The organism is Streptomyces sp. NPDC102278 (assembly GCF_044766345.1).
Taxonomy (GTDB): domain Bacteria; phylum Actinomycetota; class Actinomycetes; order Streptomycetales; family Streptomycetaceae; genus Streptomyces.
In genome coordinates, this window is record NZ_JBIWLV010000002.1 from 801,040 (window position 1) to 854,728 (window position 53,689).

Annotated in this window: 56 protein-coding genes (2 of these 56 running past the window's edge); 27 read left to right on the forward strand and 29 right to left on the reverse strand. The window is 71.9% G+C overall.

Going from position 1 to position 53,689, the window contains the following annotated elements:
- Window positions 1-522, reverse strand: partial view of an oxygenase MpaB family protein gene (locus ACIRO3_RS08395; RefSeq protein ID WP_404133871.1) — the 5' portion only. 393 nt of this gene lie to the left of the window's left edge; only the first 522 of its 915 coding nucleotides appear in the window; the start codon lies at window positions 520-522; the stop codon falls past the left edge of the window.
- 142 nt (window positions 523-664) lie between these two features.
- Here ACIRO3_RS08395 and ACIRO3_RS08400 point away from each other — a divergent pair, with 142 nt between their 5' ends.
- On the forward strand, window positions 665-1,465 hold the full coding sequence (locus ACIRO3_RS08400; protein ID WP_404133873.1) for a hypothetical protein: 801 nt from the start codon (window positions 665-667) through the stop codon (window positions 1,463-1,465).
- 91 nt (window positions 1,466-1,556) lie between these two features.
- Here ACIRO3_RS08400 and ACIRO3_RS08405 read toward each other — a convergent pair whose 3' ends face one another.
- On the reverse strand, window positions 1,557-1,739 hold the full coding sequence (locus tag ACIRO3_RS08405; protein WP_053683347.1) for a hypothetical protein: 183 nt from the start codon (window positions 1,737-1,739) through the stop codon (window positions 1,557-1,559).
- A gap of 226 nt (window positions 1,740-1,965) precedes the next feature.
- On the opposite strand from ACIRO3_RS08405, the gene ACIRO3_RS08410 reads away from it, so the two are divergent.
- Entirely contained in the window at window positions 1,966-3,240 is a 1,275-nt protein-coding gene (locus ACIRO3_RS08410) for a GAF domain-containing protein (protein WP_404133876.1), read from the forward strand.
- Between the two features lie 45 nt (window positions 3,241-3,285).
- On the opposite strand, the gene ACIRO3_RS08415 is transcribed toward ACIRO3_RS08410, so the two are convergent.
- The 3 genes from ACIRO3_RS08415 to ACIRO3_RS08425 all read right to left on the reverse strand — a co-directional run bounded on the left by ACIRO3_RS08415 (window position 3,286) and on the right by ACIRO3_RS08425 (window position 7,908).
- The gene (locus ACIRO3_RS08415) at window positions 3,286-3,894 is read right to left on the reverse strand and encodes a TetR/AcrR family transcriptional regulator (protein ID WP_361778590.1); all 609 of its coding nucleotides are present in this window, start codon (window positions 3,892-3,894) and stop codon (window positions 3,286-3,288) included.
- 107 nt (window positions 3,895-4,001) lie between these two features.
- Complete coding sequence (locus ACIRO3_RS08420) at window positions 4,002-5,990, reverse strand: discoidin domain-containing protein (RefSeq protein ID WP_404134140.1); 1,989 nt, start codon at window positions 5,988-5,990, stop codon at window positions 4,002-4,004.
- A gap of 394 nt (window positions 5,991-6,384) precedes the next feature.
- Window positions 6,385-7,908 carry an aldehyde dehydrogenase family protein gene (locus ACIRO3_RS08425; protein WP_404133879.1) on the reverse strand — a complete coding sequence of 508 codons (1,524 nt, stop codon included), beginning with the start codon at window positions 7,906-7,908 and terminating at the stop codon, window positions 6,385-6,387.
- Window positions 7,909-8,237: 329 nt separating this feature from the next.
- Here ACIRO3_RS08425 and ACIRO3_RS08430 point away from each other — a divergent pair, with 329 nt between their 5' ends.
- Both ACIRO3_RS08430 and ACIRO3_RS08435 read left to right on the forward strand, forming a co-directional pair.
- Window positions 8,238-8,903, forward strand: a complete 666-nt coding sequence (locus tag ACIRO3_RS08430; RefSeq protein ID WP_404134143.1) for a molybdopterin-dependent oxidoreductase — start codon at window positions 8,238-8,240, stop codon at window positions 8,901-8,903.
- Between the two features lies 1 nt (window position 8,904).
- Window positions 8,905-9,537 (forward strand): cytochrome b/b6 domain-containing protein, encoded by a 633-nt coding sequence (locus ACIRO3_RS08435; protein ID WP_404133882.1) that lies wholly within the window; start codon window positions 8,905-8,907, stop codon window positions 9,535-9,537.
- Window positions 9,538-9,605: 68 nt separating this feature from the next.
- Here the strand turns inward: ACIRO3_RS08435 and ACIRO3_RS08440 are convergent, their stop codons facing one another.
- The 7 genes from ACIRO3_RS08440 to ACIRO3_RS08470 all read right to left on the reverse strand — a co-directional run bounded on the left by ACIRO3_RS08440 (window position 9,606) and on the right by ACIRO3_RS08470 (window position 16,974).
- Entirely contained in the window at window positions 9,606-11,174 is a 1,569-nt protein-coding gene (locus tag ACIRO3_RS08440) for a hypothetical protein (RefSeq protein ID WP_404133884.1), read from the reverse strand.
- A gap of 174 nt (window positions 11,175-11,348) precedes the next feature.
- Entirely contained in the window at window positions 11,349-11,543 is a 195-nt protein-coding gene (locus ACIRO3_RS08445; protein ID WP_361778578.1) for a hypothetical protein, read from the reverse strand.
- A gap of 98 nt (window positions 11,544-11,641) precedes the next feature.
- Window positions 11,642-12,301 carry an ABC transporter ATP-binding protein gene (locus tag ACIRO3_RS08450; protein WP_404133887.1) on the reverse strand — a complete coding sequence of 220 codons (660 nt, stop codon included), beginning with the start codon at window positions 12,299-12,301 and terminating at the stop codon, window positions 11,642-11,644.
- The gene (locus ACIRO3_RS08455; RefSeq protein ID WP_404134146.1) at window positions 12,294-13,469 is read right to left on the reverse strand and encodes an ABC transporter ATP-binding protein; all 1,176 of its coding nucleotides are present in this window, start codon (window positions 13,467-13,469) and stop codon (window positions 12,294-12,296) included. Before ACIRO3_RS08455 ends, ACIRO3_RS08450 begins: the two co-directional genes overlap by 8 nt.
- Before the next feature lie 17 nt (window positions 13,470-13,486).
- Window positions 13,487-14,353, reverse strand: a complete 867-nt coding sequence (locus tag ACIRO3_RS08460; RefSeq protein ID WP_404133890.1) for an ABC transporter permease — start codon at window positions 14,351-14,353, stop codon at window positions 13,487-13,489.
- Window positions 14,346-15,302 carry an ABC transporter permease gene (locus ACIRO3_RS08465; protein WP_404134148.1) on the reverse strand — a complete coding sequence of 319 codons (957 nt, stop codon included), beginning with the start codon at window positions 15,300-15,302 and terminating at the stop codon, window positions 14,346-14,348. Before ACIRO3_RS08465 ends, ACIRO3_RS08460 begins: the two co-directional genes overlap by 8 nt.
- A 58-nt stretch (window positions 15,303-15,360) precedes the next feature.
- The gene (locus ACIRO3_RS08470; RefSeq protein WP_404133893.1) at window positions 15,361-16,974 is read right to left on the reverse strand and encodes an ABC transporter substrate-binding protein; all 1,614 of its coding nucleotides are present in this window, start codon (window positions 16,972-16,974) and stop codon (window positions 15,361-15,363) included.
- A 238-nt stretch (window positions 16,975-17,212) separates the two neighbouring features.
- Here ACIRO3_RS08470 and ACIRO3_RS08475 point away from each other — a divergent pair, with 238 nt between their 5' ends.
- Together ACIRO3_RS08475 and ACIRO3_RS08480 are read left to right on the forward strand one after the other, a co-directional pair.
- Window positions 17,213-18,166, forward strand: a complete 954-nt coding sequence (locus ACIRO3_RS08475; protein ID WP_404133896.1) for a fibronectin type III domain-containing protein — start codon at window positions 17,213-17,215, stop codon at window positions 18,164-18,166.
- Window positions 18,167-18,332: 166 nt separating this feature from the next.
- A complete protein-coding gene (locus tag ACIRO3_RS08480; RefSeq protein WP_404133898.1) occupies window positions 18,333-20,357 on the forward strand; it encodes an ATP-binding protein in 2,025 nt (674 codons plus the stop codon).
- A 141-nt stretch (window positions 20,358-20,498) separates the two neighbouring features.
- On the opposite strand, the gene ACIRO3_RS08485 is transcribed toward ACIRO3_RS08480, so the two are convergent.
- Window positions 20,499-20,684: a DUF5999 family protein gene (locus ACIRO3_RS08485; protein WP_361778560.1), complete on the reverse strand. Its 186-nt coding sequence runs from the start codon at window positions 20,682-20,684 to the stop codon at window positions 20,499-20,501.
- Window positions 20,685-20,840: 156 nt separating this feature from the next.
- Here ACIRO3_RS08485 and ACIRO3_RS08490 point away from each other — a divergent pair, with 156 nt between their 5' ends.
- Both ACIRO3_RS08490 and ACIRO3_RS08495 read left to right on the forward strand, forming a co-directional pair.
- Window positions 20,841-21,278, forward strand: a complete 438-nt coding sequence (locus ACIRO3_RS08490; RefSeq protein WP_404133901.1) for an SRPBCC family protein — start codon at window positions 20,841-20,843, stop codon at window positions 21,276-21,278.
- 67 nt (window positions 21,279-21,345) lie between these two features.
- Window positions 21,346-21,999 (forward strand): hypothetical protein, encoded by a 654-nt coding sequence (locus ACIRO3_RS08495; RefSeq protein ID WP_404133904.1) that lies wholly within the window; start codon window positions 21,346-21,348, stop codon window positions 21,997-21,999.
- A 97-nt stretch (window positions 22,000-22,096) separates the two neighbouring features.
- On the opposite strand, the gene ACIRO3_RS08500 is transcribed toward ACIRO3_RS08495, so the two are convergent.
- Window positions 22,097-23,326: an acyl-CoA dehydrogenase family protein gene (locus ACIRO3_RS08500; protein WP_361778551.1), complete on the reverse strand. Its 1,230-nt coding sequence runs from the start codon at window positions 23,324-23,326 to the stop codon at window positions 22,097-22,099.
- Between the two features lie 217 nt (window positions 23,327-23,543).
- Here ACIRO3_RS08500 and ACIRO3_RS08505 point away from each other — a divergent pair, with 217 nt between their 5' ends.
- Window positions 23,544-24,188: a TetR family transcriptional regulator gene (locus tag ACIRO3_RS08505; protein WP_365998940.1), complete on the forward strand. Its 645-nt coding sequence runs from the start codon at window positions 23,544-23,546 to the stop codon at window positions 24,186-24,188.
- Window positions 24,189-24,285: 97 nt separating this feature from the next.
- Here ACIRO3_RS08505 and def read toward each other — a convergent pair whose 3' ends face one another.
- On the reverse strand, window positions 24,286-24,879 hold the full coding sequence (gene def / locus ACIRO3_RS08510; protein WP_361778545.1) for a peptide deformylase: 594 nt from the start codon (window positions 24,877-24,879) through the stop codon (window positions 24,286-24,288).
- Window positions 24,880-25,002: 123 nt separating this feature from the next.
- Between def and ACIRO3_RS08515 the strand changes: the two genes are divergently transcribed.
- The 6 genes from ACIRO3_RS08515 to ACIRO3_RS08540 all read left to right on the forward strand — a co-directional run bounded on the left by ACIRO3_RS08515 (window position 25,003) and on the right by ACIRO3_RS08540 (window position 30,334).
- Window positions 25,003-26,241: a MurT ligase domain-containing protein gene (locus tag ACIRO3_RS08515; RefSeq protein WP_361778542.1), complete on the forward strand. Its 1,239-nt coding sequence runs from the start codon at window positions 25,003-25,005 to the stop codon at window positions 26,239-26,241.
- Between the two features lie 20 nt (window positions 26,242-26,261).
- Window positions 26,262-26,990 (forward strand): type 1 glutamine amidotransferase, encoded by a 729-nt coding sequence (locus ACIRO3_RS08520; RefSeq protein ID WP_053683312.1) that lies wholly within the window; start codon window positions 26,262-26,264, stop codon window positions 26,988-26,990.
- Window positions 26,991-27,179: 189 nt separating this feature from the next.
- Window positions 27,180-28,208: a 6-phosphofructokinase gene (locus ACIRO3_RS08525; RefSeq protein ID WP_404133908.1), complete on the forward strand. Its 1,029-nt coding sequence runs from the start codon at window positions 27,180-27,182 to the stop codon at window positions 28,206-28,208.
- Window positions 28,209-28,305: 97 nt separating this feature from the next.
- Window positions 28,306-29,262, forward strand: a complete 957-nt coding sequence (locus tag ACIRO3_RS08530; protein ID WP_404133910.1) for a cytochrome c oxidase assembly protein — start codon at window positions 28,306-28,308, stop codon at window positions 29,260-29,262.
- 32 nt (window positions 29,263-29,294) lie between these two features.
- A complete protein-coding gene (locus tag ACIRO3_RS08535) occupies window positions 29,295-29,453 on the forward strand; it encodes a hypothetical protein (RefSeq protein ID WP_404133912.1) in 159 nt (52 codons plus the stop codon).
- 155 nt (window positions 29,454-29,608) lie between these two features.
- On the forward strand, window positions 29,609-30,334 hold the full coding sequence (locus ACIRO3_RS08540; protein WP_404133915.1) for a lysophospholipid acyltransferase family protein: 726 nt from the start codon (window positions 29,609-29,611) through the stop codon (window positions 30,332-30,334).
- Between the two features lie 27 nt (window positions 30,335-30,361).
- On the opposite strand, the gene ACIRO3_RS08545 is transcribed toward ACIRO3_RS08540, so the two are convergent.
- From ACIRO3_RS08545 to ACIRO3_RS08575, 7 genes are all read right to left on the reverse strand, one after another.
- The gene (locus ACIRO3_RS08545) at window positions 30,362-32,035 is read right to left on the reverse strand and encodes an alpha/beta hydrolase (RefSeq protein ID WP_404133918.1); all 1,674 of its coding nucleotides are present in this window, start codon (window positions 32,033-32,035) and stop codon (window positions 30,362-30,364) included.
- Between the two features lie 208 nt (window positions 32,036-32,243).
- Window positions 32,244-32,996 carry an urease accessory protein UreD gene (locus tag ACIRO3_RS08550; RefSeq protein ID WP_404134150.1) on the reverse strand — a complete coding sequence of 251 codons (753 nt, stop codon included), beginning with the start codon at window positions 32,994-32,996 and terminating at the stop codon, window positions 32,244-32,246.
- A 23-nt stretch (window positions 32,997-33,019) separates the two neighbouring features.
- Window positions 33,020-33,709, reverse strand: a complete 690-nt coding sequence (gene ureG / locus ACIRO3_RS08555; RefSeq protein WP_404133920.1) for an urease accessory protein UreG — start codon at window positions 33,707-33,709, stop codon at window positions 33,020-33,022.
- Between the two features lie 31 nt (window positions 33,710-33,740).
- Window positions 33,741-34,415, reverse strand: a complete 675-nt coding sequence (locus ACIRO3_RS08560; protein ID WP_404133923.1) for an urease accessory protein UreF — start codon at window positions 34,413-34,415, stop codon at window positions 33,741-33,743.
- Window positions 34,416-34,446: 31 nt separating this feature from the next.
- Window positions 34,447-36,168, reverse strand: coding sequence for an urease subunit alpha (locus tag ACIRO3_RS08565; RefSeq protein ID WP_361778516.1), 1,722 nt, complete (start codon window positions 36,166-36,168; stop codon window positions 34,447-34,449).
- Entirely contained in the window at window positions 36,161-36,472 is a 312-nt protein-coding gene (locus ACIRO3_RS08570; protein WP_267798692.1) for an urease subunit beta, read from the reverse strand. Before ACIRO3_RS08570 ends, ACIRO3_RS08565 begins: the two co-directional genes overlap by 8 nt.
- A gap of 13 nt (window positions 36,473-36,485) precedes the next feature.
- Window positions 36,486-36,788: an urease subunit gamma gene (locus tag ACIRO3_RS08575; RefSeq protein WP_053683293.1), complete on the reverse strand. Its 303-nt coding sequence runs from the start codon at window positions 36,786-36,788 to the stop codon at window positions 36,486-36,488.
- 304 nt (window positions 36,789-37,092) lie between these two features.
- Between ACIRO3_RS08575 and ACIRO3_RS08580 the strand changes: the two genes are divergently transcribed.
- Window positions 37,093-37,485: a VOC family protein gene (locus ACIRO3_RS08580; RefSeq protein ID WP_404133926.1), complete on the forward strand. Its 393-nt coding sequence runs from the start codon at window positions 37,093-37,095 to the stop codon at window positions 37,483-37,485.
- Between the two features lie 72 nt (window positions 37,486-37,557).
- On the opposite strand, the gene ACIRO3_RS08585 is transcribed toward ACIRO3_RS08580, so the two are convergent.
- Complete coding sequence (locus ACIRO3_RS08585) at window positions 37,558-38,007, reverse strand: ATP-binding protein (protein ID WP_404133929.1); 450 nt, start codon at window positions 38,005-38,007, stop codon at window positions 37,558-37,560.
- 197 nt (window positions 38,008-38,204) lie between these two features.
- Here ACIRO3_RS08585 and ACIRO3_RS08590 point away from each other — a divergent pair, with 197 nt between their 5' ends.
- A complete protein-coding gene (locus ACIRO3_RS08590) occupies window positions 38,205-39,092 on the forward strand; it encodes a helix-turn-helix transcriptional regulator (RefSeq protein WP_361778507.1) in 888 nt (295 codons plus the stop codon).
- A 12-nt stretch (window positions 39,093-39,104) separates the two neighbouring features.
- Window positions 39,105-39,326 carry a DUF397 domain-containing protein gene (locus tag ACIRO3_RS08595; RefSeq protein WP_361778504.1) on the forward strand — a complete coding sequence of 74 codons (222 nt, stop codon included), beginning with the start codon at window positions 39,105-39,107 and terminating at the stop codon, window positions 39,324-39,326.
- A 23-nt stretch (window positions 39,327-39,349) separates the two neighbouring features.
- Here the strand turns inward: ACIRO3_RS08595 and ACIRO3_RS08600 are convergent, their stop codons facing one another.
- Window positions 39,350-40,522, reverse strand: coding sequence for an 8-amino-7-oxononanoate synthase (locus ACIRO3_RS08600; RefSeq protein WP_404133932.1), 1,173 nt, complete (start codon window positions 40,520-40,522; stop codon window positions 39,350-39,352).
- Between the two features lie 155 nt (window positions 40,523-40,677).
- Between ACIRO3_RS08600 and bioB the strand changes: the two genes are divergently transcribed.
- The 3 genes from bioB (at window position 40,678) to bioD (ending at window position 44,025) form a co-directional block, all read left to right on the forward strand.
- Window positions 40,678-41,928 (forward strand): biotin synthase BioB, encoded by a 1,251-nt coding sequence (gene bioB, locus ACIRO3_RS08605; protein ID WP_404133934.1) that lies wholly within the window; start codon window positions 40,678-40,680, stop codon window positions 41,926-41,928.
- Window positions 41,929-42,067: 139 nt separating this feature from the next.
- Entirely contained in the window at window positions 42,068-43,300 is a 1,233-nt protein-coding gene (locus ACIRO3_RS08610; protein ID WP_404134153.1) for an adenosylmethionine--8-amino-7-oxononanoate transaminase, read from the forward strand.
- A gap of 5 nt (window positions 43,301-43,305) precedes the next feature.
- Complete coding sequence (gene bioD, locus ACIRO3_RS08615) at window positions 43,306-44,025, forward strand: dethiobiotin synthase (RefSeq protein WP_365998930.1); 720 nt, start codon at window positions 43,306-43,308, stop codon at window positions 44,023-44,025.
- An 88-nt stretch (window positions 44,026-44,113) separates the two neighbouring features.
- Here the strand turns inward: bioD and ACIRO3_RS08620 are convergent, their stop codons facing one another.
- The gene (locus tag ACIRO3_RS08620) at window positions 44,114-44,800 is read right to left on the reverse strand and encodes a hypothetical protein (protein WP_404133937.1); all 687 of its coding nucleotides are present in this window, start codon (window positions 44,798-44,800) and stop codon (window positions 44,114-44,116) included.
- Window positions 44,801-45,035: 235 nt separating this feature from the next.
- Here ACIRO3_RS08620 and ACIRO3_RS08625 point away from each other — a divergent pair, with 235 nt between their 5' ends.
- Window positions 45,036-45,695 carry a class I SAM-dependent methyltransferase gene (locus tag ACIRO3_RS08625; RefSeq protein WP_404133939.1) on the forward strand — a complete coding sequence of 220 codons (660 nt, stop codon included), beginning with the start codon at window positions 45,036-45,038 and terminating at the stop codon, window positions 45,693-45,695.
- 90 nt (window positions 45,696-45,785) lie between these two features.
- Here the strand turns inward: ACIRO3_RS08625 and ACIRO3_RS08630 are convergent, their stop codons facing one another.
- Complete coding sequence (locus ACIRO3_RS08630) at window positions 45,786-46,211, reverse strand: GNAT family N-acetyltransferase (RefSeq protein ID WP_361778483.1); 426 nt, start codon at window positions 46,209-46,211, stop codon at window positions 45,786-45,788.
- 201 nt (window positions 46,212-46,412) lie between these two features.
- On the opposite strand from ACIRO3_RS08630, the gene ACIRO3_RS08635 reads away from it, so the two are divergent.
- The 5 genes from ACIRO3_RS08635 (at window position 46,413) to mug (ending at window position 51,697) form a co-directional block, all read left to right on the forward strand.
- The gene (locus ACIRO3_RS08635; protein ID WP_404133942.1) at window positions 46,413-47,753 is read left to right on the forward strand and encodes a hemolysin family protein; all 1,341 of its coding nucleotides are present in this window, start codon (window positions 46,413-46,415) and stop codon (window positions 47,751-47,753) included.
- Window positions 47,750-48,769 (forward strand): hemolysin family protein, encoded by a 1,020-nt coding sequence (locus tag ACIRO3_RS08640; RefSeq protein ID WP_404133944.1) that lies wholly within the window; start codon window positions 47,750-47,752, stop codon window positions 48,767-48,769. Before ACIRO3_RS08635 ends, ACIRO3_RS08640 begins: the two co-directional genes overlap by 4 nt.
- Window positions 48,770-48,864: 95 nt before the next feature.
- The gene (locus ACIRO3_RS08645; protein WP_404133946.1) at window positions 48,865-49,656 is read left to right on the forward strand and encodes an SGNH/GDSL hydrolase family protein; all 792 of its coding nucleotides are present in this window, start codon (window positions 48,865-48,867) and stop codon (window positions 49,654-49,656) included.
- A gap of 71 nt (window positions 49,657-49,727) precedes the next feature.
- Window positions 49,728-51,161 (forward strand): adenylosuccinate lyase, encoded by a 1,434-nt coding sequence (gene purB, locus ACIRO3_RS08650; RefSeq protein WP_365998922.1) that lies wholly within the window; start codon window positions 49,728-49,730, stop codon window positions 51,159-51,161.
- A complete protein-coding gene (gene mug / locus ACIRO3_RS08655) occupies window positions 51,158-51,697 on the forward strand; it encodes a G/U mismatch-specific DNA glycosylase (protein WP_404134156.1) in 540 nt (179 codons plus the stop codon). Before purB ends, mug begins: the two co-directional genes overlap by 4 nt.
- Before the next feature lie 205 nt (window positions 51,698-51,902).
- Here mug and ACIRO3_RS08660 read toward each other — a convergent pair whose 3' ends face one another.
- The 3 genes in view from ACIRO3_RS08660 to ACIRO3_RS08670 are tightly spaced (at most 56 nt apart) and all read right to left on the reverse strand, a layout consistent with a single transcriptional unit that may run on beyond the window.
- Window positions 51,903-52,340, reverse strand: a complete 438-nt coding sequence (locus ACIRO3_RS08660) for a hypothetical protein (RefSeq protein ID WP_404133950.1) — start codon at window positions 52,338-52,340, stop codon at window positions 51,903-51,905.
- Window positions 52,341-52,380: 40 nt separating this feature from the next.
- Window positions 52,381-53,133 carry an ABC transporter permease gene (locus tag ACIRO3_RS08665; RefSeq protein ID WP_404133953.1) on the reverse strand — a complete coding sequence of 251 codons (753 nt, stop codon included), beginning with the start codon at window positions 53,131-53,133 and terminating at the stop codon, window positions 52,381-52,383.
- Between the two features lie 56 nt (window positions 53,134-53,189).
- A protein-coding gene (locus tag ACIRO3_RS08670; protein ID WP_404133956.1) for an ATP-binding cassette domain-containing protein crosses the window boundary here: on the reverse strand, window positions 53,190-53,689 show its 3' portion. Its footprint extends 442 nt past the window's final position; only the last 500 of its 942 coding nucleotides appear in the window; its start codon lies off the right edge, out of view — the gene reads right to left on this strand; it ends in the stop codon at window positions 53,190-53,192.

A 53,689-nucleotide genomic window follows, 5' to 3' on the forward strand; every position in this document is an offset into this window, starting at 1 on the left:
CTCCTCGTAGTCGTTCAGGTGGGCTTCGAACTCCTCGTAGGAACCCGGGATGTCCGTGATGCCCATGTGGCGGCCGAGCGTGGCGTAGTAGTGCGCGAAGGCGCGGCGTTCGTGGTGGGTCAGGGGCCGCCAGCCGTAGGAGTCGATCCAGCGCGCCGGAATCACCACGAAGGTGCACAGGACGTACCGCATGTCCTCGTCGGAGATGTCGTAGCTGCGGTGCATCTGGTTGACGCGGCGGATCGCGGTGCGCGCGGTGTCGCTGTCGAATCCGTGCTCCACGACCGCGTCGAGCAGCAGCGCCGTGTCGTCGTAGCGCTTCTGTGCGCGGTCGGTGAACTCGGCGGTCTCGGCGAGCAGCCGTCCGATGCTCGGGACCGCGTAGGTCCTGAAGAGGGCCAGCTCAAGGGCTCGGGTGACGTCCCAGGGAAATTCGTAGGTGGCGGTGAGCCGGTAGATGGCGAGGAAATCCTCGTCGGGATCGAGCCGGAGGATCTCCCTCAGCCGGTCGTAACGCTGCACCGGAGTCCCTTTCTGTGGCGGGTGCCCAACTCTACGTGCAGGTAGCGGGCTTGAAAATCGACGTCCGCAGGCTCTCGACGGGTGAGTTACCCGCTGGTTAAGGTGCGCCGACGAGAGAGCGACCACGACGGGAGGAGTCCACGTGTCCGAAGAGGATGAAGGGGGCTCGCTGTACGTGCTCACGGCCGTGCTGCTGACCCCCACCCGGTTCCCGGGCATCATGGGCGACGATTTCCCCGAGGCCTGCGCCCTGCTGGGCGTGCCGCCGGTCGCGGACGGGTACGGGCTGGTGCTGGGCCAGGACGAGGAGGGCGCCCGCTGGACGGTCGTGGTGGACGACGTCTCGCTCGTCGCCGCGGCCATCGCCTCCTGGGACTGCGGCATGGAGTACGACCTGTCCCCCGACGAGCGGACGATCGTGGTGTCGCTGGCCGGCTGGCCGCTGGAGCTGACGGTGGCCGCGTCGGGCATCCCGGAACCCCACGATCCCGAGCAGGGCGCCGACGGCACCGGCCGGGTGCCCCTGGCGCCTCCGTCCGCCGACACCTGGGGGCCGGTGCAGCGGCGGATGGGAGCGGACCAGATCGCCCGGGAGTGGGTCGACTGGTCCGAGCGCGTCGCCGCGGACGGCGGGGCCGCGGCCGCCGCGCACCCGGGACTGGCACGGGCGCTCACGGAGGCGGCCGGCTACGCGAACGAGCCGCCGCCGCCCGGGCGGGTGCGGTCCAGCTTCGCGAGCGAGGGCGTGCGCACGCTCCGGGCGGACGGGCCCGGCTGGTCACTGGTCGGTCGCACCGACGGCGGCGCGGCCTTCGTCCTGCTGGACGCGGAGCCGGGCGAGGTGCTCACGGTCCCGCAGGACGCGGACCCGCAGCGACCCGAACTACCCGCCCTGCCGGACCTGCTGGCGGCGCTGGACCGCGTCGCCACCCGACCGGCCTGACGGCGCGAGACCGGGGACGGGGAACCGCACGGCGGACGGGACCCGGGCGCGCGGCCTCACGCCCCGTGGCCGTCCGGGTCGGGCAGCCCCGTCAGCGGCCGATCTGCTTTCTGGACACGCCCCGCAGCCGGCGCCGCTGGGAGGGGTCCAACAGGAAGTACGCGAGTGTGGGCACCCCGATCAACACCAGGAGACCCGGCCAGAACCCGACCGTCGCGAACAGCACGATGGCTGCCACCACTCCGGCCACGGCCACCTTTCCGCCTGTGGACATCTGCGGACACCTCCTCCTGCGTCGGCCACTACCCCGCTCAACGCCCCGCTCCCGTCCAGCGTTCCCGCTCCCGTCCAGCGTCTCCCGCCCGGCGTTCCCGGTCGCGCCGGCGAGCGCGCCCGCGGGTCGGGTTCGGTCACGGGACGGCCGGCGCACCGCTTGTCGTGGTGCGCAACCGGTACGACGATGGGGGCGCTCCGGGTTCCGCGCACCACGGGAGGGTGACATGGGCGATCCGTCGGTGGCGCTGCCGGGCGGGGCCGATCCCGTCGAGCGCACGCGGGTGCTGCGAAGGGCCCACGACGTGTTCACCGGGGACGGGCGGATGGAGGCGCCGGTCCGGGCGGTGATCGCCGGGTCGTGGCGCCGGTGCGCGCGGGCGCGGGTGAACCCGGAGGGCTCGGCCCGGGTGGAGCTGGCGGAGGCGGAGCTGCGGTCCTACCGCGAGCAGCATCCGCTGGCCCGGGTGCTGCCGGTGTTCCGGGACCTGGTCGGGGCGTTCGCCGCGCACGGGGCGCACCTGTCGGCGGTGTGCGACGCGCGGGGCAGTCTGCTCTGGGTGGAGGGCGCGCCGGACACCCTGCGGCGGGCGGAACGGCTCGGTTTCGTGCCGGGCGCGCGGTGGGCGGAGTCGGTGATGGGAACCAATGCCCCCGGCACCGCCGTGGCCCTCGGCGAGCCCGTGCAGGTCTTCGGCGCCGAGCACTTCAGCCGCCGGGTGCATCCGTGGACCTGTGCGGCGGCCCCGGTCCGCGATCCGCGCAGCGGGCGGTTGCTCGGCGCGATCGACATCACCGGCGGCGACGCGCTGGCCCACCCCCGTTCGCCGGCGTTCGTGCGGGCGGTGGCCCGGGCCGCCGAAGCCCAACTGACCCTGCTGGAACCGGAGCCTTCGCCCGCCTACGTCCCGGACCGCCTCGTCGCCCTCGGCCGGGACGAGGCGCTGTGGGTGAGCGGCGGCCGGGAGGTCACGCTCGGGCGCCGGCACAGCGAGATCATGGCGCTGCTGGCCCACCACGCGGCGGGGCTTTCGGGCGAGGAGTTGGCCCTCGACCTGTACGAGGACGAGTCGGTGTCGGCGGTGACGTTGCGGGCGGAGATCTCCCGGCTGCGCGGTCTGCTGGGCCCGGGCAACCTGCTCTCGCGGCCCTACCGCACGGCCGCCCCGCTGGAGGCGGACTTCGGCGTCGTGGCGCGGCACCTGGCGGCGGGTGCCGTCTCGGCCGCCCTCGCCGGATACCCGGGCCCGCTGCTGCCCGCCTCGGCGGCGCCCGGGATCGTACGGCTGCGCCGCCGGATCGAGGACCAGGCGCGGGCCGCGGTGATCGCGCGGGCCGACGCGGGGCTGCTGGGCGACTGGGTGTGCCGGCCGTGGGGTGCGGACGATCCGGGGGTGTGGCGGGCGCTGGCCGGGGCGCTGCCCGCGGAGGGGCGCCACGCCGCGCTGGCCCGCGTGCGCTCCCTCGACCGCGAACTGTCGGCCGACCGGCCCGGCCGCTGACGCGATCGCCGCCGGACCTGCGGGCGGCCCATCCCGTCGTCCCCCTCAGACGGCGGGGGCTTCCTCCCGGATCAGCCCGGCCACGTGATCGCTGATCATGTCGAGGATCTCGGCCGCGACCCGGTCGTTCCCGAGGACCAGGTGGTTCAGGGTCACTCCGTCGGTCATGGCCGCGAGGTAGCGGGCCAGGACGGTGTCGGGGACGCTGAGTTCGAAGGTCATCACGCCGCGGAGCTGTTCGATGAGCGCGCAGTAGGTCTCGGAGTACAGCTCGTACTGGCGCCGCGCCAGGTGCTCGAACCCGGGTTGGCGCAGTGCGTACTGCGTCAGTTCGTAGGTGAGCATGTGCTCCTCGGGATGCGCCGCGACGTGGTCCCAGTAGGCCTGGAAACCGGCGCGGATGGTCTCGCGGAGCGTGGGCCTCGGCCGGATCGCGTCCTTCACCACGCTGACGTAGTGGTCGGTGATCGTCTCGATGACGGATTCGAGCAGCGCCTGCTTGGAGTCGAAGCAGTAGTGGAAGACGCTCAGCGACACGCCCGCCTCGGCGACGATCGACCGCGTGGTCGTCCTGGGGACGCCGTCGCGGGCCATCGCGCGGATCGCCGCCTCCGTCAGCTGTCGGCGGCGGTCGGCCAAGGGCATCCGGGCCATGTGCGTGTTCCCTTCGTTCCCCCGCGCCCCGGCGGAGCGCGGAAGGCCGGGGCGGCCGGCTCGGGAGACCCGATCCGACCGCCCCGGCCGACTCGCAGGCGGGGCCGTCAGCTGCTGAAGACGCCCACTTCGTGGAGGGAGTAGCCCCACTGGGTGCCGCGTCCTTGCCCGTGGACGCGGATGTGGCGTGCCGACACCCCGGCGAACTGTGCGGTGTCCAAACCGCCGTCACCGGCGGTGGTGGACCAGACCGTCCGCCAGTTCACCCCATCCGTGGAGACCTCGATGGCGTACGACCTGGCGTACGCGCGTTCCCAGTCCAGGGTGACGCGCTTGACCAGGCCGGTGGTTCCCAGGTCGATGCGGAGCCACTGGTCGTCGCTCCAGTCGCTCGCCCAGCGGGTGCCGCGGTTGCCGTCCACGGCCCGGTCGGGGGCGTAGCTGACGAACGGGTTCCATTCGGAGGTGCTCGCCGAGCCGGCGGCGCCCGACGCGAGGTTGACGCCCGCCTTGTGCCGCTCGGATCCGCCCCAGGTGCGCAGGTACGACTCCGCTCCGCGGAACATGTCGTCCACGACGCCTTGGCCGCCGACGTTGCGGATGTCCTCGATCCAGTCCGGTACCAGGCCGTAGTGGGAGGCGCCGTCGGTGTTGAGGTCCCAGGTGCGCTGCCCGGTGGTCTGCTTGTCGATGACGGAGCCGCCGTCGGTGCTGCGGAACGGGTAGCGCACCGGATTGGGGGTGTCGGCGCCGCGCGGGCCGGGCCAGCCGCCGACCCCGTTCATGTCGGTGCCGTAGCCGTAACCGACGTCGTACTTGTCGCGCAGCGCGTCGGTGCGCTTGGCCTCGGCGCTGAAGCCCTCGGCCCCGTTCATGTACTGGGCGGCGAACCCGCCGAGCTTGTAGAGGCGTTCGGTCCAGTCGAGGTCCATCCAGCTGTGCGAGGAGATCACGCCGGGGTAGGACTCGGACTCCAGGATGTCGAAGGCCCGGCCGGCGGCCTTGACGCTCATGTGGTCGACTTCGAGCATCATCTTGCGTTTCATCATGCCGCGCACCGCGTACTCGCCGAGGTCGGTGAGGCCGCGGGTGTTGCACTGCGCGCCGGCGGCGTAGGAGGGAACGCTCACGCCCGCCGGGAGCTTCTTCTCGGCTTCGGCCGCCGGTGCGAGGCCGATGGGGTTGTCGTGTTGCGGGCCCGCGCACTCCTCGGTCTTCCAGAAGGTTCCGGTGGACAGGAACTGGCCCACGTTGATCGCGGTGCCGAGGGCTCCCTGGTCGAAGCGGACCCCGCAGAGGGCGTTGTCGAACTTGTGGCACAGGAACATGCTGCGCACGCCGAGTTGGTGCAGTTCGTCGAGCCCGCGGTCGATGTCCGCCTTGCTGCACTGGGAGATGTCCAGGATCTGCTTGCAGCCGAACGGCTCGGAGGTCTCCACTCCCAGGACGACGGCCAGTTTGCCCTGCTGGATGACGTCGCGGGCCTGGGTGGAGTCGGTGACGATGCGGAACCAGCCCTTGCCCGGTCCGCCGTACATCTTGTCGATGTAGGCCTGCATGTCGTAGGTCTTGCGGGCTTCCAGTCGGATCGCGGTCATCTCGTCGCAACCGCGGTCCTTGAAGAAGTAGACCGAGCAGATCACCCCGTTGGTGACGAGGTCGTTGACGAGGACCCGCTGCCCGCCGCGCCAGGCGCGTTCGACCCAGGCGTAGTAGTTCTGCTGGTGGGTGAGCGAGTCGTGCGCGGGCCAGTCCTTGAAGGTCGGCCAGCCGTCGGGGTCGTGCTTGCCGTCGCCGCCCTTGGTGATGAAGTCGAAGATCGCGAGCGTGCCGTCCGGGTAGTGCTCCGGACAGTCCTTGAGCGCGTCCGCGACCCCCGCCTCCGAGAAGGGCTTGCCACAGATGAGTCGACCGCCGAAGCCCTCGTTGGACATCAGGTGGTCGTGGGCGTCGACGAAGCCCCGTACATTGCCCTGGGCGTCGGTCCCCTTGAAGGGTTCGCCGGTGACGTTGATCTCGGAGTCCGGCCCGGGCCGCGCGGTGGGGTTCCACCACCCGGAGTCGGCCGCGGCCCCCGAGGTGGGGCCGAGCGCCATGGCCAGCATGGCGAGCAGCAGTGACAGCACCGCGATCGGTTTGCGTCTGCTGTGCGGGGATCGGTTCAAGGCCACCACTCACGTCCACGGTCGGCGGAGGGCGCGGTCCAGGCGCACGGCCGGCCGGGACGTGAAACGCACGATCCCGAAACAACCGCTTGTCATGTCCCGCGCAAACAGTGTGTCGAGAATCCCGACTCCGACAACCGGAGTCAAGGGTCCGGGACACTTGACCTGATGGACCGTCGGTTCGACCGTACCCACGGTAACCTCGGCGGAAACGGCGTCGGCACGACCACCCGCCCCAGCCCTCCGCAGGAGGCCGCCCCGCCGCCGCGACCGGCGACCAAACGGCGGCCGGCGCTGCGGCCGGAAAGGGTTGCCGGCCACCGCACTAGAAGAAGCCCAGCCGCTTCGGGGAGTAGCTGACCAGCATGTTCTTCGTCTGCTGGTAGTGCTCCAGCATCATCTTGTGGGTCTCGCGGCCGATGCCGGACTGCTTGTAGCCGCCGAAGGCCGCGTGGGCGGGATAGGCGTGGTAGCAGTTCGTCCAGACGCGGCCCGCCTGGATGGCGCGGCCGGCGCGGTAGGCCGTGTTGATGTCGCGGGTCCAGACGCCGGCGCCGAGGCCGTACGCCGTGTCGTTGGCGATGCGGACGGCGTCGTCGAAGTCGTCGAAGGAGGTCACCGACACCACCGGGCCGAAGATCTCCTCCTGGAAGATCCGCATCCGGTTGTCCCCCTCGAAGATCGTCGGCTGTACGTAGAAGCCGCCCGCGAGGTCGCCGCCGTGCTCGATGCGCTGCCCGCCCGTGAGGATCCTGGCACCCTCCTTCAACCCGATCTCCACGTACGACAGGACCTTCTTCAGCTGTTCCTCCGAGGCCTGGGCACCGATCATCGTGTCCGTGTCCAGCGGGTGCCCCGGCACGATCAGTTCGGTGCGGGCGACGGCCGCGTCCAGGAAGTCCCCGTACCTGCCGCGCTCGATCAGGGCGCGCGAGGGGCTGGTGCACACCTCGCCCTGGTTGAGGGCGAACATGGTGAACCCCTCCAGCGCCTTGTCCCGCAGCTCGTCGTCGGTCGACCAGATGTCGTCGAAGAAGAGGTTGGGGCTCTTGCCGCCGAGTTCGAGGGTGACGGGCTTGAGGTGCTCCGCCGCGTACTGCATGATCAGCCGCCCGGTGGAGGTCTCCCCGGTGAAGGCGATCTTCGCCACGCGCGGGCTGGACGCCAACGGCTTGCCGGCCTCCTCCCCGAAGCCGTTCACGATGTTGACCACGCCCGGCGGGAGCAGGTCCTCGACCAGAGCGAGCCAGTAGTGCACCGAGGCCGGCGTCTGCTCGGCCGGCTTGAGCACCACCGTGTTCCCGGCGGCCAGCGCCGGCGCCAACTTCCACACCGCCATCAGGATCGGGAAGTTCCACGGGATGATCTGGCCGACCACGCCCAGCGGCTCGTGGAAGTGGTAGGCCACCGTGTCGTCGTCGATCTGGCTGAGCGCCCCTTCCTGGGCCCGCAGCGCGCCCGCGAAGTAGCGGAACTGGTCGATCGCCAGCGGCAGGTCGGCCGCGAGGGTCTCCCGTACCGGCTTGCCGTTCTCCCAGGTCTCCGCGACCGCCAGGGCCTGGAGGTTCTCCTCCATCCGGTCCGCGATGCGCAGCAGGATCCCGGCCCGCTCGGCCACCGAGGTACGTCCCCAGGCGGGCGCGGCGGCGTGCGCGGCGTCCAGCGCCCGCTCGACGTCCTCGGCGGTGCCGCGGGCGATCTCGGTGAAGGGTTCGCCGGTCACGGGGGAGGGGTTGTCGAAGTACCGGCCCCGGACGGGAGCCGTGTACGCGCCGCCGATGTAGTGGTCGTAGCGGGACGCGTACGACATGAGCGCGCCCTCGGTTCCGGGCGCAGCGAAACGGGCCATGGGGTCCTCCCCTTGCCGGGCGCCGGCCGCCGTCGGCCGGCACTCGGAAGGAGGCTAGGAGCGGGCAGGTTGCGGACACGTTGCACGAGGCGGCCGCCGCCAGGTGTGACGGAAGTCTGACGGACGACCCGCTCCCCTTGGCGTCGGGCGGCCGGCGGTGGTCGAATCGACGGGTGAGCACAGAGCGAGGGGACCGGCCGGAGCCGGCGGAGCGGCGTGAACCGCCGGAGCCGCGTGACCCGTCGGAACGGCGTGACCGGTCGGAGCCACGTGACCCGTCGGATCCCGACCTGTCCGGCGCGCCGGTCGGCCGGCGGCTGGTGCTGGGCATGCTCGGGCTCGGCGCCGCCGGGCTGGTGGCCGCGCCCCACCTGCAACGGGGCCTCGAAGCCGCGCTCGGCGCCGCCGCCGACAAGGATCCCACCGGGCTGACCGGGCTGTTGCCCAACGGCGGCGGGTTCCGGTACTACTCGGTCGCCTCCTCCGTACCCGAGCGTTCCCCCGCGGACTACCGGCTGCGGGTGGACGGGCTCGTCGAGCGGCCGGGAACGTACGACCTCGACGCGCTCCGGCGGCTGCCGCAGACCCGGGTCGTCCGCGATGTCCAGTGCGTCACCGGCTGGCGCGTGCCCGCCACCCCCTTCGAGGGCGTGCCGGTCTTCCGGTTGCTCGACGCCGCCGGGGTGCGGCCCGAGGGGCGGGCCATCCGGTTCAGCTGCTTCGACGGCACGTACACCGAGAGCCTGACCCTCTCCCAGGCCCGCCGGGCCGACGTGATGGTGGCCCTGCGGATGCGGGACGAACCGCTGAGTCACGCCCATGGCGGGCCCGCGCGCCTGTACGTGGCCCCGATGTACTTCTACAAGTCGGCGAAGTGGCTCTCCGGCATCACCGTCACCCGTGACGTGGAGCCCGGTTACTGGGAGCGACTCGGCTACGACGTCGACGCCTGGGTCGGCACGTCGAACGGACGCGATGATGCCCCCACCGTCTGAGATGCGACCCGCGCGATCGCGCCCGGAGCCCCGGCAGGGCGAGCGCGTGCGGCGTTTCGGTCGCTCCCAACGCCTGGTGCACCGGGCCACGGCCGCCCTGATGGGGGTCTGCGTGGTGTCGGCGGGCTGCCTCTACCTGCCCGCCCTCGCCGAGCTCGTGGGGCGACGCCATCTCGTCGTGACCGTGCACGTGTGGTCCGGCCTGCTGCTCGTCGTCCCGTTCCTGCTCGGCCTGGCCTCCCGCGCCTTCCGTGCCGATCTGCGCCGCCTCAACCGGTTCGGGCCGCACGACAGGGTGTGGTTGCGCACCGTGCTGCGCCGGGACCGCCACGGCCCCCGCCCGGCCGGGAAGTTCAATGCCGGCCAGAAGGTGTACGCGGGCTGGTTGGGCGGGGCGGTGACCGTGATGCTCGGCACCGGGCTGCTGATGTGGGCCACCGGCCTGGCCCCGCTCGTCTGGCGGACGGGGGCGACCTTCGTGCACGACTGGCTCGCCCTGGCCCTCGGCATCGTCCTCGCCGGGCACATCGGCAAGGCGCTGGGTGATCCCGAGGCCCGGCGCGGTCTGCGCACGGGCTCCGTGGATCGGGCCTGGGCCGCGCGCGAGCACCCGCTGTGGCGGCGGGAGGACTGACGGGCGGCGCGATCGGCGCCACCCGGCGGCCCCCACCCATCGGCCCCCCACCCGTCGGCCGGCGGACGTCAGCCGCCGTCGCGGACCGCCACGATGCCGTTGAACACGCCCACGTACGCGGTGCCGTCGGGTCCGAGGGTGATCGGCGCCCAGTTGTTGTCGTACAGCGGGCCGGTGCCGGTCAGCTGTCGCCAACGACGCTCACCGGTACGGAAGTCCACCGCGGTGAGGTACCAGGCGTCGATGCCCCAGGCGTTCGGCTCCTTCTCGTAGAAGTAGAGCAACCCGTTCGCGGTGGAGAGCTTGGGGACGACGGAGGGCGAGCGGATCGCGCTCTGCCACACCGTGTCGCAGCCGCTGCCGTCGGCGCGGACGTCGATACGGCTGACCCCGCCGACGACGGACTTGCCGAGCAGCAGGGTGGTGGGGTTCTCGTAGCCGTAGTTGTTCTCGACGACGATGCTGTTGCCCCAGGTGATCAGGGAGTTGTCGGTGGTCGAGGCGCCCGATCCGAACACCGGGACCTTGCAGACGAGCCGCTGGTCGGCGGGTACGTCCACGCCCCGCCTGTAGACGAGCACGTTCATCCGGTCGTCGGAGTTGTCGGTGATGGCGACGTAGTCGTTGCCGAAGAGGTCCGGGGTGGTGCCCGAACCCTGGTTCACGGAGCCCGGCTTGGTGCCCGTGCCCCGGTCGTAGGTCTGACGCCACTGCACGCGCGGGGTGCCGTCGGCGGTCGTGGCGAAGCTGTACAGGGCGTGGTCGGTGACGATGGAGACCCCGTCCTCGGCGACGGAGAAGGAGTTCTGGATCTCCTCGCCGTCGAGCCGGACGGAGCGGATCACCGAGGTCGCCGGGTCCACCGTGCCCACACGGCCCTGGCGGGTGACCCACCAGATGCGGCCGCTCCAGTCGGGCATGACGGAGGTGACCGGGTCGCAGGTGCCGCTGGGCCACAGGTTGGTCCAGCTCACGCAGTCGTGCGGGACCTGGCCGGTGAGGTCCCAGTCGTTGTCGACCGTGAACTTCCAGGTGCCGTCCGGGTTCTGCGAGTGGGCGAGGCGCAGGATGTGCTGGCGGGAGTCGGCCAGCACTGCCCGGTCCTGGTTGTCCAGGTAGAAGTAGGCGCCGCCCGAGGTGTCCTTGAAGATCTTCGCGAAGTCGAGCGAGGTGATCGCCTCGACCGTCGAGGAACGCTGCGGGAGTTGGTGTTCCGCGAGCGTGGCGAGCGTACGGGGGTCGAGGAGTTTGACCTTGAACCCGGAGAAGGTGCCGCAGACGGTGACGATCCGGCCGGCCGAATCGAAGGTGGCGGTGGCGCATTCGCCGCCGAGGGCGGCGATCTTCTCGCTGGTGACCTGCGGGTTCCTGCCCAGCGGCCCGGACCAGGGCGAGGTGGCGCTGCCCGCCGCGTCGGAGTGCATGCCGCTGCGGCCGTTGGGCGCGAGGTACGGGTGCTGCGGCGAGGCCTCGCCCGGCAGCGGGACGGCGGCGGCGGGGGCGCCGTCGTAGTGGCTGATCAGGCGGTGGCCGGGGGCCTTGGGTATCCCCTCGGCCTGGGCCGGTGAGATGCCGTACATCGCCACGAACGCGGCGAGAGCCGGTACCACCGCGCAGTTCAGCGCTCTTCGGAACATCCGGACTTCCTCCATGGTCTTCCGTTTTGTTGACATTGCGTCTCACATCGCGCCGCCGCCAGACGCTAGATCGCACCGCGCGAGGAGTCCATGGAAGAGCCGGATGATTCACGAAGGCGCAACAGTCGATCAAGCTCGCCCCGCCCGGGCCGGGCGGGACTTCGACGACAGGGCTCAGGGGTTGAAGCCGGAGACGACGTCCGCGGTGGCCGCGAGTCCGTCGTGGATGGTCATGGCGATGCTGCTGCTCGCGAGTTGGAAGCCGAGCAGGGCGCAGACGAGCGCGTGGGAGAACTTGAGTCCGCCGCCGCGCAGGAAGATCCACGCGAGGACGAGGAGCAGGACGATCACGGAGAGGGAAATCACCATCGGAACCTCCTTGGGCGCCGCCATGGTGGCGCAGCGAGGGGGCCCTTCGGGCGAAAGACGTGTACGCCGTACGGGTGTTGACCGTCCGTGACGGCTGATCAGCTCTTGACGATCTCGCTCCAGAGGGCCGTACGGTCGCACCAGCGACCGAGCAGGACCGGGTCGTGGCCCACCGAGAGCAGTGCCGCGCCGGTCCGCGCCCGGTACTCCTCGACCACGCCCACCAGCGCGGCCGTCGTGGAGGCGTCGAGCATCGCGGTCATCTCGTCGCAGACCAGCAGACTCGGTCGCAGCACCAGGGCGCGTGCCAGACACGCGCGTTGCAGTTGCCCGTCACTCACCTCGTGGGGACGCCGCGTGAGCAGATCGGCGCCGAGTCCGACACGTTCCGTCAACTCCGGTACGACCGAGGCCGCTTCCGCGCGTCGCCCCGTGGCCCGGAGGGGTTCCGCGACGAGGTCGCGCAGCGTGAGTCGGGGGTCGGCCGACAGGCGGGGCTGTTGGAAGACGACGCCGACCCGGACGCGCAGGGCGCGCGGGGCCCGGTGCCGGAAGCCGGTCACGGTGCGGCCGCCGAGCACCACGGTGCCGCGCTCGGGTCGGTGCAGCAGGGCCGCCACCCTGGCCAGGGTGGATTTGCCGCAGCCGCTCGGACCGAGCAGCCCGAGTGCCTCCCCTGGCTCCAGGGTGAGGTGGGCGTCCCGCACGACGGGGGCGCCCCGGTCGTACCCGGCGGTGATGCCGTGGAGCTCAAGCATGGTGGCAGGCCACCCCTTCGGTGAGCGGGGGTCGCCGCGTCCGGCAGGTCGCGTCGGCCCGTGCGCAGCGGGCGGCGAAGGCGCAGCCGGGCGGCAGCGCGCCGAGTTCGGGCGGGGCGCCGGGGATGGGGGCGAAGGCCCGCTCGGGGAGGGCGTCGAGGAGCCCGCGGGCGTAGGGGTGCCGGGGGCCGCTCCGTCCGAAGAAGGCGTCCGCGGGAGCGGTCTCGACGATGCGCCCGGCGTACATCACGGCGATGGTGTCGGCGATCCGTTCGGCGGCGGCGAGGTCGTGGGTGATCAGCAGCAGGGCCCGGCCGGCCGCACGGGTGTGCGCCCGCAGCTCGTCCACGGTGCGGTGGACGAGGTCCCGGTCGAGGCCGGTGGTCGGCTCGTCGGCGAGCAGCAGCGGGGCGTCCCCGACGAGGGCCAGGGCGGTGGCGGCGCGCTGGGCGAGGCCGCCGGAGAGTTCGTGCGGGTGGCGGTCGAGGTGGGAGGTGGGGAAGGCCGCGCGGGCGGCCGCCGCTTCCGCGGCGGCGCGCAGTCGCGCCCGCCGCCCCGTGCCCGGAAGCCGCGCGCCGGGAAACCCGAACGGCCCGGACGCCTTGGACAGCCCGGAGAGCCCGGACGCCTTGGACAGCCCGGAGAGCCCGGACGCCTTGGACAGCCCGGAGAGCCCGGACGCCTCGGACGGCCCGGACGGCCCGGACGGCCCGGACGGCCCGGACGGCTCTGACAACGCTGCCGGCTCGGTGAGTTCCCGGACGGTCTCCTCCAGGTGGGAGCGGACGGTGCGGACCGGGGTGAGATGGGCGGCGGGGCTCTGCGGGACGAGGGCGACGCGACGGCCGCGGATGGTGCGGGCCAGGGTGGCCTCGTCGGCGGCGAGGAGGTCGAGCCCGTCCGCGAGGCGGGCCGACCCGGCGGTCTCGGCGTTGCCGGGGAGCAGGCCGAGGAGGGCGGAGGCGAGGACGGACTTGCCGCACCCGCTCTCGCCGACGAGGGCGAGGCACTCGCCGGCGGCCAGGGTGAAGGTGGCGTCGGTGACGGCCTCGACGTGGCGCTCCGAGCGCATGCGGAAGCGCACGGACAGCCGGTCCACGCTGAGGACCGGTTCCGCGGGGTCGCGTCGTCGCCCCGCGGCGGGGCCGCCGGCGGGACCCGGGGACATGGCGGACGGCTCTGCGGTCACAGGGTCGACTCCGAGCGGCGGCGGGGGTTGAGGCGCTCTCGCCAGGCGGCCGCGAGACCGGCGATGGCCAGGGTCGGGATGATCAGCAGCAGGCCCGGGAAGAGGGTGGGCCACCAGTGCCCCACGAGGAGCGAGCCCCGTGCGGTCTGTACGAGGGTGCCCAGACTGGCCTGGTGGGAGGGGAGCCCGAGGCCGAGGAAGGACAGTGCCGACTCGTGCCACATCGCGTGCGGGATCATCAGTACGGCGGCGAGCCCGGCCTGGGGCAGGACCGCGGGAACCAGGTGGCGGGTCGCGACCCGCCACCGCGAGGCGCCACCCGAGACGGCGGCGTCCACGAAGGGCCGGGACCGCAGGGACAGGACCTCGGCCCGGACGATGCGGGCCGTGGACAGCCAGTGGGTCAGGGCCACCGAGACCACCACCGGCCACACCCCGGGGCGGAACATCGCCACGATGAAGATGCCGAGCAGCAGGTGCGGGATCGACGACAGGGTGTCCACGACCCGCATCACGAGCCGGTCGGTCCAGCCGCCCCACGCGCCGGCCGCCGCGCCGACGGCGGTGCCGATCACGGTGGCGACGAGCGCCGCCACCAGGCCGACCAGCAGGGACACCCGCAGTCCGTAGACGCAGCGCAGCAGCAGGTCGCGGCCCACGTCGTCGGTTCCGAAGGGGTGTTCCCAGGAGGGCGGCAGCAGCTTCGCCGACAGGTCCACGGCCTGCTGGTCGAGCTGTGCCAGCGGCGGGACCAGCAAGGCCGCCAGGGCGATCACGGCGACGGTCACGGCGTGGACGCGCACCCGCGGCCGGCGCGTGGAGCGGTCGGCGCGGCCGTGGGCGCGCCAGGTGGTCTCAGCCATCGAAGCCCACCCTCGGGTCGGCGAGTCCGTACAGCAGGTCGGACAGCAGGTTCCCGGTGAGCACGGCCGCCGTGGCCGACACGGTGAGGGCGGCGAGCAGCGGGAAGTCCACCGAGGTGGCGGCCTGTACGGTGGCCGCCGCGATGCCGGGCCAGCTGAACACGGTCTCCACCAGCAGCGCCCCGGTGATCAGTTCGGGCACCCGTGACCCGATCAGGGTCAGCATCGGGAGCATCCCGGAGCGCAGCGCGTGCCCGACCAGGATCCGCCGTTCGGCCACGCCCCGGGCCCGGGCCCCGCGCACGGGGTCCTCGTCCAGGGCGTCGGCCACACCTTGACGTACGTACAGGAAGAACCAGGGCAGTTGTGAGATCCCCAGCACCAGTGCCGGGAGCACCAGGTGGGAGGCGACCTGCCCGGGGGTGACCACGTCGTGGGAGGCGTCCGTGAGTCCGCCGGAGGGCAGGACTCCGAGCCGTACGGAGAAGAACCAGATGGCCAGCAGGCCCAGCCAGAAGGCCGGGGCCGCCTCCAGGGTGTAGGCGAGCGCGGAGACGGCCCGGTCGAGCGGGCCGCCCTGCCGCCGGGCGGCGAGCACGCCGAGGGCCGTGCCCACCAGCACGGCGAGCACGAAGGCGCACAGGGCGAGGAGCGCCGACCAGCCCACCCGTTCGGCGATGACGTCGCCGACGGGCTGGCGCATGACGGTGGAGGTTCCGAGGTCCCCGGTGAGGGCCGAGGTGAGCCACTCCCACCAGCGTGCGACCAGCGGCTGATCGACGCCGAGGTTGGTGCGCAGTTGGTCGAGTTCGGCCTGCGAGGCGGTGAGGCCGGCCGCGCCGGCGTACGCCTTGACGGGGTCGAAGGGGGACATCGCGGCGACGGCGAACACCCCGAAGGTGACGGTGAGCAGGACGGGGACGGCGAACAGGGTGCGCCGGCCGGCCATGCGCGCCATCGGCCCCCAGGGGACGCGGGAGGAGGAGCGGGAGGTCACGTCGTCCGGTTCACTTCCGCTTCGGCTTCCAGTTCTCGACGTTCCACCAGGGGCCGGAGCCGAGGCCGTGGTCGTGCGGCTCGACCTGGGTGGTGAGCCCGTCCCACTTGTCGTTCACCACGTACAGGTGGTCGATGTGGGTGAGGAAGACGTAGCCCGGGTTCGCGACCAGTTCCCGCTGCACGGTGTCGTACGCGGCCTTGCGCGCGGCCGGGTCACCGCTCTTGCGGCCGTCGAGGAGCGCCCGGTCGACGGTCTTGTTGTCGTACCGGGCCATGTTGTTGAAGCCGTCGCCCGCCAGCGCGGAGTGCAGCAGCAGGTACTGGTCGAAGTCGGGGTCGGCCGGGGAGCCGCCGCCGGCGAGGACCGCGTCGGTCTTCATCCGGGGTTCGATGACCTCCCAGGTGCCGGCCTCGGTCGTGACCTCGATGCCTGCCTTCTTGGCGTCGGAGGCGAAGGCGAGTGCGTGGTCCTGGCGGATCTTGTCGCCGGAGGTGTACCAGAGCGGGAAGGAGGCGCGGGTCCCGTCCTTGGCGCGGATGCCGTCGCCTCCGGTCTTCCAACCGGCCTCGTCAAGGATCTTCTTCGCCCTGTCGAGGTCGTACGCCCGCTCCGTGCCGACCGTGAACCAAGGGCTGTCGGTGGGGACCGGCCCGTAGGCCGGCTTGCCCGCGCCCTCCAGGAGTTGATCGACCATGCTCCGGCGGTCGACCGCGAGGTCCAGCGCCCGGCGGACGGCCGGGTCACCGGTGACGTGGTGGGCGGTGGGGAGGGTGACGTTGCGGTAGTCGAAGGTCTTGGCCGTGTGGAGGGTGCGCGCCGAGTCCTTGTCGCCGCCCTTCCCGCCGAGGGCGTTGGCCAAGGCGGGCGGGAGGATCGCGCCGTCGAGTTCGCCGGAGCGCAGCCGGGTGGCGCGCACGTCGTCGTCCTTGATGACGACCATGGTGAACTTCTTCACGGCGGGCTCGCCGCCCCAGTGGGTCGGGTTGGCCTTGAAGCCGATCTTCTCGCCCTTGGACCAGCCGGTGAGGACGTACGGGCCGGTGCCGACGGGCCGGGTCGTGAAGTCTCCGCTGTTGACGTCCTGCCGGCCCGCGATGTGCCGGGGCGCGATCGGCAGCACGGTCCGCTCGGCGAACGGCGCGTAGGGGTACTTCAGCGTGAAGACGACGGTGTCGTCGCCCCGGGCCTCGACGCGGTCGATCGCGTCGAGTTCGGTCTTGGAGGCGTTGTTGGTCTTCGGGTCCAGGATCGTGCGGTAGGTGAAGACGACGTCCTCGGCGCCGAAGGGCTGCCCGTCGCTGAACTTCACGCCCTTCCGGAGCCGGTAGGTGTAGGTGCGTCCGTCGGGGGAGATCTCCGGCAGGGCCTCGGCGAGGGCCGGCCGCAGCTTCATGTCCGCGTCGTGCGTCAGCAGCCCGTCGAAGATCTTGGAGTTGCCGTCCTTGCCGTATCCGAGGAGCGGGCTGAGGGTCTCCGGTTCGGTCGCGATGCCGACGACGGCGGTGTCCGCCGCGCGGCCCGCTTCGCCGCCTGCCGAGGGGGCCGAGCAGGCTGCCGCGCCCGCGATGAGCGTGGCGGCGAGTGTGGTGGCGGCCACTCCTCGTGCTGTCCGGGCCGTCATGCGATCCACATCCGCGTATACCTGCTTTTCGTACTGTTTAAGATCATCTCTTATTGCAAAGAGATCGCAATAATGCCAGATGGGGTGGGGAGAGGCGAAACCGGCCGACCGACCGGCTCCCGTCCCGCACCGAACCCCCGAGGGGAGCACCGGGGTCTTGCCCGCCCACCGCCGGGCGTGCCATATATGTCTAGACCTTTACGAGGAAGCGGCGGAAGGCACCTCCTTGCGACACTCCGTGCGAAGCGCCGTCCCCGCGCTCTGCCTCTGTCTGGCACTCGCCACGGCGTGCGCCCCGGACGGCGACACCGACCCCCCGCGCGCCCCGGCCGAGCTCACCGCGCAGGCCGGCAGCGCCACTTCGGTGCACGTCATGTGGCGAGCGGCCCCGGACGGCGAGGGGGTGACCGGCTATCAGGTCTTCCAGGGCGACCACCTGGTCCGCGAACTCCCCGCCGACAAGACGATGGTGGACGTCACGGGCCTCGCCCCCGTGACCGCCTACGCCTTCACGGTCCGGGCCCGGGACGCCGCCGGCAACCGCTCCCCGCTCAGCGAACCCGCCCGGGTGACCACGCCGGCCGCCAAGGCCGAGGACCGGCGCGCCCCCTCGCCGCCGCCCACCACCGCGGGCCGCACCGAAGGCCCCCGAGCGGCCCGGCTGACCTGGACGGCGGCGACGGACGACACGGGTGTCACCGCGTACGACGTCTACCAGGGCGGCGTCCGCGTCCACACGGCCGGCGGCGGCGAGAGCGCCACCGCCCTGACCGGCCTCCAACCGGGCACCCGCTACACCTTCACCGTCCGCGCCCGGGACGGCGCCGACAACACCTCGCCCGACGGCCCGGCGGTGGAGCTGACCACGCCGCCCGACCCCGGGCAGGGCCCGGACACCGCGCCGGGCGGGCTCACCGCGACCGCCTCCCCCGGGCTGGTCGATCTGTCCTGGACCGCCCCGGCCACCGGTCGGCGCACCGACGAGTACCAGCTCTACGTCAACGACCGGCCCGTCACCGTCATCCAGTTCGGGGCCGGCGCGGCGGTCCCGTCCGGGACCGGAAGGGTGGAACACCGGCTCACGGTGACCGAGCCCGCCGGCACCGTGTGGTCCGTCAAACTGCGCGCGCGGCTGCCCGACGGCAACTGGGGGGCCTTCTCCGCGCAGACCCGCGTCGTCCTCGCCGGATGAGGCCCCTCGCCCGCGCGCCCCGCACAGGAGAAAATGCGGGGATCTGACCCGAACGCCCCTGCCGACACATGAGATCACGCACAATACATCCGTGTTCGGTGAGTACTCGGTCAACAACAATCAGCCAGATTCCGCAGGCGGCCGCCCCGGGACGGGCGCTGGTCCCGTGCCGGGAAACCTGCCGCCGCAATCGGCGCGCCTCGTCGGACGGGAGCGTGAACTCGCCGATCTGGAGAGTCTGTTACCGGGTCGACGACTGATCACCCTGACCGGGGTGGGCGGGGTCGGCAAGACCAGGCTCGCCCTGCGCGCCGCCGCGGCGGCCGGGCCGGAACGACCCGACGGGGTCTGGTGGGTCGAACTCTCGCCGCTGCGCGACCCCGATCTGCTCACCGCGACCGTGGCCCACACCGTCGGCCTCGCCGACCACCGCACCAGGTCGCTGGACGAGGAACTGTGCGCCTGGATGGCCGACAAGAAGCTCCTTCTCGTCCTCGACACCTGCGAGCACTTGATCTCCGCCTGCCGGCACCTCGTGGGGGAACTCCTGCAGTCCGCACCGGAGCTGACGGTGTTGACCACCTCCCGCGAACCGCTCGGCAGTCCCGGGGAACGGCTCGTCGAGGTGCGGCCGCTGCCCTTCGAGGGACCGGACAGCGACGCCCTCACCCTCTTCCGCCGGCGGGCCGTCGCCGCGTCCCCGACGGCCGCCGCCGCCTTCGAGGACCCCGAGCGGGCGGCGGTCGCCGCCGAGGTGTGCCGCCGGCTCGACGGGATCCCGCTCGCGCTCGAACTCGCGGGCGCGCGGCTGCGGTCGTGGACCCTCGAACAGATGGCACAGCGGCTGGGGGCGCGGTTCGACGTGCTGACCGACACCGACGACGCGCTGCTCCCCCGGCACCGGACGATGCGGACCGCGATCGGCTGGAGCCACGAGCTGTGCGAGCCGGTGGAACGGCTGCTGTGGGCCCGCCTGTCGGTGTTCACCGGCGACTTCGACGTGGCCGCCGCCCGGGCGGTGTGCGCGGGCGGCCCGCTTCCCGCCTCCCGGGTGGAGCGGGTCCTGGCGGGCCTCGTGGCCAAGTCCGTGGTGCGGCGCACCGAGGAACGCGGGGCGGGGGCCCGCTACCGGATGCTCGACACGATCCGCGAGTACGGACACGACTGGCTGACGGAACTGGGCGAGGTGCGGACGGTCGCCGACCGGCACGCCCATTGGTACCTGGCGCTCGCCCAGGCCGCGGACCGGGGGTGGATGGGGCCGGGCCAGGTGGACTGGTACCGCAGGATGACCGCCGAGCACCCGCAACTGCGGACGGCCCTGGAACAGTTGCTGGGGTGTGAGCCGGCGGCCGCCCAGGAGATGGCCGGGGCGTTGTGGTTCTTCTGGTTCGCGTGCGGGCACGTCCACGAGGGTCGCGCCTTCCTGGAACGGTCCCTGCGCGCGGGCCCGCGCACGGGCGCCGCCTACACCCAGGCGCTGTGGGCCCTCGGGCTGACGGTGCTGCTCCAGGGCGACATGGACTCGGCCCGCGGACTCGGCGAGGAGTGCACCCGCTCCGCGGACCGACTGGCCGACCCGGAGCGCGAGTTGCGGGCCGCGTACCTGCACGCGGTGGCGGTGATGATGCCCGGGGACTCGGTGAGCGCCCTCGTGCTGGCCGGCCCCCGGGCACGGGCGGGCCACGGCGGGCGCTCCAGCGGTCCGGGCTGGCTGCTGTGTCGACTGGCCACCGGCTTCGCGCTGTGCGACCTGGAGCGCTTCGAGGAGGCCGCCGAGGAGGCGCGGGGCCTGCGCGAGGCGTGCGCGGAACTGGGCGAGCGCTGGTTGCGGGCCTACGCGGACTACATCCTGGCCATGTCCGCGCTGGGCCTCGGGCACCACGGGGAGGCGGCCCGCCACGTCAGGGCCATGCTGTCGGGCAAGCGCCTGCTGGGCGACCGGTTCGGCATCGCGCTCGGCCTGGACCTGCTCGCCGCGGCGGTGGCCGGCCTCGGCGACGGGGAACTGGCGGCGCGGCTGCTGGGTACCGGGCAGGCCTGGTGGCGCACGGTGGGGCGGCCTCAGATGGGTGGCTCGCCCGCGCTGACGGCCCTGCGGGACGAGGGCGAGCGGCGGGCCCGCGCGGCGATCGGGGACGCGGCGTACGAGACGGCGTTCATGGGCGGCACGGCGGCGGCCACCGGCTGACCCTCAGCCGGTGGCGCGTGACTCCGGGGCTCCCGTCAGTACGGGAGGGGTCTGCCCGACGGTGTACGGAGGTCCAGGTCTCGGGGTGCGGGCTTGGGGACGGGCTTGCGGATCAGCTGCTGGCGCATGCTGCCTCCTCGCTCAGACAAGGGCCGGTCGGCGGGGTTCCACCGTGCGGCCGTCGGGGAGCAGTTCACCTGTGTCGTCGAAGACCACGGCACCGTTGCAGAGCAGGCTCCAGCCCTGTTCGGGGTGGGAGGCCACGGTGTGGGCGGCGTCGTGATCGGCGCTGTCGGCGGTCGGGCAGGGGAGCTGGTGAGAGCACATCGGCGCACCTCCTCGCAGAGTGGGGCGGGAGGGCCGGTGGTCACCCGGTCGAATCCGCGATCCACGGTGGCGGTGAGTATTGCTGATCGCCACCCCCGGACGGAACCCATATTCGGGGTCCAGTTCAGGGTGTGTATGCCCGATTACGATGCGCTCATGCCCGTTATCCGGATCGTTCGCACGACGACCCTCCAGCCCGCCGAGGCCTGGCTCCGGCTGACGGACTGGGAGCGCCACGGCGCTCAGGTCCCCTTCACCCGGACGAGCGTCGACACGGCGCCGCCGACGCACGTCGGAACGGTGTTCACGGCGCGGACCGGCGTGGGACGGCTCACATTCGACGACCCCATGGAAGTCACCGTCTGGACGCCTCCGGCGGGGGCCGCGGCGGGGCTGGTGCGCCTCGTGAAACACGGCCGGGTGGTCCGGGGGTGGGCGGAGATCGAGGTTCGGCCGTACTTCCCCTCCGGAGCCCAGGTCCACTGGCGCGAGGAACTGAGCCTGCGCGGGCTCGGTCGCCCCTTCGACCCGCTCGTCGTGGCGGCGGGCCGTTTCCTCTTCGGCCGGGCCCTCGATCGGTTGTTGGGGACATGATGAATCCCGCTAGGGTGCCTTGATCACCGCGCCCGGTGATCGAACCGACTCCTTCAAGGGGACCATCGTGGCCACTCCACAACCGGCGCCGCAGGGCTCGGTCCCGCAGCACCCGCACACCCCGTACGCACAGCAGCCCGGCCACGGGAACCCGTACGCGCAGCCGCCGCAGCAGCAGCCGGCCGGGCACGGCAACCCGTACGCGCAGCCGCAGCCCGATGTCGCGCCGCAGCCGGCCGGCCACGGCAACCCGTTCGCCGCGGGTGTGCCCCGGCAGGGCGCTCCCGCCCCCTCCCCCTACGCGGGCCACCAGCCGCAGCAGGGCGGCCACGGCTGCCGGCTGTGCGGGGCCCAGCCCGCGGCGCAGGCGACCGTCCGGGGCCACCAGGGCATGGTTTTGATGATGCGCTCGCTGAGCGTGCAGGGGCCGTTCTGCCGTGACTGCGGGACCGCCACCGTCCGGGACATGTCCGCGAAGACGCTGTGGCAGGGCTGGTGGGGGCCGATGTCCCTGCTGCTCACCCCGATCACGGTGCTGCGCAACCTGGGCCCGAGGTCGACGTTCGCCAAGCTCGCGGCCCCGCAGGGCGGCTTCCGCCCGCCGATGGACCCGGGCAAGCAGCTGCGCCGACGTCCGCAGGCGCTGGTCGTCTCGGTGCCGATGGCCCTCTCGCTGCTCTTCTACGCCACGCTCATCGTGATCGCCGTGGCCACGGGCTGACCGGAGGCCGGTCGACGTGAGCGTGCCCCCGCGGGCCATGGGCCCGCGGGGGCACGGACGTTCCCGGGAGCGGGAGGGGGCGACCCCGCGACGCGCGCTAGCGGATCGGCATCCCCGAGATCGTGCGGGCGATGACCAGGCGCTGGATCTCGCTCGTGCCCTCGAAGATGGTGTAGATCGCGCTGTCGCGGTGCATGCGCTCCACCGGGTACTCGCGGGTGAAGCCGTTGCCGCCGAGGATCTGGACCGCCTGGGCGGTGACCTTCTTGGCGACCTCGCTCGCGAAGAGCTTCGACATCGAGCCCTCCGCGGCGGTGAAGGGCTTGCCCGCGATCGCCATCCAGGAGGCCCGCCACACCATCAGTCGGGCCGCGTCGATCTGCGTCCGCATGTCGGCGAGTTGGAAGGCCACGCCCTGGTTGTCGATGATCGGCCGGCCGAACTGGGTCCGCGTCTTGGCGTAGTCCAGGGCCACCTCGTAGGCGGCGCGGGCCGTGCCCACGGCCATCGCGCCCACCGCCGGGCGGGAGGCCTCGAAGGTGGCCATGGCGGCGTTCTTCACCCGCTCGCCGCCGCCGGCCCTGGCCCGCTCACGGGCGCGGGCGAGTCGCTCGTCGAGCTTCTCCTTGCCGCCGAGGAGGCAGGAGCCGGGGATGCGGCAGTCCTCCAACACCACCTCGGCGGTGTGCGAGGCGCGGATGCCGTGCTTCTTGAACTTCTGGCCCTGCGACAGGCCGGGGGTGTTCGGCGGCACGATGAAGGAGGCGTGCCCCTTGGTGCCGAGTTCGGGGTCGACCACGGCGACGACGATGTGGACGTTGGCTATGCCGCCGTTGGTCGCCCAGGTCTTGGTGCCGTTGAGCACCCACTCGTCCTTGGCCTCGTCGTAGACGGCGCGGGTGCGCATCGCCCCGACGTCCGATCCCGCGTCCGGCTCGGAGGAGCAGAAGGCCGCGACTTTCACGTCGTTCTGGTCGCCGTACATCTGCGGGATCCAGGTGCCGATCTGCTCCTCGGTGCCGTTGGCGACGACCCCGATGGCGGCGAGGCCGGTGCCGACGATGGACAGGGCGATGCCCGCGTCGCCCCAGAAGAGCTCCTCCATCGCCATCGGGATGCCGAGGCCGGTCGGGTCGAAGAACTGCTGGGCGTAGAAGTCGACGGAGTAGATGCCGACCTTCGCGGCCTCCTGGATGACGGGCCACGGAGTCTCTTCGCGCTCGTCCCATTCCGCGGCGGCGGGCCGGATCACGTCGGCGGCGAAGCCGTGGATCCAGTCCCGCACCTGCTTCTGGTCGTCGTTGAGCTCCATGGTGAACTCCGCCATGTCCCCTCCAGCTGTCTCGTGCACGTACGGTTGCCCACCCAGGGCGGTTACCAGCGGTAACCATATCGATGGCCACAGTCTGTTACCGACGGGTAAGCAGTGTCAAGCGCCGCAGGTTCGGCCCGGAGGGCGGCGGTCGAGTCGATCGCGGGGGTGTGCGGGGTGTTACGTTGCGTGGGCGTCACGCACATCGCAAGGGCGGGGAGAGAAACACGTCATGGAGACCACTCAGCAGGCCGGCGAACCGGGAGCGGCCGAGCGCCGGCGACGGGAGTTGCTCGAAGCCGCCGACCGGGTCGTGCTCAGGGACGGCCCGAAGGCCTCCATGAACGCCATCGCGGCCGAGGCGGGCATCACCAAGCCCATCCTCTACCGGCACTTCGGCGACAAGGCGGGCCTCTACCAGGCCCTCGCCGTACGCCACACCGACGCGCTGCTCGACTCGCTGCGCGCCGCGCTCGACGCCCCGGCCGAGCGCCGCCGCCGGGTCGAGGCCACCCTGGACACCTACCTCGTCGCGATCGAGGCCCGCCCGCAGGTGTACCGCTTCCTGATGCACCCCGCCGAGGACTCGCACGCCGCCGAGCGCGGCTTCGACGTGGGCCTCCACTCGGCCCCCCTGCTGCGGCGCCTGGGCGAGGAACTGGCCCAGGTCATCGGCGAACGCGTCGACCTCGGGCCCGGCGGCGAACGTCTGGCCCGGGTCTGGGGCCACGGCATCGTCGGCATGATGCACGCCGCCGGCGACTGGTGGCTCGGCGAACGCCCCTGCGACCGGGCGGAGTTGGTCACGGCCCTCACCGACCTGCTGTGGGGCCGGCTGGCGACGGCCGGCAACCGGCCGGACGGCCCCGGCTTCTGACCCGCCGGACCCGGACCCCGCCGCCAGACGGGACCCCGCCGCCGAACGGGTCCCCGGCCGCCGAACGGGCCGAACACCGGACCCGGGCGACGAGGGCCTAGAGCCGGTCCCGGTCCGCCGCTCGCCCCGGCTCGCCGAGCCGGGCGAGTCCCCGCGCTCCCCACGGCGTGCGGCGGATCGCCCGCAGCAGCCTGCGTCGCCGCAACCCGGTGACCCGGGCCGCGTAGACCGTGCCGTCGAGGTGGTCGCACTCGTGCTGGAGGCAGCGTGCGAAGAACCCGGTCCCCTCGATCCGCAGGGGCGCCCCGTCGGAGGTGAAGCCCTCGACGACCGCGCGGTCGAAGCGGACGGTACCGGCCTCCAGTCCGGGCAGCGAGAGGCAGCCCTCGGGCCCCCGGAACCCGTCCCCGTCGGCCGTGACGAGCCGGGGGTTGACGATGTGCCCGACGTGACGGACGTCCTCGTCGTCCGGGCAGTCGTACACGAACACCCGCCGGCCCACGCCGATCTGGTTGGCCGCGAGGCCGACGCCCTCGGCGGCGTACATCGTCGCGAACATGTCCTCGATCAGCCGGTGGAGCGGCGGCCCGAATTCGGTGACCTCCGCGCAGGCCGAGTGGAGTACCGGATCGCCCAGCAGGCTCATGGTGCGGACGTGTCCGGTGGTGCCGGGAATGGGGCGCTGTCGCATGGCGGTAAGGGTACGACGGGCGAATATATGAGGAGATCCGCGACGTCCCGGGGGCGCCGCGGTCAAGGCTCCGGCAGGTACTGGATAGGCTGGGGCCGACCGACGCAAGGAGGACAAGGGACGATGGCAGGCAACACGGAGCCGCTTTCGCCGCGGGCCAAGCTGGCCGTGACGGCGGGCAAGGCCGCGGCGGCGGTGTCGCGGGCCGCGGGACGCGGAAGCGGATCGGTGATCGGTGGCAAGGTCGCACTCAGGCTCGACCCCGATCTCCTCGGCGCGCTGGCGCAGCATCTCGATGTCGTCCTCGTCTCCGCGACGAACGGCAAGACCACGACGACCCGATTGATCGCGGAGGCCCTGCGGGCCAGCGGTCCGGTCGTCTCGAACGCGCTCGGCGCGAACATGCCGGCCGGCATCACCTCGGCGCTCGCCGGTGGCTCGGACGCCAAGTACGGCGTCATCGAGGTGGACGAGAAGTACCTGGCGGGGGTGGCCCGGGACGTCACGCCCAAGGTGATCGCCCTGCTGAACCTCTCCCGCGACCAGTTGGACCGCGCCGCCGAGACCCGCATGCTCGCGGAGAAGTGGCGCGAGGGGCTCTCGGGCTCCAAGGCCGTCATCGTGGCGAACTGCGACGACCCGCTGATCGTGTGGTCGGCCTCGTCCTCGCAGAACGTGGTGTGGGTGGCCGCCGGCCAGGAGTGGAAGGACGACGCCTGGTCGTGCCCCTCCTGTGGTGGCGTCATGCAGCGCCCGGGCGACGACTGGTTCTGCGGCGAGTGCGGCTTCCGCCGTCCCACCCCGAGCTGGGTGCTCTCCGGTGACCACGTGCTCGACCCGCACGGCAGCGCCTGGCCGATCCACCTCCAGCTGCCCGGTCGCGCCAACAAGGCGAACGCCGCCACCTCGGCCGCCGTGGCCGCCGTGTTCGGTGTCCCACCGCAGGTCGCGCTGGAGCGCATGTACCAGGTGCAGGCCGTGGCCGGCCGCTACGACGTGGTCACCTTCATGGGCCGCGAGCTGCGGCTGCTGCTCGCCAAGAACCCGGCGGGCTGGCTGGAGACGTTCTCGCTGATCGACCCGCCGCCCACCCCGGTGATCCTGTCGGTGAACGCGCGCGGCGCCGACGGCACCGACACCTCCTGGCTGTGGGACGTCGACTATCCGCGGCTGGCCGGTCACCCGATCTTCGTGATCGGCGACCGCAAGCTGGACCTCGCGGTCCGCCTGGAGGTCGCGGGCCTGGACTTCCGTGTCTGCGAGACCCTCGACGAGGCCGTCCAGTTGGCTCCGCCCGGACAGATCGAGCTGATCGCCAACTACACCGCCTTCCAGGACGTGCGCCGCCGCGTCGGCAACTAGTACCCACAGAGGACAAGAGCATGAGCGACAACAGCCTGCGTCTGGTCTGGGTCTACCCCGACCTGCTCAGCACGTACGGAGACCAGGGCAACGCCCTCGTGGTGGAGCGCCGGGCGCGCCAGCGCGGCCTGGACGTGCAGCGCGTGGACGTGCGCAGCGACCAGCCCATCCCCACCTCCGGCGACATCTACCTGATCGGCGGCGGTGAGGACCGCCCGCAGCGTCTGGCCGCGGAACGCCTGGTGCGCGACGGCGGTCTGGAGCGCGCCGTCTCGAACGGGGCGATCGTCTTCTCGGTCTGCGCCGGGTACCAGATCCTCGGCACCGAGTTCGTCAACGACATGGGCGAGCGCCAGCAGGGCCTCGGCCTGCTGGACGTGGTCACCGTGCGCGGCGAGGGCGAGCGGTGCGTCGGCGACGTCCTCGCGGACATCGACCCGCGGCTGGGCCTGCCCCCGCTGACGGGCTTCGAGAACCACCAGGGCGTCACCCACCTCGGCCCCTCCGCCAAGCCCTTCGCCCGCACCCGGCTGGGTCGCGGCAACGGCTCCGGAGACGGCACGGAGGGCGCGTACAACGACACCGTGTTCGGCACGTACATGCACGGTCCGGTGATGGCCCGCAACCCGCTGATCGCGGACCTGCTGCTCAAGCTGGCCCTCGACGTGAACGCGCTGCCGGCCATAGACGACCGCTGGTACGAGGCGCTGCGCAACGAGCGCATCGCGGCGGCCACGCAGCCCGCGTAACCCGCGCGCCACGTTCCGTACGGCCCGGATTCCCCAGGGGATCCGGGCCGACGTGCGTTCGCACCACGGGTCCGCCCAGCATGTGGAGGATGGTTCAGTCCACCGGGGATCCGCTTGTAGGGTGACGGGTAGTTCCAACCGGACGACGTGGTCCGGTCGTCGGCCCACGTTGCAAAGGTTCTTCCTGCCATGCGCATTGGTGTGCTCACTTCCGGAGGCGACTGCCCCGGCCTCAATGCCGTCATCCGCTCCGTCGTGCACCGCGCCGTCGTCGACCACGGCGACGAGGTGATCGGCTTCCTCGACGGCTGGCGCGGCCTCCTGGAGTGCGACTACCGCAAGCTCGACCTCGACGCCGTGAGCGGCATCCTGGCGCGCGGCGGCACGATCCTCGGTTCCTCCCGGGTCCAGCCCGCGCACCTGCGCGACGGCGTGGAGCGGGCCCGCGGTCACCTCGCGGACCTCGGCCTGGACGCCGTCATCCCGATCGGCGGCGAGGGCACCCTGAAGGCCGCGAACCTGCTGTCGCAGGGCGGCCTGCCGATCGTCGGCGTCCCGAAGACCATCGACAACGACATCGCGTCGACCGACGTCACCTTCGGCTTCGACACCGCCGTCGGCGTGGCCACCGAGGCCCTGGACCGGCTGAAGACCACCGCCGAGTCCCACCAGCGCGTGATGGTCGTCGAGGTCATGGGCAGGCACACCGGATGGATCGCCCTGCACTCGGGCATGGCGGCCGGCGCGCACGCGATCGTCGTCCCGGAGCGCCCCTTCGACATCGACGAGCTGACCGCGATCGTCGGCGAGCGGTTCTCCGCCGGCAAGCGGTTCGCGATCGTCGTGGTCGCCGAGGGCGCGAAGCCCGTCGAGGGCGGCTCGATGGCCATCGAGGCCGGCGGCACCGACATCTACGGCCACGAGCGGTTCGCCGGGATCGGCAACCGGCTGGCCGTGGAGCTGGAGCAGCGCCTCGGCAAGGAGGCCCGTCCGGTGATCCTGGGTCATGTCCAGCGCGGCGGCACGCCCACCGCGTACGACCGGGTCCTCGCCACCCGTTTCGGCTGGCACGCGGTGGAGGCGGCGCACCGGGGCGAGTTCGGCATGCTGACCGCCCTGCGCGGCACCGACATCGTGATGGTGCCGCTCGCGGAGGCCGTGCAGACCCTCAAGACGGTCCCGGCCGAGCGCTACGAAGAGGCTCAGACCGTTCTGTGATGTTTCCCCCCTTCTGAGACGACACCGCCCCCGGACGCTTCGACGTTCGGGGGCGGCACTACTGTGGTGGGGCATCACGGGTCGAGGGAGTGAACAGATGGATCACAGCGGGCACGGCATGGACATGAACATGGACCTGCCGCCCTTCACTCTCGGACGGGGTCTGGAGTTCTCCTTCGACGCCTTCTTCCTGTTCGGCTCGCTGCTGGGTCTCGCCCTGTACGGGTGGGGTGTGCTGCGACTGCGGCGGCGCGGGGACGACTGGTCGCCGGCCCGCACGATCGCCTTCACCGTCGGCGTGCTGAGCGTGATCCTGGTGATGTGCACCAAGCTCAACGACTACGGCATGGTCATGTTCAGCGTGCACATGGTCCAGCACATGGTGATCAGCATGATCACCCCGATCCTGCTGCTGCTGGGCGCCCCGATGACGCTGGCGCTGCGCGCGCTGCCGCCGGCCCCGCGCGGCACCAAGGGCCCGCGCGAGCTGCTGCTGATGCTCCTGCACAGCCGCTACATGAAGGTGATCACGCACCCCGCCTTCACCATTCCGATGTTCATCGCCAGCCTCTACGGGCTGTACTTCACGCCGCTCTTCGACTTCCTGATGGAGTCCAGGACCGGGCACATCGCGATGATGGTGCACTTCCTCGCCGTCGGCGTGATCTTCTTCTGGCCGATCATGGGCGTGGACCCGGGCCCGCACCGCCCCGGCTACGTGATGCGCATGCTGGAACTCTTCTCCGGCATGCCCTTCCACGCCTTCTTCGGCATCGCCCTGATGATGGCGAGCGAGCCGATGATCAAGACGTACGCGGACCCGCCCGCCTCCCTGGGCATCGACCCGCTGCTCGACCAGCAGTGGGGCGGCGGCATCGCCTGGGCCTTCAGCGAGATCCCGTCCGTGCTCGTGCTGATCGCCCTCGTCTACCAGTGGTACCACTCCGAGCAGCGGGCCGCGAAGCGGTCCGACCGGGCGGAGGACCGCAACGGTGACCAGGAGCTGGAGGCGTACAACTCGTATCTCGCCTCGCTCCAAGCGCGTGGCCGGTAGCGCGATCCGGGCTTGTGGCGCCACCATGGGGCATGACCGGATCCGTGAAGACGATGGCCGTCATGACCCTCGCCGCCCTGGTGGCGATCGGCACCTACTCCGCCACCCTCGGCAGCAACGGCTGGCTGTGGTTCGCCTGGGTGGTGCTGGGGCTGCTGACCGTCGCCATGGCCGCCTCCCGCAGCACCTGAGCGGCGCGTCGGACCTTCCGCGGCGCCCCCGTGCGTCGCCGTGTCGGCGCACGGTCCGACGCCCCTGTCGAAGCTTCGCCCTCCCGCCCCCTCTGCCTCACGGCTGACTGTCCGTACCATGGCCGTGACAACGAGGCATCGACGGGAGCGGCCTGGTGTTCTACCACTTGCTCAAGCACGTGTTCCTCGGTCCGCTGCTGAGGCTGCTGTTCAGACCGCGGATCGAGGGTCTGGAGAACATCCCGGCGGAGGGCGCGGCGATCATCGCGGGCAACCACCTGTCCTTCTCGGACCACTTCCTGATGCCCGCGATCCTGAAGCGGCGCATCACCTTCCTCGCGAAGGCCGAGTACTTCACGGGCCCCGGGGTCAAGGGCCGGCTGACCGCCGCCTTCTTCCGCAGTGCCGGGCAGATCCCGGTGGACCGCTCCGGCAAGGACGCCGGACAGGCGGCGCTGCGCGAGGGGCTCGGGGTGCTGGCCGAGGGCGAGCTGCTCGGCATCTACCCGGAGGGCACCCGCTCGCACGACGGACGGTTGTACAAGGGCAAGGTCGGGGTGGCGGCGATGGCACTGGGTGCCGGGGTCCCGGTCGTGCCCTGCGCGATGGTCGGCACCTTCGAGATCCAGCCGCCCGGGCAGAAGATCCCGAAGATCCGGCGCGTCACGATCCGCTTCGGGGAGCCGATGGAGTTCTCGCGGTACGCCGGAATGGAGTCCGAGCGGGCCGTGCTGCGGGCCGTCACCGACGAGATCATGTACGCGGTACTGGAACTCTCCGGCCAGGAGTACGTCGACCGGTACGCCGGCGAGGTCAAGGCCGAGGCGGAGGAAGCACGGAAGAAGGCCCGGCGCGCGGGACGCGCCAGGCCCTCTCCGTGATCGTGGAACCGCCGTCACCGCCTGCGGCTAGCGGACGGAGGGGAGCTCCTCACGCGCCGGGAGGTCCGCACCCGGGGTCTTGGCGAGGGACTTGGCGGCGGCCGGGGCCACGGCGACGGGCGTGGCGTGCGGGCCGCACTTCACGTCCTTCGCGTCGACCTTGCCGGTGAGCAGGTAGGTGTCCACCCGGGTGTTGATGCAGGGGTTCACCAGGCTGGTGACACCGTGCGAGCCCGCGTTCTGCTCGGTGATCAGGCGCGAGCCGCCGAGGCGACGGTGCAGGGAGACCCCACCCTCGTACGGGGTGGCCGCGTCACGCTCGGACTGGACGATCAGGACCGGCGGCAGACCGCGCTTGGCGCTCGCGCCGACCTCGATCGGGTTGCTCTGCTTGGACTTCCAGGTCGCGCAGGGGAGGTTCATCCACGCGTTGGACCAGGTCAGGAACGGGTACTTCTGGTGGAGCTTGGTGTTGTCCCGGTCCCACTTGGCCCAGCTGGTCGGCCACTTGGCGTCGGCGCACTCGACCGCGGTGTAGACGGCGTTGCTGTTCTCGGACGCCGCGTTGCCCGCGAGGTCGGACATGTCCGGGGCGATCGCGTCGACCAGTGCCTGGGTGTCACCGGCGATGTACTTGCTCCAGGTCTGGGCGACGGGCACCCAGGAGGAGTCGTAGTACGGGGCGCCCTGGAAGAAGCCGATGAGCTCGGCCGGGCCGACGACCCCGCCGATCGGGTTCGCCTTGGCGGCGGCGCGCAGCTCCTGGTACTTCGTCTCGACCTTGGCCCGGGTGTTGCCGATGTGGAAGACGGAGTCGTTCTTGGCGACCCAGTCCTGCCAGTCGTTCCACCGGGTCTGGAAGGCCACGTCCTGGCCGAGGTTGGCCTCGTACCAGATGTTGTCGCGGTCCGGGTCGACCACGCTGTCGACGATCATGCGGCGCACGTGGCTCGGGAACAGGGTCGCGTAGACCCCGCCGAGGTAGGTGCCGTAGGAGACGCCGAGGTAGTTCAGCTTCTTCTCGCCGAGGGCGGCCCGGATGACGTCCAGGTCGCGCGCGGTGTTCGGCGTGGTCATGTGCGGCAGCATCTCGCCGCTGCGCTCCTTGCAGCCGTCCGCGTACTCGGCGGCGAGCTTGCGCTGGGCGCGCTTGTCGGCCTCGTTGGACGGGACCGGGTCGGCCTTGGGGGCCTTGACGAACTCCTGCGGGTCGATGCAGGAGATCGGCGCGGAGTGGCCGACGCCGCGGGGGTCGAAGCCCACGAAGTCGTACGCCTTGGAGGTGTTGACCCACAGCGGGCTCTTGGTGGTCACCCGGCGCGGGAAGCGCATGCCGGAACCGCCGGGGCCGCCCGGGTTGTAGACGAGGGCGCCCTGGCGCTCCTCCTTGGTGCCGGTGCTGCCGATCCGGTCGACCGCGAGCTCGATGGTCTTGCCGAACGGCTTGGTGTAGTCGAGCGGGACCTTGACCCAACCGCACTGGATCGGCTTCTCGAAGCCCCAGTCGGCGGGACAGTCCTTCCACTCGATCCCCGAGCGGGCGGCGCGGGCGGCGGCGATCTGGACGCCGATCGCCTCGGCGGCCCCGCCGCCGTCGCGGCCGGCGGTGGCCGCCGTCGCGGACGGTGCCAGCAGCAGGCTCGCCGCCAGCGTGCCGGTGATCAGTGTGGCGGCGCTGCCCAGCGCCGCGGTGCGTATCACGTGGTTGTTCCCCCTGCGTCATGTGCCGCCGTGGGCGGCCGGGTTCGGTCTGTTTCGGTCGTCGGCGTGCAGGGGGATCCTTTCGCCTGACCAGCACCGGGCAACAGAGCGCGGGTCGGTTCTTTGCCAACCCGATAACCGGAAAGGTGTGTACCGCTGAGCGGTGTCCGGTTCGCCCGGGCTCTGCCCTTCCATCACGGGCGGCCCGTCACCGGCCGTACGTCAGACAGGCGGCGTCGAGCAGCTCCCGCAACCGGAGCGCGTCCGGGGCGAGGGCCGTCACCAACACCGCCGGCCCGGACAGCGGAGTCACCGCCGCGAACTCGCCGAGTACCGCGGCGGCGGGCGGCGCCTGCTCGAAGGCCGGGTCCACCACGAGCAGTTGCCCCAATGCGCGGTGGCCCGCGAGTCCCGCCGGGCCGTCCCAGCCGCCGGGTGCCCCCGGGCCGCAGGCCACCTCCTGGTCCAGCAGCGGCCGGCCGGCCCGGTCGACGGTGAGCCGACTGCGCAGCAGGCCCGGGAGTTCGCCGGTGCGCCCGAGCACCTGCTCCTCGCGCAGCAGCAGCCGCGCTGAGGGGGCGAGTTCGACGCGGGTGGTGACCCGCAGGTCGCTGCCGCGCACGGACACGAGCGGCTCGGGCAGCCACCGCACCCGCGCCCCCTCGGCGAGGGTCAGCCGTACGTCGTACCGCGCGGGTTCCCCGCCCCGGCCGGGCAGCGCCAACGTGGCCGCCGCCGAGCGGAGGCCGAGCCGGGCCCCCGCCCCGATCGTCGCCTCGACGGTGAGGTGGTCACCGCCGAGCGGGGCGCTCATGGCGCCGACCAGCATCACCGCGACCTCGTCGCCCTCGGCCCGCACGCGGCGCAGCGCGAGCGGCCCCTCCCCGGCCAGCAGGGGCAGCGCGGTGCCGCCCCGTCCGTCGGCGACGGCCTCGATCCGGGCCGTGGCACGCAAGCCCATGGCGGGGACCGCCGGTGGTCGGGTCACCGTACGGTCCTCCAGGCGGCGATCCGCGCGCGCACCCAGTCGGCCACCGGGGTGACGCCCTCGGGCCCGCGCAGGGACTGGAAGGCGACGGGGAGTGCGCCCCGTTGTTCGGCGGCGTCCCTGGCCATCCGCTCCAGGTCGGAACCGACGTGGGGGGCGAGGTCGGTCTTGTTGACGATGAGCAGGTCGGCGGTGGTGACGCCCGGACCGCCCTTGCGCGGGATGTCGTCGCCGCCGGCCACGTCGATGACGAAGATCTGGGCGTCGACCAGGCCTCGGGAGAAGGTGGCGGTGAGGTTGTCGCCGCCGGATTCGACGAGGATCAGGTCGAGCGGGCCGACGGTCTCCTCCAGTTCCTCCACGGCCTCCAGGTTGGCGGAGATGTCGTCGCGGATGGCGGTGTGCGGGCAGGCGCCCGTCTCGACGGCGGTGATCCGCTCGGGTGGCAGGACGGCCTCGCGGAGCAGGAACTCGGCGTCCTCGCGGGTGTAGATGTCGTTGGTGACGACGGCCATGGACAGCTCCGCGCGCAGCGCCCGGCACAGCGCGGCGACGGTGGCGGTCTTGCCGGAGCCGACGGGTCCGCCGAGGCCGAGGCGCAGGGCGCGGCGGGTGCCGTCGCCGCGGACGGGGTCGGCGCCGTGGGTGTGGCGGTGCGGGTAGGTCACGGCGTGGTCGAGGTGCACGGGGTTCTCCTGGGGGTGGGGGGCGGGCTGTTCATGACGCGAAGAGCCGTACCGGCCAGGCGGCATGGACCTGCGCCGAGATGTCCAGCAGCGGCGAGGAGGCGGTGGGCAGCGCGCCCGTGCCCTCGTCGCGGGCGCGCAGGGCCGCCGCCGCGGCCCGCTCGGACACGGCGTCGAGCTCGGGTGCGAGTCGGGCCAGTACGGCGCTGGCCTCGAAGGGGTCGAGGCCGAGCAGGCGCACGGTGGCGGTGGCGGGCCCGCTGACGCTCTCGTACGCCGCCACGTGCGCGGCGTCCGACGGCCCGAGCCCGGCCGCCCGGGCGGTGACGCCGAGGACCACGGGCTGGTGGGCGCCGCGCGGGAAGGCGGTGGCCAGGGCGTCCAGTTCGGCGGCCGGCCAGGTCGCGCGGGCGGCCCGCAGCAGTTGTCTGCCGAGTCTGCGGGCGGCGGTGCGCAGGGCGGGTGACGGGGTGCGGGCGTCGGCTGCGGCGTCGAGTGCGGCGGGGTCGAGCCCGAGGGCCGCGGCCGCCGCGAGCCCGGCGGCGACGAGCCCGGAGGTGTGCAGTCGGCCCCGGCAGAAGTCGGCGAGGGTGGCGGCGTCGTGGATCCGGCCCGCCTTGCAGGCGGCCTCCGCCCCGCCGGAGTGGGCGTGCCCTCCGGCGGGGAAGCGGCCGTCGGCGAGGACGAGCAGCGCGGCGAGGCTCATCGGGTGCGGCCCCTGGTCGTGCGGGCGCGCATCAGAAAAGGAAGTATCGCTGGGCCATGGGCAGTTCGGTCGCGGGCGCCGGCTCCACGACCTCCCCGTCGATGCTGACGGTGAAGGTGTCGGCGTCCACCTCGACCCTCGGCATGGCGTCGTTGTTGCGCATGTCGGTCTTGGTGACCTTGCGGGTGCTCTCGATGGCCGTGAAGCGTTTGCCGAGTCCGAGCCGTTCGGGCAGTCCGTCGTCCAGCGCGGCCTGCGCGGTGAAGTTCAGGGAGTTCAGGCCGGGGGCCCGTCCGAGGCTGCCGAACATGGGGCGGGGCAGCACCGGCTGGGGGGTGGGGATGGAGGCGTTGGCGTCGCCCATCTGCGCGTAGGCGATCTGACCGCCCTTGATGACGAGTTCGGGCTTGACCCCGAAGAAGGCCGGCTGCCACAGCACCAGGTCGGCCAGCTTGCCGGGTTCCACCGAACCGATCTCGCGGGCGAGGCCCTGGGCGACGGCCGGGTTGATGGTGTACTTGGCGACGTAGCGGCGGGCGCGCTGGTTGTCGGCCGGTCCGTCGCCGGGCAGGAACCCCCGCCGCTTCTTCATGACGTGGGCGGTCTGCCAGGTGCGCATGATCACCTCGCCGACGCGGCCCATGGCCTGGGAGTCGGAGGAGATGATGGAGATGGCGCCGAGATCGTGCAGGACGTCCTCGGCGGCGATGGTCGAGGGTCTGATCCGCGATTCGGCGAAGGCCAGGTCCTCGGGTACGGCCGGGTTGAGGTGGTGGCAGACCATGAGCATGTCGAGGTGTTCCTCGACGGTGTTCACGGTGTGCGGCCGGGTCGGGTTGGTGGAGCTGGGCAGTATGTTCGGCTCGGAGACCACGGTGATGATGTCCGGTGCGTGCCCGCCGCCGGCGCCCTCGGTGTGGTACGAGTGGATGGTCCGGCCGGCGATCGCGGCGAGGGTGTCCGCGACGAACCCGGCCTCGTTGAGCGTGTCGGTGTGGATGGCCACCTGCGCGCCGGTCTCCTCGCAGACCCCGAGGCAGGCGTCGATGGCGGCGGGAGTCGCCCCCCAGTCCTCGTGGATCTTGAACCCCAGCGCTCCGCCGCGCAGTTGGGAGTACATGCCCTCGCGGGACATCGTGTTGCCCTTGCCGAGCAGACCGATGTTGACGGGGTAGGCCTCCAGCGCGGCGAACATCCGGGCCAGGTGCCAGGGTCCGGGGGTCACGGTGGTGGCCTTGGAGCCCTCGGCGGGTCCGGTTCCGCCTCCGACGAGCGTGGTGATGCCGGAGGCGAGGGCCTCGTCGATGACGGTCGGGGAGATGAAGTGGACGTGGGCGTCGATGGCGCCGGCCGTGACGATCTTCCCGTTGCCGGCGATGATCTCGGTCTCGGGGCCGATGACGAGTGCGGGGTCCACCCCGTCCATGGTGTCGGGGTTGCCGGCCTTGCCGATGCCGCAGATGCGGCCGTCACGGATGCCGAGGTCGGCCTTGACGATGCCCCAGTGGTCGAGGACGACCACGCCGGTGATCACCGTGTCGGGGGCGCCCTCGGCGCGCGTGGTGCGCGCCTGGCCCATGGACTCGCGGATGACCTTGCCGCCGCCGAAGACGGCCTCGTCGCCGGAGCGGCCGGGTCCGCCGCTGAGGTCCTGCTCGATCTCCACGAAGAGGTCGGTGTCGGCGAGCCGGATCCGGTCACCCGCCGTCGGCCCGAAGAGGTCGGCGTACACCTGGCGTGACAGCTCAGCCATCGAGGGGTCCCCCGGTCTCGCCGCGCAGTCCCGGCACGGTCCGCAGTCCGCCCAACGGTACGAGTTCCACCGCGACCGGGATGCCCGGCTCGAAGCGGACCGCGGTACCGGCGGCGATGTTGAGGCGGAGCCCGCGGGCGGCGCGACGGTCGAAGTCGAGGCCCGGATTGACCTCGGCGAAGTGGTAGTGCGAGCCGACCTGAACGGGTCGGTCCGCGGCGTTGAGCACGGTGAGACGGGTGACGGGGCGGCCCTCGTTGAGGCGCACCGGACCGTCCCCGAAGCGGATTTCGCCGGGGATCACTCGGGGTTCCTCCTCAGACGATCGGGTCGTGGACGGTGACGAGCTTGGTGCCGTCCGGGAAGGTCGCCTCGACCTGCACGTCGTGGATCATCTCGGGGATCCCCTCCATGACCTCCTCACGGGCCAGTACGGTGCGTCCGGAGGCCATCAACTCGGCCACCGTCCGCCCGTCCCGGGCGCCTTCGAGGATGTGCGAGGTGATGAGGGCCACCGCCTCGGGGTGGTTGAGGCGCACCCCGCGCGCCCTGCGCTTCTCGGCCACGTCCGCCGCCACGTGGATGAGCAGTCTCTCCTGCTCGTGCGGTGTCAATTGCACTCGTATCACCATGCTTCCAGGACAAGATCAACGCCGCGCCGACGCGACCCTATCGGCCGTCAACACTTTGTTGACCTGGGCATTTCCGTGCCAAGCGTGTCTTGTCCAACGCAGAGGGAGGCTTTCCGTTCCGATCACCGTCGCTTTGCCTGCGCATGGGTGATCATTGACGGAAGGCCGCGGACGCCCACGCTAGGGTCCGTTGTTTTCCGCCGCGTTAACGCACGTTTCGTGGAGACACCCGGTTCGCCTGTCGGGGAGTCTCCGCCCGGTTCCGTATACGGGTCTTCCTCCGAGGAGAGTCATGTTTCTCAACCCCGTCCGCCACATCACCTTCGATGCCCTCGACCCCTACAAGACCGCGGAGTTCTGGTCGGCCGTGACCGGCTACCCCATCCATCCGGACGACGTGGAGGGCGACGACGAGATCCTGCTGGAACCGGGACAGCCCGGTGTCCCGGGCCTGTTGTTCATCCGCGTGCCGGACGCCAAGGCCGTGAAGAACCGGGTCCACCTGGACATCCAGCCGCCCGCCGGGACGCGTGACGAGACCGTCGCGCGGCTGATCGGACTCGGGGCGCGGGTCGTGGACGACCGGCGGGCCGAGGACGGGGTGCTCGGTTGGGTCGTGCTCGCCGACCCCGAGGGGAACGAACTGTGCATCGAGCGCGGTGTCGAGGAGCGCGCCGGCGCCTGAGCCGGATGGCTCCGTTCGCGCGCGAACGGATGCCGGAGGCCTGCCGTCCCCCCGACCCGCGGGTCGGTCGCGTCAGCAGCCGGTGGGAGCCTTCGCCGCGGCCACGACGGTCCACGGCAGTGCGATCCACACGGTCTTGCCGCCGTCCTCGGTCGGGGTGACCGACAGCCGCCCGCCCGCCTCGGCGGCCAGCCAACGGATGATGACCATGCCCCGCCCGTTGTCCTGCTGGACCGCCGCCGGGAGCCGCCGGGGCAGGCGCGGGTGACTGTCGGTCACCCCGACGCGCAGCCATTCGGCGCGCTCCAGCCGGATGTCGACCGTGAACGTGGGCGACTGGCCGCGCGTGTGCTGGACCGCGTTGGTCGCGAGTTCCGAAACGATCAGTCGCATGGTATCGGCGGTCTCGGACTCGTCGGGCAGTCCCCATTCGCCGAGCACCTGCGCGACGTACCGGCGGGCAGCGGCGACCGAGGCCGGGTCGCTGGGCAGAGTGACGGATGCTTCCTGGTGATCTGCCATGGCGACGTCCCTTTCCCACCGGGGCGCAGCCGCCCCGGATCTACGCTGAGCGCCAGAGTGCCACCCATCGTGCCGCCGTTTCTGCCGTTCTCCCAAGATATGCATATATCTGTCGCTCAATGCGGTGAACTCTGCTACGGAAGAGCGTATTCGGACGGCAGACTGGTGCGAGCTGTGCCGGTGGAAGGAGAGCGGCTATGCAGCACGGTCCCGCGGTGCGCCGGCGCAAGCTCGGCGAGGAACTGCGTGCGCTCCGTGACCGGTCCGGGCTCACCAGCGGTGAGGCGGCCCGGATCGTGGGATGGCATCAGTCGAAAATCAGCCGCATCGAGACGGGTCGCAGTGGCGCGAAGACAGCGGACATCCGGCTGCTCCTCGACGCCTACGGCGATGTGGTCAGCGCCCAGCAGCGGGCGCTGTTGGAGGCCCTCGGGGCCTCGGCGGCGGGGGCGGGGGCGGGTGCGGTCGACGCCGCGCGCGGGCGGCAGTGGTGGCACGACTACCGCGGGCTGCTGCCGCAGGAGTACCGGGACTTCATCAGCCTGGAGGCCGGCGCCCGGGCGGCCCGGACGGTGGAACTCTCCGTGGTTCCGGGCCTGTTGCAAACGCCCGGGTACGCACGTGCCGTGACCAGGGCGGCCCTGGGCGGGTTGCCGGAGCCCAAGGTGGACGCGCTGGTGGACGTACGGCTGGCCCGGCAGTCGGTGCTGCGGGCCGATCCCCCGCTCCAGCTGAGCGCCGTACTGGACGAGGCGGTGCTGCGGCGCCAGATCGGCGGGCCGGGGGTGATGGAGGAACAGTTGCGTCACCTGGTGGAGGTGGCCCGGTTGCCCCAAGTGCGGCTCCAGGTACTGCCGTTCAGTGTGGGGGGTCATCTCGGCCTCACCGGACCGTTCGTCATCTTCTCATTTCCGAACATCGCCGATCTGGATGTGGTGGTACTCGACCATTTGACGAGTAGCCTCTATCTGGAGCGGAAGGAAGACCTCGAGGCGTACAGTGCCGCGTTCCGCACCATCCAGGCGCACGCCCTCCCGCCCCAGGACTCGTCGGATCTCATCAGTTCCATCGCTGACGACGCGTAAGGAGGCACCCCCGTGTCCGCAACCCCCTTATCCACCAGCGGACTTCTGATCAGCGCGCGGTGGCGGCGGAGCAGCCGCAGCACCGGAATGAACAACTGCGTGGAGGCGGCCGCCCTCGATGGCGGCCTGCTGGCCGTCCGCGACTCCAAACGGACGGACGGCCCGGCCGTGCTCTTCACCGGGCCGGCCTGGCAGGGCTTCCTCGCATCCGTACGGGCGGACGCTCACGTCTGACGCCCGTACGGATCGCCCCCGCACTACAGGTCCGTGGCCCCGGCGGGAGCGGTACGCACGATCACCCCGACGGCCCGGTCGATCTCCTCCCCCGTGAGATCCGCCCGGGCGGTCAACCGCAACCGGGAGATGCCGTCCGGAACGGACGGCGGCCGAAAGCACCCCACGGACAGACCCGCCTCGCGGCAGTCGGCGGCCCAGCGCAGTGCCGCCGAAGCCGACGGGGCCCGCACCGACACCACGGCCGCGTCCGGCCTGGCCGCGGCCAGGCCGGACGCGGTGAGTCGCCCGTACAACGCGGCGGCCACCCCCCGTACCCGGTCGGCGCGCTCCGGCTCCCGCCCGAGCAGACGCAGGCTCGCGAGCGCCGCGCCCGCGGCGGCCGGAGCCAGCCCGGTGTCGAAGATGAAGGTCCGGGCCGTGTTGATCAGGTGTCGGATCACCTTCGCCGGGCCGAGCACGACCCCGCCCTGACTGCCGAGGGACTTCGAGAGGGTCATCGTCGCGACCACGCCGGGCGCGCCCGCCAACCCGACGGCGTGCAACGCCCCCCGGCCGCCGTCGCCCAGGACACCCAGTCCGTGGGCATCGTCCACGACCAGCGCCGCGCCTTCGTCGCGGCAGGCTGCCGCGTACGCGAGGAGCGGGGCGGCGTCCCCGTCCACGGAGAAGACCGAGTCGCTGACCAGCAGGGACCGCCCCTCGTGCCCGGCGAGCGTCTTGCGCGCGATGTCCGCGTCGCCGTGCGGGGTGACCGCGATCCGGGCCCGCGAGAGGCGGCAGCCGTCGACGATCGAGGCGTGGTTCCCGGCGTCGGAGACGACGAGCGTGTCCCGGTCGCTGAGGGCGGTGACCGCCGCCAGGTTGGCCGCGTACCCGGAGGACAGGACCAACGCCGCCTCGAACCCGCAGAAGGCCGCCAGTTCCCGCTCGAGCCGGGCATGAAGCTCGGTCGTACCCGTCACCAGGCGCGATCCAGTGGCTCCCCCGCCCCACCGCTCGGCCGCCTCCCGCGCGCCGCGGATCGTCTCGGGATGGCGGGAGAGACCCAGGTAGTCGTTGCCGGCCAGGTCCATGAGCGGCGACTCGGACGGCCTCGGGCGCAGCTTCCGTACCAGTCCTGCCTGCTCACGTGCCTGCTCCTCGCCGTCGATCCAGGCGAAGACGTCCTCGGGCTCCGGGGTGTGCTCGGTCATCGGCGGTCCTCGCGTTTTGTCGGCTGTCGACAGATCTGCTCGACCCTAGCCGCCGCCGCTCAAGGGTCAGATGTGGCGATCCACACACTCCGATCTGGCCATGTTGTCTGATCTCTCCTTGGCCGGGAGTACCGGTGTGGGCCAGGATCAGCGTCATGGACCTGCTGAACACCCTGGTGGACAAGGGGCTGCGGCGCGAGCTGCCGACCCGCGAAGAGGCGCTCGCCGTATTGGCGACCTCGGACGACGAACTGCTCGACGTGGTGACCGCGGCCGGCAAGGTACGCCGCCAGTGGTTCGGCCGTCGAGTGAAGCTGAACTACCTGGTCAACCTGAAGTCGGGACTCTGCCCGGAGGACTGCTCGTACTGTTCCCAGCGCCTGGGTTCGAAGGCGGAGATCCTCAAGTACACGTGGCTGAAACCGGAGGAGGCCTCCCAGGCCGCCGCGGCCGGCGTCGCGGGCGGGGCCAAGCGGGTCTGTCTGGTGGCGAGCGGGCGCGGTCCCACGGACCGTGACGTCGACCGGGTCGGCAAGACGATCGAGGCGATCAAGGAGCAGAACGAGGGCATCGAGGTCTGCGCCTGCCTGGGCCTGCTCTCGGACGGTCAGGCGGAGCGGCTGAAGGACGCGGGTGCGGATGCCTACAACCACAACCTGAACACCTCCGAGGCCACGTACGGGCAGATCACCAAGACCCACACGTACGCGGACCGCGTCGACACGGTGCAGAAGGCGCACGCCGCCGGCCTGTCCGCCTGCTCCGGCCTGATCGCGGGCATGGGCGAGAGCGACGAGGACCTCGTCGACGTCGTCTACTCGCTGCGCGCGCTGGATCCGGACTCGGTGCCGGTCAACTTCCTGATCCCGTTCGAGGGCACGCCGCTGGCCAAGGAGTGGAACCTCACCCCGCAGCGCTGCCTGCGGATCCTGGCGATGGTGCGGTTCGTCTGCCCCGACGTCGAAGTCCGCCTGGCCGGCGGGCGCGAGGTGCACCTGCGCTCGATGCAGCCGCTGGCCCTGCACCTGGTCAACTCGATCTTCCTCGGCGACTACCTGACCAGTGAGGGCCAAGCCGGTCAGGCCGACCTCGACATGATCGCGGACGCCGGTTTCGAGGTGGAGGGCGCCGGTACGACGACCCTGCCCACGCACCGCGCCGACGCGGCGGCCGCGCCCGCCGCGGCCGGAGGCTGCGGCTCGCACGGCGGCGGCGCCTCCCTCTGCGGGTCGTCCGCGACCGCGGACTCCGCCGAGGGCGCGGGTTGCGGTTCGGCGTGCGGCGGTTGCTCGGGTCACGCCGAGCCGGCGGCCGCCCGGACCCGCGTCGAGCCCGGCGAGGTGCGCTCGGACCTGGTGTCGGTCCGTCGACGTGGCGCGGGGACGGACATCGCCCCCAATGCCTGATCAGCACCTCCCGTCTGATCGGCACCTCCCGCGTGATCAGCACCTCCCGGGGCCTGATCGGCAGGACCCGCCCGAGACGCTGTCGGCCGCCGACCTGGTCGCGTTGGACCAACAGCACGTCTGGCACCCGTACGGCCCCATGCCCGGGAAGCAGGATCCGCTGGTCGTCGCCTCCGCTTCGGGGGTCCGGCTGCGGCTCGCCGCCCCCTCCCAGGGGCACGAGGAACTGATCGACGGCATGTCCTCCTGGTGGTCGGCCGTCCACGGCTACAACCACCCGGTGCTGAACGAGGCCGCGGCCACCCAGTTGGGCCGGATGTCGCACGTCATGTTCGGCGGGCTCACCCACGAGCCCGCCGTCCGCCTCGCGACGAGGCTCGTCGAGATCACCCCGGTCGGCCTGGAGCACGTGTTCCTGGCCGACTCGGGCTCGGTCGCCGTCGAGGTCGCCGTGAAGATGTGCCTCCAGTACTGGCGCTCCGTCGGCCGGGTCGGCAAGACCCGCCTGCTCACCTGGCGCGGCGGCTACCACGGGGACACCTGGCAGCCGATGGCCGTGTGCGACCCCGAGGGCGGAATGCACGAGCTGTGGTCGGGGCAACTCCCGCGGCAGCTGTTCGCGGACGCCCCGCCGGCCGGGTTCGACACGCCCCTCGACCCCTCGTACGTCGCCCACCTGCGCTCCCTGATCTCGGCGCACGCCGACGAGCTGGCTGCCGTCATCGTGGAACCGGTCGTCCAGGGCGCGGGTGGCATGCAGTTCCACAACCCGGGCTACCTCACCGTGCTCCGGGACCTGTGCGACGAGTACGACGTCCTGCTCGTCCTGGACGAGATCGCCACCGGCTTCGGCCGCACGGGCGCGCTGTTCGCGGCGGAACACGCGGGGATCACCCCCGACGTGATGTGCCTGGGCAAGGCCCTGACCGGTGGATACCTCACCCTCTCCGCGACGCTCTGCACTGAGCGGGTGGCCGACGGGATCTCCCGCGGCGAGGTGCCCGTTCTGGCACACGGGCCGACGTTCATGGGCAACCCGCTCGCGACGGCGGTGGCGAACGCCTCGATCGACCTGTTGCTGGGCCAGGACTGGCAACGGGAGATCAAACGCCTCGAAGCCGGTCTCGTGGCGGGCCTGGAACCGGCCAGGGCCGTTCCCGGCGTACGGGACGTCCGGGTACTCGGCGCGATCGGCGTGATCCAGCTCGACCACCCCGTGGACGTGGACGCCGCCACCCGCGCCGCCGTCAAGGAAGGCGTCTGGCTGCGCCCGTTCCGCGATCTGATCTACACGATGCCGCCGTTCGTCACGGGCGACGCCGACGTGGCGCGCATCTGCCGTGCGGTGTGCGCCGCGGCCCGGGAGGGCTGATCCACATGACGATCCTGATGATCTCCGGCACCGGTACGGAAATCGGCAAGACGGTGGTGACCGCGGCCATAGCCACGGCCGCGACGGCCGCCGGCCTGACCGTGGCCGTGCTCAAGCCCGCCCAGACCGGCGTCGGGCCGGACGAACCGGGGGACGCTGCGGAAGTCGCGCGGCTGGCCGGTCCGTCGGTGACCGCCGAGGAACTGGCCCGCTACCCCGAACCCCTGGCACCCGACACGGCGGCCCGGCGCTCGGGACTGGCTCCGGTCTCTCCCAGAGCCGTCGCCGAGGCCGCGCACCGGCTCGACCTCTCCCACGACCTGGTTCTGGTCGAAGGGGCGGGCGGGCTGCTGGTCCGCTTCGACGAGGAGGGCAACACCCTGGCCGACGCGGCCCGCCTGCTCGACGCACCGGTCCTGATCGTCGCTCCGGCGGGGCTCGGCACGCTGAACGCCACCACCCTCACCGCCGAGGCCCTGCGCGCCCGGTCGTTGACCCCGTGGGGCGTGGTGGTCGGCAGTTGGCCCGCCGTGCCGGACCTGGCCTCGCGGTGCAACCTCGCCGACCTGCCGAAGTCGTCGGGCGTCCCCCTGTTGGGCGCCGTCCCGGACGGCTCAGGAACGTTGGAGCCGGCCGACTTCCGCAACGCGGCCCCCACCTGGCTGGGGCCGATGCTCCACGGCACCTGGTCGGAAGTCGAGTTCCTGCGGACCTGGCGGCCCTGAGCCGGGGCTGTCGCCCGGGAGCGTGCGGCCGGACGAACCGGCGGCGCGCTCCGGGGCGGCGCGGGACCGCGCACCCGCGGCGGTCCCGTCAGTGTCCGCCCTTCGGCTCCAGGCAGCCGTCCTCCACGTACACCCCGTGCCCCTCCACCGTGAGGCCGCCGTCGGCCGTCCACCGGCCCGTCACGCACGGGCCGGCTTCCGGGATGAACAGCGCGAACCCCAGCGCTCCCCCGCTCCGGTACACCTCGTTGCCACTGACGGAGTAGCCGAGTTCCTTCAGGGATCCCGCCAGTTCCACCTCGCCCCGCGGCGCGGCCTTGCCGGCGCCCGTCAACGCCGCCTTGATCCGCGCGCCGTGGGCATCGGCTCGGCACCGGCTCTCGGCGGAGAGCGTGCCCTGCGCCTTGTACGCGTGGTTCTCCGCGTACTTGCGTGCCTCGGGGTCCGTCGGCAGCTCCCGCGACGACTCCCCGGCGCCTTCGGCGCCGCTCCCAGTGGCGCTCCCAGCACCGTTCGCGCCGTCGTTCGCATCGCCGTTCACACCTCCGTCCTGCGGATCGGCCGGAGCCCCGGCCGCCTTGGCCGCGCAGCGCGCCGCCACGTCGGGGAAGAGCCGGTCGTGGCGGGCCGATCCGGACGGGACCGGGGCGGAGGAGCCGGCCGCGGTCGGCGGCGTGCTCCCGGCGGTCCCCGCCTTGGTGGTGCCACAGGCGGTCAGCGCCGGCAGCGTCGCGGCGAGCAACACCACTGCCGCCAAGGTCGTTCGAGAGGTCACGACGTCTCCACATCCCCAGAGCGAGCGTCAAGCCCCGACGACCGGGGCGAACAAGCGATTATCGCCTTCCCCCGCGTCGACCGGGCGGGCCGGGCCCGGTCGCCTTCCGGGCGCCCGGTCGATCCGGCCTCCCCCGGACGACTGTGCGCCCACGCGGTTTCGCGGCCCGCCGGGGCGGGGAACAGCCGGACAGGGCACCCGCACCAGCCGCCACCCCCGCTTGGAGGCCCCCGCCATGCCCCGCCGACCCGCCGACCCGGTCCACCACCCGCACTTCGCCCGTTTCTACGCCCGCTTCAGCGCCGCCGCCGAGACCCGCGGCGGCATCGGCACGCTCCGCGGGGAACTGCTGCACGGCGTGTCCGGTCGCGTCATCGAGATCGGCGCCGGCAACGGCCTCAACTTCGCGCACTACCCGCGGGCCGTCTCCGAGGTGGTCGCCGTCGAACCGGAGCGTTCCCTGCGCCGACTCGCCGCGGCGGCCGCGCTGCGCGCCGAGGTGCCGGTGGACCTGGTACCCGGGGTCGCCGAGGCGCTTCCGGTCAAGAGCGAGGCCTTCGACGTGGCCGTGGCCTCGTTGGTGCTGTGCACCGTACGCAGCCTCCCCCGCGCCCTCGCGGAACTCCACCGGGTGCTCCGCCCCGACGCCGAGCTGCGCTTCTTCGAGCACGGTCTGGCGCCCGGCCCCGGCATGGCCGCCGTCCAGCGGACGCTGGACCGGACCGTCTGGCCCCGGTTCTTCGGCGGCTGTCACACGGCCCGTGACCCGCTCGCCGCGATCGAGGCGGCCGGCTTCCGGATCGTGACGCACCGCTCGTTCCGGCTGCCGGAACGCGGCCCGGCGTTCCCCACTTCGTACTGCGTCATCGGCTCGGCCCGTCGCGTCGGCGACTAGGCGGCCGGCCTGTCGGATCAGGTCGGGTCGGGTCGGGTCGGGTCGGGACGGATCGGGTCGGGTCGGTCGGTCGGTCGGTCGGTCGGCGGATCAGTGGTTCAGCGGCTTGACCCAGCGGGTCCAGTGGTCCTCGGGGTGGTAACCGGCCGCGTCCCACGCCCCGTGCGCCCGCGCGTTGCGGTCGAGCACCATCGCGTCCAGGCGCCGCCCGCCCAAGGCGACGAACCGCTCCTCGGCGGCGGTCAGCAATGCGGCGCCGATGCCCTGCCTGCGGTGTCCGGGGTGCACGGCGAGCCGGTACAGGTGGCAGCGCCACCCGTCGAACCCGGCGATGACCGTGCCGACGAGCCGTCCTTCGCGGCGGGCGAGGAGGAGGGCGTGCGGGTCCCGGGCGTGGAGCAGCTCGATTCCGGCGAGGTCGTCGGTGATGCTTGTGCCTTCGGCGGCCGTCTTCCAGAAGTCCAGGACCTCGGCGAGGTCTGGCGGACAGGCGGGTCCGATGTGAAGATCGTCCATGCTCCGGATCCCATCACCCGAGGGACGGGAACCACACGCATGATCCCTCCCCTTTGCCTGTCCTTTACCATGGGGATCATCGATCCGCTCGAACGACCCGAAAGAAAGGTGTGAGCGTCCGCCCATGGGCGAGCCTGCCGGTATCCGACGTCGCGCGACACCCCTCCTCCCGGCTGATCATGGAACGGAGGTGACCGACCGATGACCGAAGTGCTCCTGCTCATCGTGGCGCTGCTGCTCTGCCTCGCCTGCGGAGTCTTCGTCGCTGCCGAGTTCTCGTTGACGACCGTCGAGCGCAGTGAGCTCGAACGAGCCGTCGAACGCGGCGAGCGCGGGGCGGACAGCGCCCTGACAGCCGTCCGGAGCCTGACCTTCCAGCTCTCCGGCGCCCAACTCGGCATCACCGTGACCGGCCTGGTCATCGGCATGCTCTCCAAGCCCTCGATCTCGGCCCTGCTCCAGAAGCCGTTCGAGGCCATGGGCCTGTCGGCCGCGGCCGCTTCCTCCACCGCCCTGGTCCTGGGCACCGCCCTGTCGACCGTCGTCCTGATGGTCGTCGGCGAACTGGTGCCGAAGAACTGGGCCATCTCCTCGCCGCTCGCCATCGCCAAGCGCGTGGCCACCATGCAGCGGGTCTTCAGCCGTGCCTTCAGGCCGCTGATCAGCCATTTGAACACCAGCGCGAATCACCTCGTCCGCCGGTTCGGCCTGGAGCCGGCCGAGGAGTTGGCATCGGCACGCAGCCCGCAGGAGCTCGTGGCCCTGGCCCGGCACTCCGCGAAGGCGGGCTCCTTGGAGAAGGACACCGCCGAGTTGTTCGTGCGGACCCTGAACCTGGCCGACCTGACCGCGGAGAACGTCATGACCCCGCGTGTCCAGGTCACCGCCCTCGACGTGCAGACCACCGCCGAGGACGTGGCCAACGCCACCCTGGCCACCGGCCTGTCGCGCTTCCCGGTCTACCGGGGCAGCCTCGACACCGTCGTCGGCACCGTACACATCAAGGACGTGCTGGCACTGCCCGCCGAGGACCGCCACCGGTACCCCGTCGAACGACTGCTGCGCGAGCCGCTGCTGGTCCCCGAGTCGCTGACGGTGGACCGGCTGCTGGACCGGTTGTCGGGCAGGCAGACGATGGCCGTGGTCATCGACGAGTACGGCGGCACGGCCGGTGTGGCCACCCTGGAGGACATCGTCGAGGAGGTCGTGGGCGAGGTCCGCGACGAGCACGACCCGCACGAGACCCCGGACCTCGCCCCGGCCGGCACGGACGCCTCGGGGCGCGCCCTGTACTCGGCCGACGGCGCCGCCCGCACCGACCAGCTCCGGCGGATCGGACTGCGGGTGCCGGACGGCCCGTACGAGACGCTGGCCGGGCTCATGGCGACCGAGTTGGGCCGGATCCCCGCCGTCGGCGACAGCATGGAGCTGGACGGCTGGCGGCTGGACGTGGTGGACGCGAGCGGGCGCAGGGCCGCGCGGGTGCTGCTGCACACGCCGGCCGAGTCCGCCGACAACGACGGCGCGGAGGAGACCCGATGACCGCGATCCAATTGTTGATCGGACTGGCGACGCTGGTCGTCAACGCCTTCTTCGTCGGTGCGGAGTTCGCCATGATCTCCGTGCGGCGCAGCCAGATCGAGCCGCACGCCGAGCAGGGCGACCGGCGGGCCCGCGCCGTGGTGTGGGGTCTGGAACACCTGTCGGCGCTGATGGCTGCGGCGCAACTGGGCATCACCCTGTGCACCCTGGTGCTGGGTGTGGTGGCAGAGCCCGCGATCGCCCACCTGCTGACGCCGCTGTTCGATCTGGTCGGCGTACCGGCCGGACTGACCCACGCGATCTCGTTCGTGGTGGCGCTGGCCCTGGCCACGTACCTGCACATGCTGTTCGGCGAGATGCTGCCGAAGAACGTGGCGCTCTCCGAGCCGGTGCGCACCGCGCTGCTGCTGGGGCCGCCGCTGGTGACCCTGACGAAGGCGCTGCGGCCGGTGATCTTCGCGATCAACGCCTTCGCGAACGCCCTGCTGCGCCTGTTGCGGGTGGACGTGAAGGACGAGGTCGCGGCGACCTTCTCGGACGACGAGCTGGCCCGGATGGTCAAGGATTCCAGCGACGCCGGGCTGATCGACGGCCGCGCGAGCGAGCGTCTGCACGACGCGCTGGAGCTGGGCCGTCGCCCGGTCACCGATGTGGTGCTGCCGTCGGACCGGGTGGTCCTGGCGCGCGAGGGCATCTCCGCGGCGGGTCTGGAACGGCTGTCGGCCGAGTCCGGCTACTCCCGCTTCCCGGTGATCGACGCCGAGCACAAGATCCTCGGCTACCTGCACGTCAAGGACGCGCTGGACGTGGCCGAGCGGGACCAACCGTTCCCCCTGTCCGAGCTGCGCCCGATCGCCCAGGTGCGGGCGGAGACCCCGCTGGACGACGTGCTGACCGCCATGCGGCGCAGCCGCACGCACCTGGCGGCGGTGCTCGGGCAGGACGGCGTCATGACGGGCCTGGTCACGATGGAGGACGTGCTGCGGGAGCTGTTCGGCAGGCCGGCCGCCACGTGAGCGGCGCCCTCTGACCCGCGCGTCGGCGATCCCCGGCCCCGGACGGTCCCCGACCGTGCGAGGCCGGGGTACCGCGCGGTAGCATCGCTCCCGCCATGGAGATGAATGCGTCCTACACCAGTTTTGTCGCGATCGGTGACTCCTTCACCGAGGGCATGTCCGACCTGCTCCCGGACGGCTCCTACCGGGGCTGGGCCGACCTGCTCGCCGCACGCCTCGCGACCCGCGAGCCGGACTTCCGCTACGCGAACCTCGCGGTGCGCGGCAAGCTGATCGGCCAGATCGCCGGGGAGCAGGCGCCGGTGGCGGCGGCGATGGGCGCCGACGTGGTGACGCTCGTGGGCGGCCTGAACGACGCGCTGCGGCCGAAGGTCGACATGGGCCGGGTGCGGGGGCACCTGGAGGAGGCCGTGGAACTGCTGGCCCCCTCCTGCAAGACGCTGGTGCTGATGCGTTCGCCGGGGCGCAACGGACCGGTGATGGATCGTTTCCGCCCGCGCATGGAGGAGCTCTTCGTGATCCTCGACGAGCTCGCCACACGGCACGACGCGCTGCTCGTGGACCTGTACGGGGCGCCCGTCCTCGCGGACCCGCGCATGTGGGACGTCGACCGGCTGCACCTCACGGCGGAGGGGCACCGCCGGGTGGCGGAGGCCGTCTGGCAGAGCCTGGGGCTGCCGCCCGAGGACGAATGGCGGGCCGATCTCGCTCCCTCGGCGGCGCCGAGCTGGCCCGCTCGCCGGACCGAGGACCTCCGCTTCGCCCGGCGGCACCTGCTGCCGTGGATCGGGCGCCGGCTGACCGGCCGCTCGTCGGGCGACGGTCGGGCGGCGAAGCGCGCGGAACTGCTTCCGTACGCGCCCTCCGCCACGGATCGACTCTCGTAGCAAGGCACAATCCGAGGTGGGCCCCCTACCTGCGTGAACGCACAGCGGCGGCCCAAGTAGAATCAATCCACGTGACAGCCAAGCCCCGCATCCCCAATGTCCTGGCCGGCCGCTACGCCTCCGCGGAGCTCGCCGTCCTGTGGTCCCCCGAGTACAAGGTGACGCTGGAGCGGCGGCTGTGGCTCGCCGTACTGCGCGCCCAGAAGGACCTCGGTATCGAGGTCCCGGACGCCGCCCTCGCCGACTACGAGCGTGTCCTGGAGACGGTCGACCTCGCCTCCATCGCCGAGCGCGAGAAGGTCACCCGGCACGACGTGAAGGCCCGCATCGAGGAGTTCAACGCCCTCGCCGGGCACGAGCACGTCCACAAGGGCATGACCTCGCGCGACCTCACCGAGAACGTCGAGCAGCTCCAGATCCGGCTCTCGCTGGAACTGTCCCGGGACCGCACGGTCGCCGTCCTCGCCCGCCTCGGCAAGCTGGCCGCGGAGCACGCCGAGCTGGTCATGGCCGGCCGCTCCCACAACGTCGCCGCACAGGCCACCACCCTGGGCAAGCGCTTCGCGACCGCGGCCGACGAGCTGCTGGTCGCCTACGACCGCCTGGAGAACCTGCTGGAGCGCTACCCGCTCCGCGGGATCAAGGGCCCGGTCGGCACCTCCCAGGACATGCTGGACCTGCTCGGTGGCGACACCGCGAAACTCGCCGACCTGGAGCAGCGGATCGCCGCCCACCTCGGCTTCGCCCAGGCCTTCACCTCGGTCGGCCAGGTCTACCCGCGCTCGCTCGACTACGACGTGGTCACCGCCCTGGTGCAGCTGGCCGCCGCCCCGTCCTCGATCGCCAAGACCATCCGGCTGATGGCCGGCCACGAGCTGGTGACCGAGGGCTTCAAGCCCGGCCAGGTCGGCTCCTCCGCGATGCCGCACAAGATGAACACCCGCTCCTGCGAGCGCGTGAACGGCCTGATGGTCATCCTGCGCGGCTACGCCTCGATGACCGGCGAGCTGGCCGGCGACCAGTGGAACGAGGGGGACGTTTCCTGCTCCGTCGTGCGCCGCGTGGCCCTGCCGGACGCCTTCTTCGCGTTCGACGGTCTGCTGGAGACCTTCCTGACCGTCCTCGACGAGTTCGGCGCCTTCCCGGCGGTCGTCGCCCGCGAACTCGACCGCTACCTGCCCTTCCTCGCCACCACCAAGGTGCTCATGGGCGCGGTGCGGGCCGGCGTGGGCCGCGAGGCCGCCCACGAGGTCATCAAGGAGCACGCGGTCGCCTCGGCGCTCGCCATGCGCGAGCAGGGCGCCGAGCGCAACGAACTGCTGGACAAGCTGGCCGCCGACGAGCGGATGCCGCTGGACCGCGCTCAGCTCGACGCCCTGATGGCCGACAAGCTGTCCTTCACGGGCGCGGCCGGCGACCAGGTCGCGACGGTGGTCTCCCGCATCGAGGCCATCTCCAAGCAGCACCCGGAGGCCGCCGGGTACGCGCCGGGGTCGATCCTCTGACCCCCGACGAGCTTGCCGCCGCCCGCGACCGCGTCCTCCCGGACGTGGTCGCGGGCGGCCTGCGTGTGCTGTTCTGCGGAATCAATCCGGGGCTCCTCTCCGCCGCCACGGGCCACCACTTCGCCCGCCCCGGCAACCGGTTCTGGCCGGTCCTGCACCTGTCGGGCTTCACCCCCCGCCGGCTGGCCCCCGCCGAGCAGGAGGAGTTGCTGACCTACCGGCTCGGCATCACCAACGTGGTGGCCCGGGCGACGGCCCGTGCCGACGAACTGGACGCCGAGGAGTTCCGCGAAGGTGGTCGCATCCTGACGGCCAAGGTGGAACTCCTGCGTCCGCAGTGGCTGGCCGTCGTCGGTGTGACCGCCTACCGCACGGCCTTCGGGGAGAGGAAGGCCCAGATCGGGCCCCAGGACCGGACCATCGGCGCCACCCGCATCTGGGCGCTACCCAACCCCAGCGGCCTCAACGCCCACTGGACCGCCGAGTCCATGGCCCAGGAGTACGCCCGACTCCGCGCCGCCGCCGAGAGCCCCTGACCGAACCTCGCCCCGACTCGTTCCGACTCGTTCCGCGAAGGCGCCGGGGTGAGTCCGGGGCCGGCCAGGCGGCGCCGGTGGATCCGCTCCGGCAACTCGAGCAGAGTGAAGCAAGGTGGAACAACCGGCAGCAGCGGGGGGCAACCGGGGAAACCTCCCGGCCCGCTGCGCCGGCGCTTCCCCACCAGCCGGACGTCCCCTACCTCTACGGCGGGTCGATCACAGTGACCGCGGCCATCAACCTGAAGGGGTCCTCGGTCGCCCCAAGGGCCACATAGACCACCAGCCACAGGTCACCGGCCCGCCAGAGGTGAATGTGGTCGGCGCTGTTGCCCAGTTCCTCCCACGGCTCCGGTATCGCCTCCCCGTCAATCCCTCGCTGCGTCACCCCGTCCAAGGTGAACACCTGCGGTGTGCCCAGCCGGCCGGTCAAAGCCTGCACCAGAGCGCCGTACTCGGCACTGATCTGGTCGGCCACCTCCACCCGGGCCGATCCGTCGTCTTCCCAGAAGTCCCGGGTCTCCACGAGTTGGACCAGATGATGGCCCGGGCCACTGCCGTGCCTGCCGAACCGGACCGGCTCGGTGGGAAATGTCTGTCCCCGGAGCCGGTCGATCGTGTCGAGATGCTCTGCCGTGGTCATGCCGTCAGTATCACGGGGACCACTGACAACTGGCCCGGCGTCATGCCGCCCGACGGCTCAGCGCGATCCAGCCTCCGGCCAGTGCCGTCAACGACCACAGCCCGCACACCCCCAGGCCGGTCCAGGGACCGAGCGAGCCGTCCGATACCGCCCGCAAGACCATCTGACCCGCGCGGTCCGGCATGAACTGCCCCGCCCGTCCCGCGACCTGACCCACCACGAAGGGCAAGATCAGCAGGAAAGGTATGAGCAGGCTCATGACCAGCGTGGCACTGCGTGTCAGTGCGGTCAGGCCCGCCGCCAGAAGCGCTATGAGCATCAGGTACACCCCGCTGCCGAACACGGCTCTCGGCATGCCCGGGTCCCCCAGGCCCAGGGCGTAACTCCCCATGAAGGCCTGTCCTGCGACGAAGGTGACGACGCCGGTGATCTGGCCCATCAGGAAGGCGAGTCCGGCGATCACGGCCACCTTGGAGAGAAACAGGCGGGTCCGGTTCGGCACCGCCGTGAGCGAGACCCTCAGCGCGCCGTTGCGGAACTCCCTGGCGAAGGCTGTGGCCCCGAACGCAATGGCCGCTATCTGACCGAAGTTGACCCCGTAGAAGGCTCCGAGCAGTCGATCGTCCCCCATGGCACCCTCCTCGGCGGTTCCGATCGCGGCCGCGGTGAGCGCCGTGATGCCGGCGGTGGCGAGGAAGACGGCCGTCAGCGAACCGATGGCAGCGCGGGAGGAGCGTATCTTGATCCATTCCGAGTGCAGGACGGGAAGGTTGGGCAGGGCGGCAGCAGTCATGACGCGGGTTCCGATCATCATCAGGGACGGCAGTTCGGGGGTCGGGCGGACGGGTATCAGGCGGACGGGTGTCGGGCGGGGCTCGCCGAGAACTGGGCGCGGGCGGCCGTGAGCTCCAGATATGCCTGCTCCAGGGAGGCCCGCTCGTCGGCGAGTTCCAGCAGGGGTATCCCTTCGCGGGCGGCGAGGCTCCCGATCTGCTCGGCACGTATGCCGTCGACGGTCCAGCGCCCGTCTTCGGCGGTGATCGGCTCGAACCCCTCACGGGCCAGCGCCACTCGCAGTCGATCGGGGTCGGAGGTCCGCAATCTTGCTCTGGGGGTGCTGCGGGCGTCGATGAAGTCCTTCATCGGGAGGTCGGCCAACAGGGCTCCCTGCCCGACGACGACCAGGTGGTCGACGAACGAGGCGGTCTCGGCCATCAGATGGCTGGAGACCAGGACGGTGCGTCCGTCGGCGGCGAGAGCACGCATCAACTCCCGGATCCAGATGATGCCCTCCGGATCGAGGCCGTTGGTGGGCTCGTCAAGCAGGAGCACCCCCGGATCGCCCAGCA

What these genes read in the sequence shown, in the direction of transcription:
- ACIRO3_RS08405 (WP_053683347.1), bottom strand. Translation starts at nt 1,739, where the DNA reads ATGTCCACAGGCGGAAAGGTGGCCGTGGCCGGAGTGGTGGCAGCCATC.
- ACIRO3_RS08410 (WP_404133876.1), top strand. Translation starts at nt 1,966, where the DNA reads ATGGGCGATCCGTCGGTGGCGCTGCCGGGCGGGGCCGATCCCGTCGAG.
- ACIRO3_RS08415 (WP_361778590.1), bottom strand. Translation starts at nt 3,894, where the DNA reads ATGGCCCGGATGCCCTTGGCCGACCGCCGCCGACAGCTGACGGAGGCG.
- ACIRO3_RS08420 (WP_404134140.1), bottom strand. Translation starts at nt 5,990, where the DNA reads ATGGCGCTCGGCCCCACCTCGGGGGCCGCGGCCGACTCCGGGTGGTGG.
- ACIRO3_RS08425 (WP_404133879.1), bottom strand. Translation starts at nt 7,908, where the DNA reads ATGGCCCGTTTCGCTGCGCCCGGAACCGAGGGCGCGCTCATGTCGTAC.
- ACIRO3_RS08430 (WP_404134143.1), top strand. Translation starts at nt 8,238, where the DNA reads ATGCTCGGGCTCGGCGCCGCCGGGCTGGTGGCCGCGCCCCACCTGCAA.
- ACIRO3_RS08435 (WP_404133882.1), top strand. Translation starts at nt 8,905, where the DNA reads ATGCGACCCGCGCGATCGCGCCCGGAGCCCCGGCAGGGCGAGCGCGTG.
- ACIRO3_RS08440 (WP_404133884.1), bottom strand. Translation starts at nt 11,174, where the DNA reads ATGTTCCGAAGAGCGCTGAACTGCGCGGTGGTACCGGCTCTCGCCGCG.
- ACIRO3_RS08445 (WP_361778578.1), bottom strand. Translation starts at nt 11,543, where the DNA reads ATGGTGATTTCCCTCTCCGTGATCGTCCTGCTCCTCGTCCTCGCGTGG.
- ACIRO3_RS08450 (WP_404133887.1), bottom strand. Translation starts at nt 12,301, where the DNA reads ATGCTTGAGCTCCACGGCATCACCGCCGGGTACGACCGGGGCGCCCCC.
- ACIRO3_RS08455 (WP_404134146.1), bottom strand. Translation starts at nt 13,469, where the DNA reads ATGTCCCCGGGTCCCGCCGGCGGCCCCGCCGCGGGGCGACGACGCGAC.
- ACIRO3_RS08460 (WP_404133890.1), bottom strand. Translation starts at nt 14,353, where the DNA reads ATGGCTGAGACCACCTGGCGCGCCCACGGCCGCGCCGACCGCTCCACG.
- ACIRO3_RS08465 (WP_404134148.1), bottom strand. Translation starts at nt 15,302, where the DNA reads ATGGCCGGCCGGCGCACCCTGTTCGCCGTCCCCGTCCTGCTCACCGTC.
- ACIRO3_RS08470 (WP_404133893.1), bottom strand. Translation starts at nt 16,974, where the DNA reads ATGACGGCCCGGACAGCACGAGGAGTGGCCGCCACCACACTCGCCGCC.
- ACIRO3_RS08485 (WP_361778560.1), bottom strand. Translation starts at nt 20,684, where the DNA reads ATGTGCTCTCACCAGCTCCCCTGCCCGACCGCCGACAGCGCCGATCAC.
- ACIRO3_RS08490 (WP_404133901.1), top strand. Translation starts at nt 20,841, where the DNA reads ATGCCCGTTATCCGGATCGTTCGCACGACGACCCTCCAGCCCGCCGAG.
- ACIRO3_RS08500 (WP_361778551.1), bottom strand. Translation starts at nt 23,326, where the DNA reads ATGGCGGAGTTCACCATGGAGCTCAACGACGACCAGAAGCAGGTGCGG.
- ACIRO3_RS08505 (WP_365998940.1), top strand. Translation starts at nt 23,544, where the DNA reads ATGGAGACCACTCAGCAGGCCGGCGAACCGGGAGCGGCCGAGCGCCGG.
- def (WP_361778545.1), bottom strand. Translation starts at nt 24,879, where the DNA reads ATGCGACAGCGCCCCATTCCCGGCACCACCGGACACGTCCGCACCATG.
- ACIRO3_RS08515 (WP_361778542.1), top strand. Translation starts at nt 25,003, where the DNA reads ATGGCAGGCAACACGGAGCCGCTTTCGCCGCGGGCCAAGCTGGCCGTG.
- ACIRO3_RS08520 (WP_053683312.1), top strand. Translation starts at nt 26,262, where the DNA reads ATGAGCGACAACAGCCTGCGTCTGGTCTGGGTCTACCCCGACCTGCTC.
- ACIRO3_RS08525 (WP_404133908.1), top strand. Translation starts at nt 27,180, where the DNA reads ATGCGCATTGGTGTGCTCACTTCCGGAGGCGACTGCCCCGGCCTCAAT.
- ACIRO3_RS08530 (WP_404133910.1), top strand. Translation starts at nt 28,306, where the DNA reads ATGGATCACAGCGGGCACGGCATGGACATGAACATGGACCTGCCGCCC.
- ACIRO3_RS08535 (WP_404133912.1), top strand. Translation starts at nt 29,295, where the DNA reads ATGACCGGATCCGTGAAGACGATGGCCGTCATGACCCTCGCCGCCCTG.
- ACIRO3_RS08550 (WP_404134150.1), bottom strand. Translation starts at nt 32,996, where the DNA reads ATGGGCTTGCGTGCCACGGCCCGGATCGAGGCCGTCGCCGACGGACGG.
- ACIRO3_RS08560 (WP_404133923.1), bottom strand. Translation starts at nt 34,415, where the DNA reads ATGAGCCTCGCCGCGCTGCTCGTCCTCGCCGACGGCCGCTTCCCCGCC.
- ACIRO3_RS08565 (WP_361778516.1), bottom strand. Translation starts at nt 36,168, where the DNA reads ATGGCTGAGCTGTCACGCCAGGTGTACGCCGACCTCTTCGGGCCGACG.
- ACIRO3_RS08580 (WP_404133926.1), top strand. Translation starts at nt 37,093, where the DNA reads ATGTTTCTCAACCCCGTCCGCCACATCACCTTCGATGCCCTCGACCCC.
- ACIRO3_RS08585 (WP_404133929.1), bottom strand. Translation starts at nt 38,007, where the DNA reads ATGGCAGATCACCAGGAAGCATCCGTCACTCTGCCCAGCGACCCGGCC.
- ACIRO3_RS08590 (WP_361778507.1), top strand. Translation starts at nt 38,205, where the DNA reads ATGCAGCACGGTCCCGCGGTGCGCCGGCGCAAGCTCGGCGAGGAACTG.
- ACIRO3_RS08600 (WP_404133932.1), bottom strand. Translation starts at nt 40,522, where the DNA reads ATGACCGAGCACACCCCGGAGCCCGAGGACGTCTTCGCCTGGATCGAC.
- bioB (WP_404133934.1), top strand. Translation starts at nt 40,678, where the DNA reads ATGGACCTGCTGAACACCCTGGTGGACAAGGGGCTGCGGCGCGAGCTG.
- ACIRO3_RS08610 (WP_404134153.1), top strand. Translation starts at nt 42,068, where the DNA reads ATGCCCGGGAAGCAGGATCCGCTGGTCGTCGCCTCCGCTTCGGGGGTC.
- bioD (WP_365998930.1), top strand. Translation starts at nt 43,306, where the DNA reads ATGACGATCCTGATGATCTCCGGCACCGGTACGGAAATCGGCAAGACG.
- ACIRO3_RS08625 (WP_404133939.1), top strand. Translation starts at nt 45,036, where the DNA reads ATGCCCCGCCGACCCGCCGACCCGGTCCACCACCCGCACTTCGCCCGT.
- ACIRO3_RS08630 (WP_361778483.1), bottom strand. Translation starts at nt 46,211, where the DNA reads ATGGACGATCTTCACATCGGACCCGCCTGTCCGCCAGACCTCGCCGAG.
- ACIRO3_RS08635 (WP_404133942.1), top strand. Translation starts at nt 46,413, where the DNA reads ATGACCGAAGTGCTCCTGCTCATCGTGGCGCTGCTGCTCTGCCTCGCC.
- ACIRO3_RS08640 (WP_404133944.1), top strand. Translation starts at nt 47,750, where the DNA reads ATGACCGCGATCCAATTGTTGATCGGACTGGCGACGCTGGTCGTCAAC.
- ACIRO3_RS08645 (WP_404133946.1), top strand. Translation starts at nt 48,865, where the DNA reads ATGGAGATGAATGCGTCCTACACCAGTTTTGTCGCGATCGGTGACTCC.
- ACIRO3_RS08660 (WP_404133950.1), bottom strand. Translation starts at nt 52,340, where the DNA reads ATGACCACGGCAGAGCATCTCGACACGATCGACCGGCTCCGGGGACAG.
- ACIRO3_RS08665 (WP_404133953.1), bottom strand. Translation starts at nt 53,133, where the DNA reads ATGACTGCTGCCGCCCTGCCCAACCTTCCCGTCCTGCACTCGGAATGG.